Raw genomic sequence first — 57671 nt, 5'->3', positions numbered from 1 at the left:
GTCCCCTGGCACCTGCTCCGCACCGCCAAGCAGTACAAGGCCACCCTGATCACCGTCCTCGACCGCGTTCCGCACCAGGTGCTCGCCGAGGTCTCACGGCAGTACGGGGCGCTGCTCACGCGCGCCGGACTGGGCGAGGTCCCGCGCTTCACCGTTCCCGAACTCCCCGAGTCGGCCGGCGGCGGCGGGCTGCTGCCGGCCAGCGCCGTCGCACCGCTCTACGCCTGGCTCGCCCACCACGCCCAGGACCCGGCCGCCCGCCAGTACGCCGTCGGACGGACCGCCCTCGGCGCGCTCGACTCCCTCGGCCGCCGGATGCCCGAACTCGCCTCCGCCGTCGCGGCCCAGTACGCCGCCTCCGTACGGCTGACCTCGGCCGTGGAGGACGCGTACAAGCAGGAGGGCAGGCGGGTGCGCAACCGGCTCGACCGGGGCGCCGTCCTCGCCGGGGACGCGCTCACCCGCTGGCGCGGCTACCCCCTCGACACGAGCCCCGACGAACTGCTGGACTCCCTCGCCGGGTCGCTCGCCGCCCTGCTCCAGTGCGCCGTCGCCGCCGCCGACGAGCGGATCGCCGCCGCCTGGCGGCTCGAACCGGCCGCCGGGGCGGTGCCCCTCCCCGCGCCCGACAGGGAGGCGGGCGAACGCATCGGCATGGCCGTACGGCGCTGGCGGCGCGTGCTGGAGGAACTCGCCGAGGAAGAGGTGGCCCGGCTCGACAAGCAGCCCCCACCCGACCCGGACGGCGTCGCGGCCCTGCTCGTCGCCGCCCTCCTCGGCGGCAGGCGGGCCCGGCCCGCGGGGGAGAAGCTCGCCGAACGGATCGGCGCCCAGGCCGCCCTGCGCCTGCGCGACCGCGGCGCGGAACTGGTCGGCGACCACCTCGACCAGGTGCTCCGCGCCGAACGGGACCGCCGGCTCGCCCCGCTGGAGGCGCTCGAAGTGACCCCCGAACCCCAGGCCGAGCTGATCGCCGCGCTGTCCGTACTGCAGAAGGAGAGGTGACGCGGTGACCGCCCTGACCGACCGCACCGACGACCGCTGGGACGACGGATTCATCGCGCGCTCGCGCCACCGGGCCGTCGGCCAGGGCCCGGACAACGGCGACGATTCGGGTGACGAGGGCGACGACGCGCTCGTACGGGCCCTCGCCGGCACCGTCTCGGGCGCCGGCGCCGACGGCGGCAAGGTGCCCGCGCCCCCGCTCAGCCCCGAGGGGCAGGCCCTCCGCACCCGCCTCGACGCCCTGCGCCAGCTGGTGGGACTGTCCCGGACCAGGCTCGACGGCAAGACCCTCGCCGAGGCGGGCCGGGTGCTCGACGAGGCCGCGGCCCGCCGCGGGCTGTCACCCCAGCACACGGTCGTCGCGATCGCCGGAGCCACCGGAAGCGGCAAGTCCACCCTCTTCAATTCACTCGCCGGAGTGCAGATCTCCGAGACCGGCCTGCGCCGCCCCACCACCGCCGCACCCATCGCGTGCAGCTGGTCCGACGGGGCGGCCGGACTCCTGGACCGGCTGGAGATCCCGGGACGGCTGCGGCGCAGGCCCCGCGAGACCTCGGAGGCGGGGGCGCTGCGCGGGATGGTCCTCGTGGACCTGCCGGACCTGGACTCGGCGGTCGGCGCGCACCGCGACCACGTGGACCGGGTCCTGGCGCTGGTCGACGCGGTGGTGTGGGTGGTCGACCCGGAGAAGTACGCGGACGCGGTGCTCCACGAGCGCTACCTGCGACCCCTGGCCGGACACGCGGAGGTCACCTTCGTCGTGCTGAACCAGGTGGACCGGCTGCCCGGCGAGGCCGCCGACCTCGTACTGGACGACCTGCGCAGGCTCCTCGACGAGGACGGCATCGCGCTCGGCGAGCACGACGAGCCCGGCGCCACCGTGCTCGGACTGTCCGCGCTCACCGGCGAGGGGGTCGGGGAACTGCGCGAACTCCTCGGACAGTTCACCCAGGAGAAGGGCGCCGCGACCCGGCGGATCTCCGCCGACGTCGACCGGGCCGCGCTGCGCCTGCGGCCGCTGTACGTGGCCGAAGGGCACTCCGGCCCCGAGATCGGGGAGACGGCGCGCGCCGAGTTCGAGGACCGGCTCGCGGAGGCGGTCGGCGCGTACGCGGCCGGGCTCGCCGCCGAGCGGGCCTGGCGGCGCAATGCCGGGAAGGCCTGCGGGACGCCGTGGCTGCGGCTGTGGCGGTGGTACGAGGGCCGGCGCGCCCCGCGCACCCTGGCGGGTCTGGCCGCCCTGGCCGCGATCGGCGGCAGGGGTTCCGTGGCCGAGCAGGTGCCGGTCGAGGAGGAGGTGACCGCACGTCAGCGGGTGGAGCAGGCCGTACGGGTGGTCGCCGACGAGGCGGTCGCCGGGCTGCCCGAACCCTGGGCGCAGGCCGTACGGGAGACCGCGGTGCGCGGCGCCGAACGGCTCCCCGAGGCGCTGGACGAGCTGGCCGTGACGATCGGGGCGGCGGTCGCGGTGCCGGCCGTGAAGCCGCCGAGGCCCACGTGGTGGCCGGCCGCGGTGCTCGGGCAGGCTGCCATGACGCTGCTTCAGATCTACGGCGGGCTGTGGCTGGTCGGACAGATCGTCGGGGTCCTGGAGCCGAAGCTGATGCCGCCGGTCCTGCTGATGGTGGCCGGGATCATCGGCGGGCCGCTCGTCGAATGGGCCTGCTCGATCGCGGCCCGCGGCCCGGCCAGGCGCTACGGGCAGGACGCGGAACGGCGGCTGCGGCAGGCGGCGGCCGGATGCGGGCGGGCCAGGGTCCTGGAACCGGTCGCGGCGGAGCTGCTGCGCTACCGGGAGGTGCGCGAGCAGTACGCGGCGGTGGCCGGAGGGGGGAGCAGGTTGTCCACAACCCGCCAGTAATCCACAGGCCGGAGCGGGGACCGGCGGACGGCGCCAGCATGGTCGTACCTCGTGCGGATGGTCCGTGCGGGTACGAATCGTGGGGGAGGGCGGCCGGGATGAACGACACCCAGGTGACGCTGGTGGGCCATGTCGCGACGCAGATCGACTACAAGGAGACGACGCACGGCCCGTCGGCGAGGTTTCGATTCGCGGTGACACCGAGGTACTTCGACCGCCGCAAGGACGCGTGGACCGACGGGGTCACCAGCTTCTACACCGTGTGGGCGCGGCGGGCGCTCGCCGTGAACCTGGCGGGGTCCGTGGCGGTCGGCGAACCGCTCGTGGTGCACGGGCGGCTGCGGGTGCGGGAGGACCCGCCCGACGGGGAGGGACCCCGGTGGGTCTCGGCGGAGATCGACGCCACGGCCGTCGGGCACGACCTCAGCCGCGGGACGGCGGCCTTCCGCCGGGTCGTCAAGACGGACACGCCGCTGATGGCCAATCAGAAGGCGGCGGTGGGCTGAGTGTTCGAGGCGGTTAGGATTTCCCGGTACTCACGGGCACCTGGGTCTTTGGCCCGAAGGGGAAGACTGTGTCGATTGCCGTTCCCGCATCCTCCGCTCCTCGTTCCGCTCCTCTCACCGCTCCTCGTTCCGGTTCTGTTTCTGGTCCCGCTCCTGTTTCTGCTCCTGCTTCGGCTGCCGGTTCCGCATCCCTGCCGGCGGGCGGCGCCGGCGGCGTTGCCGACCCGGCATCCGGCTCCGCGCCCCGGCCCGCCGCCGGACGGGCCTCCGCGCGGCGGCCGCTGGCGGTCGCCCTGCTGGCCGCGGCCCTCACCGCCGCGCCCGGCGCGCGGGCGTCCGCCGACGCCGGCCCGGTGGAATCACGGGCACCGGAGGGCGCGAGCGCCGTGCTGGACGGGCTGAAGACGTACGGGCAGGCGGTCCTGCACTCCGGGGACGGCTCGGTCCGGCACATCCCGGCCGGGCTCTACGAGATGCGCGTCGACGGCGGCGGGATGCTCCAGACGTACGGGGTGGGCGTGGCCGGCCAGGCCCAGCCCCAGGCCCGGTACACGGAGAGCGGCTGGAGCGGCAGCCCGCTCGCCGGGAACGGGGAGGCGGGCCGGATCCGCTGGATCCTGGAGCACTCCTACCCGCAGCTGAACGACCTGGCGGGGCTCGCCGAGGCGGCCGGGGCCGGGGCGCTCACCGCGGAGAGCGCGGCCGCCGGTACCCAGGTGGCGATCTGGCGGCTGGCGGACGGGGTCCGGGTGGAGGCCGCGGACCCGGCGGCGGAGAAGCTGGCCGACTACCTCCAGCGGGCGGCCGGGAGGCTGCCGGAGCCGCCGGCCTCGCTGGGCCTGGACCCCGGGGACGTGTCGGGGCCCGTGGGCACCCGGCTCGGCCCGGTGACCGTACGGACCGGGGCGCAGAGCGTGTCGGTCGTGCCGGACGCCGGGGCCGTCGAGATGGGGGTACGGGTGGTGGACGCCGAGGGGCGGCCGCTGACCACCGCCACGAACGGCAGCCGGCTGTACTTCGAGGTGCCCGCGGGCACCCCCGACGGGATCGCCTCGGTCACCGTCCACGGCGCGACGAAGGTGCCGGTCGGGCGGGTCTTCACCAGCGGGGTGCCGACCCAGGCGCAGATCGTGGCCGGCTCCAGCGAATCCGCGGCCACGGCCACGGCGACCGCGCTCTGGCCCGAGGCACCGGTGGCCCAGGCCGACACCGCCGAGGGCGCGGGGGCGGGCTCGGCCACGACCTCCGGCACGGGCGTGGTGTCGCTGGGCACCCCGTCGGGCCCCGTCTCGCCGGACTCCCCGGAGGAGGAGCGGCTGGCGTCCAGCGGCAGCTCGGCGGCGACCCCGGTCATCGCCTCCCTGGCGGTGGGCCTGGTGGTCCTGGGCGGCCTGGTGGTCCTCCTGCTGCGCAAGCGCCCCCTGGACGAGGAGGACCAGGCGTAGGCCGCATCGGGCAGGGCCGGGCCGACGGGGCGCGGCGCGGCCAGGTGCCGGGCCGGGCCGGCATGGCGGCGGCCCGGGCCGGGTGGCGGGGCCGGGCTTGAGGTGAGGGCCGGGCGGCAGGGTCGGGGCTGAGTCGAGGGTGCGGGCAGGTGCCCGGGCGGCAGACCGGGCCGAGGCGCGGGCGTTACCCGGGCGCCAGGGCGGGGGCTGAGGCGCGGGCGGTGCTCGGGCGGCGGCGCCGGGGCCGAGGTGCGGCGGGCGGGAGCGTGCCCGGGCGGCAGGGCCGGGGTGTGGCGGGGTCGGGCGGGTTCACGGGCCGGGTGGGCCGGTCGGGGTGGGGCTGATTTCGGATCCGCGGCCCGGGGTAGGGGCTGGAGATGGCTGATCAGGAACTGACGTGGCAAGGCACGGTCGCCCGGTGGGACCGGGCGCTGTTCGACCTGGTGGCCCGGCGCCACTGGCCGGGGGCCGACCGGGTGCTGCCGAGGCTCGGGCGGGCCGCGAACCACGGCCTGCTCTGGGGCGGGGCCGCCACCGCCATCGCCCTCTTCGGGTCGGCCCGGGCCCGTAAGGCCGCCGTGCGCGGGGTCGCCTCGCTGGCGCTGGCCTCCGCGACCATCAACACCGTGGGCAAGTGGTCCGTACGCCGACCCCGGCCGCTGCTGGACGGCGTACCCACGGTGCGGCAGCTGGCGACCCAGCCGCAGACGACCTCCTTCCCGTCCGGGCACTCCGCCTCGGCGTTCGCCTTCACCGCCGGGCTGGCCCTGGAGTCCCCGGTCTGGGGCGCCGCGGTGGCTCCGGTGGCCGCGTCCGTGGCCTTCTCCCGCGTGTACACCGGGGTGCACTACCCCACCGACGTGCTCGCGGGCGCGGCGCTGGGCGTGGCCGCGGGGTTCGTCGTACGCAGGCTGGCGCGCGACGCCCAGGAGGCCCGGGTCGTGCCGGGCGACGAGCGGCACGCCGCCGGTGCGCCCGCCCTGCCCGACGGCGCCGGGCTCACGGTGGTGGTCAACACCCGGTCGGGGACCGCGGCCGAGACCGGGCTCGCCGCCCTGCGCAGCCGGCTCCCCAAGGCCGAGGTGGTCGAGTGGGAGGGCGGGGACCTGGCCGCCGAGCTTGCGGCGGCGGCCGCCCGGGCCACCGTGCTCGGGGTCTGCGGCGGCGACGGCACGGTCAACGCGGCCGCCACGGCCGCGCTGCGGGCCGGAGTACCGCTGGCGGTGTTCCCCGGCGGCACCCTCAACCACTTCGCGCTGGACCTCGGCCTCGCCGGAGTCGAGGACACCTGCCGCGCGCTGGAGACGGGCCATGCCGTCCATGTCGGGGTGGGCCGCTTCAGCCCGGGGCCGGAGGGCGGCGGGTACGGCTACTTCCTGAACAACTTCAGCATCGGCGCCTACCCGGAGCTGCTGCGCCACCGGCTGCGCTGGGGTCCGCGGATCGGCGGCGCCCCCGCCGCGCTGCTGGCGGCCTGGAAGGTGCTGCGGGCCGAGCGGCCCGTGCCGCTGCGGCTGGCCGGGCGACCCCTCGGCGCATGGCTGCTCTTCGTGGGCAACGGCACGTACCACGGCACCGGCCCCACCCCCCGCCGCCGGGACGACCTCGGCGAGGGGCTGCTGGACGTCCGGCTCGTCCTCGGCGGCGGCCGCCCGGGCCCCCGCCTGCTCGCCGCCGCCTTCGCGGGCCCGCTGAGCCGGTCCCCCGTCCACGTGGCCACCCGGCTGCGGAGCCTGCGGATCGCGGACATCCCGCCGGGGACCCCGTTCGCCTACGACGGCGAGTACGCGAAGGCCCCGGCCGCCCTGGTCCTGGACAGCCTCCCCGACGCCCTGACCGTCTACCGCCCCCGGACGTGACCCTTCCATTTGAACTCGTTCGATTTGATCGCCCGAAGCACATACAGTGACCCGGTGCAAGATCGTGTGATCTTGTGATTGAACAAAAACAGGGGTGCTGTCTGTGAAGTTGTCCCGGATCGCCGCGGTGGTCACCGCTGCCGCCATTGCTCCGGCCGTTCTGCTCGCCTCGCCGGCCTTCGCCGACGACCACGCCTCGGCTGCCGGTCTGCCTTCCTCGCCCACGGCTCCTGACCAGGGCCCGGCCGAGGCCGACAAGCAGGCGGACCCGGCTCCGGCCGCGAAGGCTGCCGAGAAGGCTGCCGAGAAGCCCGCCGAGAAGGCGGCCGACAAGCCGGCGGACAAGTCCGCGGCGAAGCCCGCCGACGGCGGCGACCAGGCCGAAGACGACCGGGTCGCGCTGGCGCTCATCGCCGAGGCGGAGAAGGGATCGGGCGTCGGCAGGGCGGCCGATGCCCTGCTGACTCGCGGCGCCTCCCCGGCCGAGATGCGCCAGTTCCTGGAGGTGACCCAGCACAAGCTGCGAGACACCGACAACCGGGTCCGTATCTTCCAGATCCTCGGCCAGGGCAAGCCCGGGCGTGCGCTGACGGAGGCCGCCATCGCCGCGCTGACCGGTACCCCTGAGGACCGTGTCGCGTTCCTGAAGACCGGCCAGTACAAGGCCCGGGCCTCCGACGACCGCGTCGAGATCGCCCGGCTGGCGAACGGCGCCGGCCCGATCCTGACCGAGGAGATCGACAGGCTCTTCAACGGCAACCCGACCCCGGCCGAGCTGCGCCACTTCCTGGAGGTGGGCCAGCACGAGCTGCGGGACGAGGACAACTACCTCAGCATCTCCAAGCTCATCAACGCCGGCGGCGCCGAGGTGAAGGCCGCGGGCAAGGCCGCCCTCAAGGGCACCGCGCAGGACCGCGTCGACTTCCTCAAGACGGGCCAGCACGAGGCCCGTGCCAAGGACAAGGCCGCCGAGGACGCCGGAAAGTCCGGCACGGGTACGGGTACCGGCACGGGTACGGGCACGGGCACCAGCACCGGTAGCGGGGTCCAGCCCGCCGTCGCCACGGGCACCGGCACCACGGGTACCACCAGCACCACGGTCACCACCGGCAACGGCAGCGTCACCGCGTACGGCGGCGGCTCGCTGGCCTCCACGGGCGCCGGTTCCGACACCGCGCTGGCCGCGGGCGGCGCCGGAGCCGCGCTCGTCGCCGGCGCCGGCCTGGTGCTCGCGACGCGCATGCGCCGGTCGGGCTCGCAGGCCTGAGCGGCCCTGCACCGCACGCCGTGAGGGGGGTGTCGCCCAAGGGCGGCACCCCCTTCGCACTGCCCTTCCCCGGGGCCCCAGGACCATATGGGTTTCCCCCGGGGGATGGACGTACGGCAAGATGGGGTGTATCTGCCCACCCATCGATCTGCCGGACGGTTTCTCTTGGCTGAGTTCATCTACACCATGCGCAAGACGCGCAAGGCGCACGGCGACAAGGTGATTCTTGATGACGTCACCCTGAACTTCCTGCCCGGCGCGAAGATCGGTGTGGTCGGCCCGAACGGTGCCGGTAAGTCCACCGTTCTGAAGATCATGGCGGGCCTGGAGCAGCCGTCCAACGGCGACGCCTTCCTGTCGCCCGGCTTCACCGTCGGCATCCTCATGCAGGAGCCCAAGCTCGACGAGTCGAAGACCGTCCTGGAGAACGTCCAGGACGGCGCCGCCGAGACCATGAAGAAGCTCAAGCGCTTCAACGAGGTCGCCGAGCTGATGGGCGTCGAGTACACCGACGCCCTCATGGACGAGATGGGCAAGCTCCAGGACGACCTGGACCACTCCAACGCCTGGGACCTCGACGCCCAGCTGGAGCAGGCCATGGACGCCCTGGGCTGCCCGCCCGGCGACTGGCCCGTCACCAACCTCTCCGGTGGCGAGAAGCGCCGCGTCGCGCTCTGCAAGCTGCTGATCGAGGCCCCGGACCTGCTCCTCCTCGACGAGCCCACCAACCACCTCGACGCCGAGTCGGTGAACTGGCTCGAGCAGCACCTGTCGCAGTACAAGGGCGCCGTCGTGGCCGTCACCCACGACCGCTACTTCCTGAACAACGTCGCCGAGTGGATCCTCGAGCTCGACCGCGGCCGTGCCCACCCGTACGAGGGCAACTACTCCACGTACCTGGAGAAGAAGGCCACCCGTCTCAAGGTCGAGGGCCGCAAGGACGAGAAGCGCCAGAAGCGCCTCAAGGAAGAGCTGGAGTGGGTGCGGTCCAACGCCAAGGGGCGTCAGACCAAGTCCAAGGCCCGTCTGGCCCGCTACGAGGAGATGGCGGCCGAGGCGGACAAGATGCGGAAGCTGGACTTCGAGGAGATCCAGATCCCGCCGGGCCCGCGCCTGGGCTCCATCGTCGTCGAGGTCAACAACCTCTCGAAGGCCTTCGGCGACAAGGTGCTGATCGACGACCTGTCCTTCACCCTCCCGCGGAACGGCATCGTGGGCATCATCGGCCCGAACGGCGCCGGCAAGACCACGCTGTTCAAGATGATCCAGGGCCTGGAGACGCCGGACTCCGGCGCCATCAAGGTCGGCGAGACCGTCAAGATCAGCTACGTCGACCAGTCCCGCGCCAACATCGACCCCAAGAAGACCCTCTGGGCGGTCGTGTCGGACGAGCTGGACTACATCAACGTCGGCCAGGTCGAGATGCCGTCCCGCGCGTACGTCAGCGCCTTCGGCTTCAAGGGCCCGGACCAGCAGAAGCCGGCCGGAGTCCTCTCCGGTGGTGAGCGCAACCGCCTCAACCTGGCCCTGACGCTCAAGGAGGGCGGCAACCTGCTGCTCCTCGACGAGCCCACCAACGACCTCGACGTCGAGACGCTCTCCTCCCTGGAGAACGCCCTGCTCGAGTTCCCCGGTGCGGCCGTGGTCATCTCCCACGACCGCTGGTTCCTCGACCGGGTCGCCACGCACATCCTCGCGTACGAGGGTGAGTCCAAGTGGTACTGGTTCGAGGGCAACTTCGAGTCCTACGAGAAGAACAAGGTCGAGCGCCTCGGTGCGGACGCCACCCGCCCGCACCGTGCCACCTACAAGAAGCTCACCCGAGGCTGAGGCCGGAAAAATGGCCAGACACCACTACCGGTGCCCCCTGCGCTGGGCGGACATGGACGCCTTCGGGCACGTCAACAACGTCGTCTTCCTCCGCTATCTGGAGGAGGCGCGGATCGACTTCATGTTCCGCCTCGCGCCGGGGGAGGGCAGCGAGTCCTTCACCGGCGGCTCCGTCGTGGCCCGCCACGAGATCGACTACAAGCTGCCCCTCGTCCACCGGCACGAGCCGGTCCTCATCGAGTCCTGGGTGACCCGGATAGGCGCCGCCTCCCTGACCATCCGCTACGAGGTCAAGGACGAGGCGACCGAGGACGCGCCCGAGACGGTCTACGTGCGTGCCGAGACCGTGGTCGTCCCGTACAACCTCGCCGAGGGGCGGCCCCGCCGCATCACGGCCGAGGAGAGGCTCTTCCTGGAGGAGTACCTCGACCAGCCCAAGGCCCGCGAAGGGCGCCTCGCGGCATGACCGGAGCGCTGCATTTCGCCGACTCGGGGGAGGCCGCGGACCTCGCGGCCTTCCTGGGCCGGCTGGTGCACTACGACCGGGCCGCCGCGGTCCGCCTGCAGGCGGCACCTGCCCTGCCGGACGCCGTGGGGCAGGGCGGCGGCGCGCTCGCGGTCTTCGGGCGGCCGCCGTCCTTCGAGGTGCTGGCCATCCGTACGGTGCGGCTCGCCGTGCCCGTCGGCACGCCGCTGGACGTGACCGTCTCCGCGGGCGAACTGCTGGAGTCCGTCGACGAGGCCGCGGCCGGAGCGGTCGTACCCGGGCCGGTCACCGGACCGCCCTGGGCCGGGCTGCTCCCGCCCCGCGGCGGCTGGCGGCAGCTGCCCGGGCTGCCCGGCCCGGAGGAGATGCGGACGGCCGTGGCGGAGGCCGTGGCCGAGTTCCGGGCCCGCGACGAGGCCCTGCCCGCGCAGCACCGGACCCGCTCCGAGCGCGACCGCATCGGCCGCGAGATCTGGTCCCGGACGCTGGGCGACACCGAACTCCCGCTGCGCGCCGTGCACGCCGCGCAGTCCCTGGGCTTCCTGCGGCCGATCCGGTCCGCCGTCCACGCCGGAGCGGCCGGCAGCGGCGCCCCCGCCCCCGTCGCGCTGCTCGCCGCGGGGACCTGGCTGCGCCTGCGGACCCCGTACGGTTCCATCGCCACCCGCAGCCCCGGCAGCACCAGCGGCCTGGGCGCCTTCCAGGTCCGCCCGGTCTGATCCCGCCCGGTCCGAGTCCGGCTGGTCCGACCCCGCCCGGTCTGATCCCGCCCCGGTCCGACTCCGCCCGGTCCGAGCCCGGCGACGCGTCGGCTAGCCCGTTGTGTTGATCATCGACGCGGCCGCGTACGTCAGGTACTTCCACAGCTGCGCCTCGTGCTCCGGCGCCAGGCCCAGCTCGTCCACGGCCACCCGCATGTGCTTCAGCCAGGCGTCGTGCGCCGCCGCGTCCACCTGGAACGGGGCGTGCCGCATCCGCAGCCGCGGGTGCCCGCGGTGCTCGCTGTAGGTGGTGGGCCCGCCCCAGTACTGGATCAGGAACAGCGTGAACCGCTCCTCGGCCGGACCGAGGTCCTCCTCCGGGTACATCGGGCGCAGCAGCGGGTCTTCCGCGACCCCCTGGTAGAAGCGCCGGACGAGGCGGCGGAAGGTCTCCTCGCCGCCGACCTGCTCGTAGAAGGTCTGCTCCTGAAGTGTGCCCCGCGGAATCTCATTCACCCGACCATCGTCTCAGACACCCGGACGGAGTACCCAGGTCCTAGGACCGGTCCGCGGCGGTGCGCGGTAGCCCGCGGGGGCCGCCCGCAGGACAGTGGAGACATGGGCGCTCACACCCCACGCATCGAGGTCCGGGACCTGCGCGAGACCGCGCACGCCGCCCAGGTGCGGGAACTGACGGCCGCCGGGGTCCTGGAAGACCCCGCCTGGCGGGCCGCCTTCGCGGCCGTGCCCCGGCACGTCTTCGTCCCCTACTTCTGGACCGGCCGCGGCGCCGGCCACGAACGGCTCTGGGCCGAGGACCCCGACCCCGAGCAGCGGGCCCGCTGGCTGCGCGGGGTCTACACCGACACCCCCCTCGCGACGCGGCTGCGCGACGGGGAGCTGCTCTCCTCCAGCAGCCAGCCGTCGCTGATGGCGAAGATGCTGACGGCCCTCGACGTGCGCGACGGCGACAACGTACTGGAGATCGGCGCGGGCACCGGCTACAACGCCGCTCTGCTCTGCCACCGGCTCGGCGACGACCTGGTCACCACCGTGGACCTGGAGGAGGAGATCACCGAGTCGGCGCGGGCCCACCTGGCCCAGGCCGGCTTCCACCCGGCCGTGGTCACCGGCGACGGCGCGCGCGGCTGCCCCTCGCGGGCCCCCTTCGACCGGATCATGGTGACCTGCACGCTGCCGCTGATCCCGCGGGCCTGGCTCGGCCAGTGCCGTCCCGGGGCGCGGATCCTGGCCCCGCTGTCGACCGGGCTGATCGCGCTCACGGTCCGGGACCCGGACTTCGCGGAGGGCCGCTTCCTGCACACCTCGGCGTACTTCGTCCCGCTGCGCGGGGCCAACGCCGGGGCGCCGCTCGCGGAGTCCTGGGCGATGCACGCGATCCCGTACGAGCTGGTGGAGAACGAGCGCTTCCAGTTCATGCTCGTGCTGACCGCCGGGGTGCTGCACCCCCGCGAGGCCCTGGACCTCTGGCGGCGCGAGGACCGCCCGGCGCGCGAGCGCTTCGGGGTCACGGTCAGCGCCGAGGGCCAGTGGTCCTGGCTGGACGATCCCCAGGGGCCCTACGTGTGGCCCCTGGGGGAAGGGTGAGTCAGCCGCGGCGGACGGTGATCGTGGTCCAGGCGCCGACGTGGACGCGGTCGCCGTCGGCGAGGGGGACCGGGACGTAGGGCTGGATCGGCTCCTCGCCGCCGTTGATGGTGGTGCCGTTGGTGGAGTTCTGGTCCACCACCGCCCAGCTCATATCCGGCTGCTGGACCAGGACCGCGTGCTGGTGGGAGACGCCCGGGTCCTCCGGGGGCACCGACAGGTCGATGTCCGGGGACTCGCCCGTGGAGGCGCGGCGGCGGCCGATGGTGATCTGGCCGCCGGAGAGCGGAAGGTGCTGCTCCGGGGAGTACGCGGGCAGGTTGAGGCCTGCCGCCTCGGGGCCGCTGCGCTGCATCATCGCCATGAAGTACGAGCGGTCCGGGCCGATCGTCGCGGTCCAGCTCCCGCCCTGGGGCGGGAAGGGCTGGTACTGCTGCTGGTACTCCGGCTGCTGGTACTCCTGCTGCGGCGGGGGCTGCTGCTGGTACTGGGGCTGCGGAGCCTGCTGGTACTCCGCCTGCTGAGGCTGCTGCGACTGCGGCGGCGCCTGCTGAGGCTGCTGCGAGGGCGGCGGCAGCAGCCAGTCGTCCTCGCGCTGGAGCGGCTCGGCCGGCCGGTTGACCCGGGACGGCCGCGAGCCCTGGTACTCGAAGTGGTCCTGGGAGTACCCCCCCGGAGCCGGCACGGGCGGCGGAGGGGGCGGGGGAGGCGTGGCGCCGGATCCCTGAGGGCCCGCCTCGGGGGCGGCCTGGGCGTACGGGGTCGGCGTACGCGTCAGGAAGTTGTACCGGCACTCCTCGCAGAACGGGGCCATGGCCTCGCGCGGGGTCCGGCACTGCGGGCAGAGTTCGGCCTGGGCGGTGGCGTCACCGGGGACGGGGGGATAGCCGTAGCCGTACGAGGGCGCCGCGGGGGTGCCCTCGGACGCGGCCATGCGGTGGCCGCACACCTCGCACCAGTCGTCGGACGCGGACTGGTGCCCGTTCGGGCAGGTCGGCATGGCGGCGCTTCCCCCTTCTTCTCCCTGCGTCATGGCGTCAGGTCTTCTCAGGTCTTCTTCACTCGGACGGTCTGCGTCGAACGCGTTTCAAGAGTCATCTCGTCGGCATCGGCGACCTTCGCTTTCAGCCGCACAGTACCGTTCACCGCGTCGACGACATCCACCACCTTCGCGAGCAGTTTCGCTGTGTCGGAGTTCCCGGAGGCGCTCGCCAGCTGCACGGCGCGCCCCAGTTTGGCGGTGGCGCCGTCCACATCACCCAGTTTGCGGGCTTCCAGCCCCTGTTGGATAGCCTGCGCGAGCTCCGCCTGCCCGGTGTAGTGGGCGACGTGCGGGTTGATGGCGGTGGAGGCGGCCAGATCGTTCGTCCACACCGCGCGCACCAGGCCCTGGGCGAGGGGCGTCGGCGGCTCGCCCGCCGGCCCCGGCAGGACGAGGGTGGCGCGGGCGGCGAGCATCTCCTGGCCGACGGCCGCGTTCGGGACGCGGACGCACACGTGGTACTCGCGGGACTCGTCGCCCCACGACCCCGTCGGGTAGTCGCCCGCGCGCGGCCCCGCCTCGACGCGGCGGGCGGTCAGGTCCTGGACCGTGGGCGCGACCTGCTTGACGTACTGGATCTCCACGCCGACCGGGGTCCACAGGCGCAGCGCGACGTCCGCGACCTCCTTGCCCATGACGTTCTCCATCATGCGCGTGAAGTCCTCGGCCAGGTGCGCCGGGTCGGCCACGATGTTGGCGGAGCCGAGCAGCGCGTCCGCGATGCCCGTCACCTCCTTGACCTCCCAGTCGGTGCCCACCCCGCGGGCGTCGCAGGTGAAGCGCCCGGCGCAGGCGTCGAGGGTGGCGCGGAGCACGGCCGGGTCCTCGTGCTCGTTGCGGCCGTCGGTGAGCAGGATGCCGTGCCGGATGGCGGCGGGGGACTGGCGCAGCAGGCCGTCGGTGAGGCGCAGCCAGGTCCCGATGGCGGTGCCGCCGCCGGAGCTGAGGCCGCGCAGGGCCTCCTTGGCCTGGGCCCGGGTGACGGGGTCGGCGACGGCGAGGCGGCCCTGGCCCGGGTACACCTCCTTGGCCACGTGCGTACCGGCGATCACGGCGAAGGAGGTGCCGTCGCGCAGGGTGTCGACGGCCGCGGCCGTGGCCTCGCGGGCGCCGCGCATCTTGTCCGGCGGGTACTCCATGGACCCGGAGCAGTCGACCATGATCACGACGGCTGCCGGGCCCTGGGCCGCCACCGCCCGGGTGGCGGTGGCGCCACCGGTGGAGGTGACCGTGACGATCGCGTGGACGTCCCGCCCGCCCTCGGGGAGGAACTCGTTCTGGTACACCTCCACGCTGAAGCGCGGGGCGCTCGGCTTGGCGAAGTTCGCCATCGGTTGGGCTCCTTGGGGTCTCTGGTCGATCGGGCTGGACGCGAGCGGTGTCTGGTGCCGTGGATCACGAGGCCGGGCAGGGAGCCGACGCGGAGCACCGGCGACCGGCGGGGGACGGGGCGGGGACGCGGCGGGGCGCGGTGCCGGGCACCGCCCGGGCCCGGCCTGATCGGCACGGCACCTCCTACGGCTCGGGCAGCGACCGGGCACCGGGCAGGCGGGTCAGGCCTGGGGGCGCGGCTCCGGTTCCGAGGCCGGCCCGGGCTCCGCTACCGCTTCCGGCTGCGGGGCCGGGCCCGGCTCCGGGAGCGCGGCGAACGGCACGACGGCCACGGTGACGTTGTCGTGGCCGCCGCCGTCGAGGGCGTGTCCCACAAGGACCTGCGCGCTGTGCAGGGGCCGGGTGGCGGCGTCCGCGGGGAGCACCTGGGCCATCTCCCGGGCGGACTCGGCGTAGTTCCACAGGCCGTCGGTGCAGACCACGACCACACCGGGGTGGTCCGGCTTGAAGGTGGCCGTGTGCGGTTCGAGGTCGTACGCGTCCGCCCCCAGCCAGCCCGTGATCGCGTGCGCGCGGACGTCCGCGTAGGCCTCGGCCTCGCCCATCAGACCGGCGGCGACCATCTGCGCGGCCCAGGAGTCGTCCTCGGTGAGGCGGCGCGGCAGCGCGGCCCGGTCGTCGGGGACCCAGTAGGCGCGGCTGTCGCCCACCCAGCCGATGGTCAGCAGGCCGCCGCTGACGACGGCGCCGACCAGGGTGCAGGCGGGGGCGTTCTGCGCGCCCGGGGTCTCCGGGGCCAGGGCGTTCACGGCGGCGGCGGCCGCCAGGATCGCCTCGTGCATGGCCTCCTGGGGGTGGGCGCCGCGGGGGAGCGCGTCGAGCAGCGCCTCGTTGGCGGCGCCGGCCGCGGCGGCAGAGGCCTCGTCGGGGCGGCTCGCGGACGAGACGCCGTCGCAGACGATGGCCACGGTGGCGGCGCTGCCGTCGGGCAGGGCGGTGGCGGCCACGGCGAAGGAGTCCTCGTTGCGGTGGTGGCGCAGCCCCCGGTCGCTGACGGCGGCGACGCTGCCGAGCGCCTCCTCGACGTGGTCCCGCTCCCGGGGCTGGGCGTGCCCGCAGTGCTCGCAGTACCCGTCGGTGTCGACCCGACCGGACCGGCAGGCCACACAGGTCTTGCCGCCCTCGGCGGCACCCTGCGGCTCCGCGGCGGCCGCCTCGGCGCCGGGCTGGTCCGCGCCGGGCTGCGCCGCGCCGGGCTGGTCCGCGCCCGGCTGGGGAGCGCCGTCGCCGGCGCCGTGCGGGGCCTCGCCGTGCGGGGCCTCGCCGTGCGGGGTCCCGGGCCCCGCCGCGTACGGCTCCTCGGGCGATCCCCACGGGGTGCCCTCCGGCGGCGTACCGGCGGAGGCCCGCAGGTCGTACCGCGCCTCGGGCCCGTCCGCCGCGCCCTGCGGCCCGGCGCCGTACGGGGCTTCGGCCACGGGCCAGGGCGCGCCGCCCTGCGGAGGCGTCGCGGCCGCGGCCGCGCTCTGCTCCTCCGGGCTCGCGGACCAGCCGCCCGCGTCACCGACCAGCGTCGGGGCCGCGCCGGTGACGCTGCCCCACCCGGGGGCGGGCCCCGGCGCGGGTTCCGGCGCGGTCGCGGCCGCGGGACGGCCCGCGGAGGCGGCCGGGCGAGCCGGAGGGGCGGCGGAGACCGCGTAGCCGCAGACACCGCAGAAACGGTCCCCCTCTTCGAGGGGTTCCGCGCAGCTGGGGCAGCCCGACAGCCGATGCATCGACATCAATCACACCCACGTCCGGGGACGGAAACGGTTTGCCCGCTCCACCAGTTCGATCCTCTCCTCGCCCCGCTGTGCCAGCCGTGCGAGAAGGCGGTACGAGCGCTCCAGGCCGAAGCGCAGGCCCCGCTCGTCCAGTTGACTGCCGAGCAGCGTGGTCCGGCCGGAGTCGGAACCCCGGCTACCCGACAGTACCCAGTCCAGGGCCGAGCCCAGAACTTCCGCCGCCAGCCGTTCCTGCCGCTCCGGGTCCAGCCCGAACCGCCGCAGTGCCTCCACCTGGTCGGAGGCGGCGGCCAGATCGGGCAGCAGCGCTTCGTGCGGAGACCGGTCGCGCAGACGTGCGCGTACGGAGGCCACCCGTGCGGCGGTGTAGTGGATCGACGCCTCCGGTACGGACTCCAGCGTGCGCACGGCCGCGGCCCGGTCACCGGCGGCCAGTTGGACCCGGGCCAGCCCGAAGGCCGCGCTCACGAATCCCGGGTCGGTGATCCAGACCAGCCGGTAGTACTCGGCGGCGTTGTCCAGCTGGCCCAGCACCTCCGCGCACAGCGCGAGGGCCAGCTTCGGCGCGGGCTCGCCCGGGAAGGCGTCGTAGATCGCGTCGAAGGACAGGGCCGCGATCTCGTTCTCCCCGGTGGCCAGCGAGGCGATCCCGCGGGCCCACACCACCCGCCAGTCGTCCGGATGCCGGGCCTCCAGCGCCGCCAGGGTGGCCCCGGCCTCGGGCAGTTCGCCCAGCTCCAGCCGGGCCCGCAGCTCCCGCAGCCGCAGTTCCGCCGAGTCGGCGGGCGCCGCGCCCAGCGCGCCGAGCAGGTCGGCCGGAGCGGAGGACAGCAGGCCGGTCAGGAAACCGGCGTTGGGGTCGCCCGCGTCCACCAGCGGCACGGGCAGGGCCAGTGCGGTGTCGCGCGCGTCGAGCGATCTCGCTCTCGCGGAGGGCGGCGGAAGCAGCGGTACGGGGGCGGCGCCCCTGGCTGCGGCCGAGGGACCCTGGGGCACGGGCGGCGCCGGCCGGGGCCCGGGCACGGGCGCACCCGCCACATGCGTGGCGGTGGTGCCGAGCGGCCCTGGCGTGCCGCTCGGCGGGGTGCCGCCTGCCGGGGGGTGCGCCCACGCACCCTCCCCGCCCGCCGGAGCCGACGGCCAGGCCCGCGCCCCGGGCGCACCGCCCGCGCCGTCGGGACCGGGCACCGCACCCGCACCGCTCGCGGCGCCCGCGTCGGGCACCGAACCTGCGCCGGGTACCGGTACCTGTACCGGCGCCGCAACGGCCGCCCCGCCGGGCACCTGCACCGGACCCGCGCCGGCCCGGGCGGAGCCGCCGCGGCCCAGGGCACCGAACAGGCCGCCCCGCCGGGCGGAGCCCGCCGTACCGCTCCGGTAGCCGAGCCGGGAGACCAACGCGCCCTCGGCGCCCTCGCCCTCGGCGAACAGCCGGGTGTCCGGAACCCGGAGCTCCGGCCCGAAGAGCGTCGACAGCTGCGGCCGCGGGCGGCCCGTCTGCAGCGCGACCACCTCCCGCAGCACGCCCGTCAGCTGGTCCGCCATCTCCTGCGCGGACGCGAAACGCCGCCCCGGGTCCGGGTCCGTCGCCCGGACGAGCAGCCGGTAGAAGGACTCGTACCGCCCGAACACCTCGATGTGCTCCGGGTCCGGCAGCGAATCCACGAAGACGTTGGTGTAGCCCTGGAAGTCGAAGGTCAGCACGGCCAGCGTCCGCGCCACCGTGTACAGGTCGGAGGCGACCGACGGGCCCAGCTCCGCGACCTCGGGGGCCTGATAGCCCACCGTGCCGTAGATGGCCGACTCCTCGTCGTCCATGCGCCGCACCGCACCCATGTCGATCAGCTTCAGCTGGTCCTGCTGCTGGATCGCGTTGTCGACCTTGAAGTCGCAGTACAGGAGGTTCCTGCTGTGCAGGTGGCCCAGCGCCTCCAGCGCCTCGATGCCGTACGCGCAGGCCTGCTCCACCGGCAGCGGATCGCGGCGGCCGTCGGGCCGGCGCCGCTCGTTCGCGATCTCCTTCAGCGATTTGCCGCCCACGTACTCCATGACGATGTACCCGTCCAGCGAACCCGTCCGCTGGTCCAGGTGCTCCACGAAGTTGTAGATCCGCACGATGTTGGAGTGCTCGATCTCCGCGAGGAAGCGCCGCTCCGATATCGCGGCCTCCATCGCGTCCTGGTCGCCGGTGTCCAGCAGGCCCTTGAGCACCACCCACCGGTCGGAGACCGCCCGGTCCACCGCCAGGTACACCCAGCCGAGGCCGCCGTGCGCCAGGCAGCCGGCCACCTCGTACTGGCCGTGCACCACGTCACCCGCGCGCAGCTTGGGCACGAAGGAGTACGGGTGGCCGCACTTGGTGCAGAAGCCCTCCGTGCGGCCCGGCCGCTCCCCGCGGGCCCGGCCCACCGGAGCCCCGCAGTCCGAGCGCGAGCAGAACCGCTTGCGCTCGGGCACCTCCGGGTTCTCCAGCACCCCCGCCGACGGATCGGGCCGCGGCACCTCCGGCACGTTGACCAGCCCGGCGCCCAGCCGGCTGCGCCCCGAGGCCGCGGCCCCCGAGCCCGAACTGCGCACCGACACCGACCGGGTGGACGCGGCCCCCGACAGCGAGCGCGACAGCCGCCCCGACACCGAACGCCGGGAGGACGAGGACCGCGACGACCGAGACGCCCGCGCCGAGGCCGAGGAACGTGCGGACCCGTGCGAACCCTGCGAGCCCATCGAGCCGCGGGACCCGCCGGAGCCCAGGGCCCCCCGCGCCGCGCTGGTCATCCCCGTCGGCGGGGACACCAGCTCCTCGGCACCGGCCGCGACCGAGCCGATCGGCGCCAGCCCGCAGGTGTCGCAGTACAGCTCGCCGCCGCCCATGTCCTCGTACGCCCCCGGGCAGCCGGGGCGAACGCACGCCGTTCCGATCAGGCTCATGCGCCCTCCTTTCCGGGAGTCCCCGTGCCCTGCAACGCCTCTGCCGCCGCCTGCTGGTAGCGCAGGACGGCCTGCTCGGCGACGCGCAGGTCACAGGGCGCGCTCCACAGCATCCGACGGGCCGTGTCGTACCGCTCGATCAGCAGCGGGTCCTCCGCCATTCCGTGCCGGGCCACCTTCGCCTTGTACGCGTCCAGCCGCCCGCGCAGTTCGGCCCGTACCGCCAGCGGCGCCGTCACCGCTGTCAACGATTCACGGGCCCTGCGCAGTTCCTCCTCCGCCCGCTCCTCCAAGGAGTCCAGCAGCGGCGAGAGCCGGTGCCACCGCGCGTGGCGCCGGTGCTCGGCCGCCGCCGCGAGCTGTTCCTGGAGGACCGTCGGCGGACCGCTCACGGCCGGCACCTCCGACGCCGCGATCTTCGCCAGGACCTCGACGCGCGCCGTCCGCGCCTCCGCCAGGGTCCGGTCGGCCCGCGAGAGCACGTCCCGCAGGCTGATCAGCCGCTGCTCGGCGTCCTGCCGAACGGTCAGCACCGCCTCGACCTCCCGGCGTACGTCCTCCAGCGCGAGCGCGGCCCGGTCGTAGCGCCCGGTGTCCGGACGGCCGCCGCCGGGAGCCGAACTCCCGGCCACCGGCAGCCAGAACGCCAGCGGGTCCTCGATCACCCGCGCCCGAAGCTCGGTCAGCTCGGCCGTGATGGCCTCCAGGTCGTCGCCCGAGGGGTGCTCGCCCGGGCGCACCCCCACCGAGTGGGCCAGATTGCGGGTGCGGTGCAGTTCGGCGGCGAGCAGGTCGATCCGGGCGGGCAGCGCCGTCCACACCGCGTCGGCGGCGACCACCACGTCCAGCGAGCCCGCGTACAGCTCGTTCATCCTGGCCACCAGCTCGGCGAGCGAGAGCCGCTCCGCGAGGGCCGCGCCCTCCACGCCCGCCCCGGCGATGAGCACTCCGGGCCCGCGCAGCCGCTCGGTCAGCTCGACCAGGTCCTCGCGGTTCGGCCAGCGGCGCCGCTCCCGGATCTTGCGGGCAGCGGTCAGCGCCCCGCTGTAGGCGTCGAAGTACGTCCACAGCCGGGTGACGGCCGCGTCGGCGGCCGCCCAGCGCTCCTTCGTGACCCCGGTCAGGGCGGCTCCCTCCAGCAGCCGGCGCCCGGCGTGGTCCTGGAGGGCGAGCAGCGAGGTCTCGACCGCCTCGTGCTCCGCGCCGAGCCGCGCCAGCGCGCGGTCGACGTCGTCCCGGTCCATCACTGCCGACCACGCCTCCAAAGAATGGGCCTCCGCTCGCGTCACCCCGCCCGATCCCGCTCCCGATCTCGCACCCGTACCAGGTCCCGTGCCCGTACCAGGTCCCGGCCCCGCACCCGGTCCCGCGGCCGCGTCCCCTTCCGCCACCGGGCTCAGCCCTCCCGGTACTTGGGCGCGGGCGGCGCGGTCACGCCGGGCAGCACGGGCTCCAGGTGCTTGCGGTACGCCTTCATCCACGGGCTCTCAGGGCCGCCCGCGCGGTAGTTCTCCAGGACCTTGTTGACCCGGCGGACCAGGTCGCCCGCGTCCTTGTTCATCGCCACCCCGTAGAACTCCTGGGTGAACGGGGAGCCCACCAGCCGCACCGAGGGGTCCTGGGCGGCCTGGCCGGCGGCGAGCGCGTTGTCCGTGATGATGCCGTCCACCTCGCCCAGCTGGAGCCGGACCAGGCAGTCCAGCTGGTTGGGCACGCTGACCGACACCGCACCGTAGGACTGCGACCTGAGCGCCGCCTCCGCCGTGGAGCCGGCCGCGGTGCAGATCCGGCGGTCCTTCAGCGAGCCGTCGTACCCGGTGATCGGTGACATCTTGGGCACGAGCACCTGCTGCCCGGCCTCGAAGTACGCCGTGGAGAAGGCCACGTCCTCCAGCCGCTTGCAGTTGATCGTCATGGTGCGCACGACGATGTCCACCCGGCCCTCCTGGAGCGCCGGGACGCGCTGGCTGGTGGGGATGGCCCGGTAGATCACCGCGTTCTCGTCGCCCAGGATGTCCTTGGCTATGGCCTTGACCAGATCGATGTCGAAGCCGTCGAGGCGGCCCTCGGCGGACTGGTTGCGGTAGCCCCAGCGGAAGCTGTTCTGGTCCACGCCCGCGACCAGCTTGCCCGCCGCCTTGATCCGGGCGATGGTCGCGCCGTCGACATCGGACGGACGCAGGCTGGCCTCCGGGTCCTGGCAGGTGTCCGCCGGCGCGGCCGGGGCCACGGCCTGCGAGAGGGGCTGGTGGCCGGCCCCCGCACGGCCGGACTCCGGCGCGGCCTGGGCCAGCGGCAGCAGCACGGCCGCGGCCGTCACCGCGCAGGCGGCGGCCATCGCACTGACCCCGCCCCAGCCGCGCAGCCGGCCCCTGAGCCGCCGCAGCCCGCCGACGGTGCCCGCCGCGACAGCCGCCCCGGCAGGTCCGGCCGCCTCGCCCGCCCCGCCCCCGGCAGGTCCGCCCGCGGGCACGTCCGGGCCGCCGGGACGGCCGGAGCCGGAGCCGTGGCCGCCCTGCCCCGCGCGGCCCGCGTAGCCCTCGTAGCCCTCGGAGACCCTCACTCGTTTCCGCATCGCTGTCACCTGTACTCCGAAAGCCTGCGCCCGATGCCGAGCAGCGCCGCCGCCGCGCCGACGACCGCCAGGGCCGCCGCACCCGTCACCAGACCGCCCAGCGCACCCAGTCCGCCCCGGGCCGCCCGGGTGAACTCCCGCTGTTCGTGGGCCACCGCCCGCTCCAGGGAGGCGTCGACCGTGTCGAAGGCGGCCCCGCTGCTCTCCTTGTGCTGCTCGTCCCCGATGACCTGGGTCAGTGCGGCCTCGTAGTCCCCCTTCAGGTCGGACTCCCGGGCCGCCGCGTGCCGCTGCTTCCACTGCTTCACGCCGTCCACCGCCTGCGTCACCGGTGTCCTGCCGGCCGCGTCGTCCGCCAGCCGCAGGGCCGTCGCCAGCCCGGTCTCCAACTGCTCCAGGTTGTTCGTGAAGTCCGTGTCGTACTTGTCGGACTTGGTGTCCTCCGTCAGTACGGCGCCCCGCGCGACCAGCGTCAGGTTCTCCCCGGCCCGCGCCTGGAGGGAGGCGATCCGCGCGTCGTTGAGCACCTTCAGGGACTCCTGCCCGTCGGAGCGGGCTTCACTCAGGCCCGACCGCGCGACCGTGTGCCCCACGGCCAGCCACAGCAGCACCACCACCGACGCGGCCGTCGCCGCCACCAGCCCGTGGTTGAAGACCCGGTTCGTACGGAGGTAGTTGCGCCGCTGCGCCCAGCCCAGGGCGGCCAGCGCGAGCAGGCCCGTGCCGATCGAGGCCAGCGGCCAGGACCGGGCGTCGTCGTAGTCGGTGTAGAGCCGGCCGGTCTCCGCCTCGTACAGCCGCTGCGCGGCGGGCAGCAGTTGCGTGGTCATCTGCTCGTTGGCGTACCGGAGATAGGCCCCGCCCAGCGGCAGGCCTTGCCGGTTGGTGGCGCGGGCCTGCTCGATCAGGCCGGTGTAGCGGGGCAACTGCTCGCTCAGCAGGGCGATCTGCTTGCGGGAGTCCTCATCGGCCCTGGTGTTGGCGGCCGCGTTCACCAGCAGTTTGGAGGCGTTGGCGATATCGGCCTCGTACCGCTGGCGGACCTCGCGCGTCTCCTGGGCGCCGGCCAGGAACCCGCTGGAGGAGGCGGTGTCGGCGTCCGCGAGGGAGCGGTAGATGCTCGCCGCGTCCGCGCTCAGCGGCTGGCTGCGGCCCACGACGTCGTCGGCGGCCGTGGCCCGGCCGGAGATCTCCCAGACGGTCACCGACCCGAACAGCACGACCAGGGCGGCCAGTACGGCCCCGATGATCCGCAGCCGGCCGGGCTCGGTCGTCGCCGCCTCGCGCAGCTGTTGCACGCCCTCGGACCAGGCGGTGCCCCGTCCGGGCAGCCCGTCGGGCGGCGGACCCGGCGGCCCGGCGGGCGGCACGGGAACGCTGCTGCCGGGCGCGGGCGCGCGTGATGTGATCGCCACCGTGACCTCCCCCTCGGTCTCATGCTCCGCAGCAGTATGGCCGCATTGACGGTCGACCACAGCACCCGGTGCCCGAACACGGGCGATCCACCCCCACGGGCGCCCCCGTCACCCCTTCACCGTCAATACGCCCCTGCGCCCGCCACGGTTCCAGACACGCCGCCCCGAGGGGCGGGTTCACCCGAAATGGGCACGCAGTTTTCCGTGCGCCGCCGGCGGGGAGCCGAGGGCGTCCAGGCCCAGCAGCCCCGCGCCGAGCACCGGCGGCGCGGAGACCACCTCCACCCGGGCGTACGGCGCCCGTTCGGCCAGCAGCTCCTCGATCCGCCCGTTGAGCCGCGGATGCCGGGCGGTGAGCACGCTCCCGCCCAGCAGTACGGGCGCCTCCTCACCCAGCAGGTCCAGGCGCGCCAGCGCCACCGCCGCCAGGGCCACCACCTCGTCCGCCTGCCGTGCCACGATCGCCGCCGCCACCGGATCGCCCGCCGCGGCCACCGCGAACAGCACCGGCACCAGCTCGTGGGTCCGCCGCCGCTCCAGCGCACCCAGGTGCAGCGCCTCGATCAGCCCGTACATGGAAGCCAGCCCGAAGTGCCCCGGCAGCGCGGCCGCCAGCTCCGTCGGACCGCCGCGCCCGTCCTCGGCCCGCGCCGCCCACCACAGCGCCTCCGCCGCCAGGCCGCTCCCGCCGCCCCAGTCGCCGGAGACCTTCCCGAGCGCCGGGAAGCGGGCCGTGCGCCCGTCGGGCAGCATCCCCACGCAGTTGATGCCCGCCCCGCACACCACGGCCACCCCGCGGGGCTCGTTCACCCCGGCCCGCAGGATCGCGAAGGTGTCGTTGCGGACCTCGGTGGCCGCGCCCCAGCCGCGCGCGCGGATCGCGTCCGCGAGCCGCTGCTCCTCCACCGGCAGGTCGGCGTTGGCCAGACAGGCCGAGACCCGGCCGGCGTACGGGGACCCGGGCCGCGGCCCGGGCAGGCCCGCGGCCTCCACGGCCTCGGCGACGGCCCGCCCGACCACGTCCAGGGCCGGCTCGATGCCGGTCAGCGGCGGCTGGAACCCCCCGGCCCGGCCGGTGCCCAGCACGCTGCCGTCCGCCGCGATCAGCGCCACGTCCGTCTTGCTGTTGCCCGCGTCCACGGCGAGGACGGCCGGGGTGACGGGCCGGCTCACGCCCATGCCAGGTGCTCCTTGTTGTGCGCGAGCAGCCGGTCCGTCAGCCCCTCGGCGAGGGCGGACTGCCCGACCAGCGGGTGCGCGAGCAGGGCCTTGAAGACCCGGTCGCGGCCGCCCCGCAGCGCCGCGTCCAGGGCGAGGTCCTCGTACGCCGTCACGTGCGAGACCAGCCCGGCGTACAGCGGGTCCAGCCGGGGCGCCGCCAGCGGCACCGGCCCGGAGCCGCCGCCGACCCGCGCCTGCACCTCGATGACCGCGTCGTCGGGGAGGAACGGCAGGGTGCCGTTGTTGTACGTGTTGACCACCTGCACGGCGGAGCCGCCGTCGCCCAGCAGCGCCGCGGCCAGGTCCACGGCCGCCTCCGAGTAGAAGGCCCCGCCGCGCTTCGCCAGCAGCGCGGGCTTCTCGTCCAGCGCGGGATCCCCGTACAGGGCGAGCAGTTCCTTCTCCATCGCGGCGACCTCGGCGGCCCGCGAGGGCTTCGACTCGAGCTCGCGCACCACCTCGTCGTGCGCGTAGAAGTAGCGCAGGTAGTAGGAGGGGACGACGCCGAGGCGGTCCAGTACCGCTCTCGGCAGGTGCAGGTCCCCGGCGATCGTGTCCCCGTGCGCGGACAGCAGCCGCGGCAGCAGGTCCTCGCCGTCCGGGCCGCCCCGGCGCACGCCCAGCTCCCAGGTGAGGTGGTTGAGCCCCACGTGGTCCAGGTGGATGTCGCCGGGCGCGAGGTCCAGCAGGGCCGCGAACTTGCGCTGGAAGCCGATGGCCACGTTGCACAGGCCGACCGCCTTGTGCCCGGCCTGGAGCAGGGCCCGGGTGACGATCCCGACCGGGTTGGTGAAGTCGATGATCCAGGCCCGCGGGCTGGCCCGGCGGACCCGCTCGGCGATGTCGAGGACCACCGGCACGGTGCGCAGCGCCTTGGCGAGCCCGCCCGCGCCCGTGGTCTCCTGCCCGACGCAGCCGCACTCCAGCGGCCAGGTCTCGTCCTGGAGCCGCGCGGCCTGTCCGCCGACGCGCAGCTGGATCAGTACGGCGTCGGCGCCCTCGACCCCGGCGTCGAGGTCCGGAGTGGTGGTGATCAGGCCCGGGTGCCCCTGCCGGGCGAAGATCCGCCGGGCGAGTGCGCCGATCAGCTCCAGCCGGTCGGCGGCGGGGTCGATGAGCACCAGTTCGCCGATCGGGAGGGTGTCGCGCAGCCGTGCGAAGCCGTCGATCAGCTCGGGGGTGTAGGTGGAACCGCCGCCCACCACTGCGAGTTTCATGGTCACTAGCCTTTCACTCCGGTCAGCGTGACGCCCTCGACGAAGGCCTTCTGGGCGAAGAAGAAGAGGACGATCACCGGCGCCATGACGAGCGCGGTCGCGGCCATGGTCAGGTTCCAGTTGGTGTGGTGCGCACCCTTGAAGGACTCCAGTCCGTAACTGAGGGTCCAGGCGGCCGGGTTGTCGGAGGCGTAGATCTGGGGTCCGAAGTAGTCGTTCCAGGCGCAGAAGAACTGGAACAGGGCGACGGCGGCGATCCCGGGCCTGGCCATCGGCAGGACCACGCGCAGCAGGGTGCGGACCTCGCCGCAGCCGTCGACGCGGGCCGCGTCCAGGTACTCGTCGGGGATGGTCAGCAGGAACTGGCGGAGCAGGAAGATGGAGAAGGCGTCGCCGAAGGCCATGGGGATGATCAGCGGCCACAGGGTGCCCGACAGGTCGAGCTGCTTGGCCCAGAAGAGGTACATGGGGATGACCACGACCTGGGGCGGCAGCATCATCATGGCGATGACGAGCAGCAGCGACAGCCGGCGCCCGCGGAAGCGGAACTTGGCGAGCGCGTAGGCCACGGGCAGCGAGGAGACCACGGTCAGGACGGTGCCGAGCCCGGCGTACAGCAGGGTGTTGCGCCACCAGGTCAGGAATCCCGGGGTGTTCCACACGGTGGCGTAGTTGTCCCACTCCCAGGTGTCCGGCCACAGGTCCCGGGTCAGTGCCTGCCGGTCGCCCATCAGGGAGGTGAGGAGGAGGAAGACGAAGGGGAGGACGAAGAAGAGGGCGGCGGCCACGCCGAGCGCGTGCACGCCGATCCAGTGCAGGACCGCCTTGCGGCTGCGGCTGCGGCTGCGGCCGCGGGTAAGGGTGCTCATTCGCCTGCTCCGATCAGACCGCCACGGCGCCGCATCAGGAGTGCGGTGAAGGCCATGGAGAGGGCGAAGAGGACCAGCGCGACGACACAGGCGGTGCCGTAGTCGAAGCGCTGGAATCCGAGGTTGTGGACGAGCTGCGGCAGGGTCAGGGTGGACTTGTCGGGGTAGCCCGGCTCGAACTGCTGCCCCGAGCCGCCGATCACTCCGCCCGCCACCTTCCCGGCCACCAGCGGCTGCGTGTAGTACTGCATGGCCTGGATGACGCCGGTGACCACCGCGAACAGGATGATCGGCGAGATGTTCGGCAGGGTGATGTGCCGGAACCGCGCCCAGGCCCCGGCCCCGTCCAGCTCGGCTGCCTCGTACTGCTCCTTCGGTACGTCGAGCAGCGCGGCCATGAAGATGACCATCAGGTCGCCCACCCCCCACACGGCGAGGGCGGTCAGCGCGGGCTTGGACCAGTCGGCGTCGGTGAACCAGCCGGGGGTGGGCAGCCCCACCGCGTCCAGCAGGGTGTTGACGGGACCGGTGCCGGGGTTGAGGAGGAAGACGAAGGCCAGGGTCGCGGCGACCGGCGGGGCCAGGTAGGGCAGGTAGAACAGGGTCCGGAACACCCCCGCACCCGTCTTGATCTTCGTGATGAGCAGGCCGATGCCGAGGCCGAAGACGACCCGGCAGCTGACCATCACCACGACCAGCCACAGGGTGTTGCGCATCGCGGGCCAGAAGAGCGGATAGTCCGAGAAGACGTAATTCCAGTTTTCCAGGCCGTTGAAGACGGGCCGGCGGAAGCCGTCGTACTTGGTGAGGGAGAAGTAGGCGGTGGACAGCAGCGGGTAGGCGAAGAAGACCGCGAACCCGATCAGCCAGGGGGACATGAAGGCCGCGGTCCGCAGGGCGGAGCGCCGGTGCCTCGTGCGCAGGCCGGGGCTGGTCCTCGTGTGCGTGCGGGTCATCGCGGCTAGTTCGCCTTCGCGATGTCCGTGTCGATCTGCTGGTCGGCCTTGGCGAGGGCGGCCGGGATGTCGGCGACGTCGCCCTTCTCGACCGTGTACGCGAGGTCGGTGAAGGTCAGCTGGTAGGTGCCGCCGTCGGCCTGGGCCGGGGTGGTGCTGGACTTGGGGTGCCGGGCGATGTCGAGGAAGGTCTTGAACTCCGGGCTCACCTGGAGGTTCGGGGACTCCAGGGCCGCAAGCGTGGACGGCACGTTGTGGATGGAGTTGGCGAAGGCCACCACGGCCTCGGTGTCGGTGGTCATGTACTTGACCAGCTCCCAGGCGGCGTTCTGCTTCTTGCTGCCGGAGGCGATGCCCATGATCGTGCCGGAGAGGTAGCCCTTGCCGTAGTCGGCGGCCTGGTCGTCCGGGACGGGCAGCGGCGCGGTGCCGATCTCGAACTTCACCCCGGCCTCCTTGGCCATCGGGGCCCGCCACTCGCCGTCGATCTGCATGGCGACCTGGCCGGTGTGGAAGGGGTGCTCGGCGCTCCACTCGTCACCGAAGGTGCTGCGGAAGCGCTCCAGCTTCTCGTAGCCGCCGAGCTCGGCCACCAGGTCCTTCTGCGCGGTCAGCATCTTCGCGAAGGCCGGGTCCTTGGCCAGGTTGGACCTGCCGTCGGCGTCGAAGTACGTCGGCCCCCACTGCGCGGCCAGCCGCATCGGGGTGGTCTCGTAGCCGTGGAAGGTGGGCATCAGGCCGACCTGTTCGTACGAGTCCCCCTTGGGCTTGGTCAGCTTCTGCGCGACCTCGGTGAACTGGCTCCAGGTCCTGGGGGGCTCGGTGATGCCGGCGGCCGCGAAGGCGGTCTTGTTGTAGACGAGGCCGTACGCGTCGTTCAGCAGCGGCAGGGTGCACTGGTTGCCCTTGAACTGGGTGTACTCCAGCAGGGTCTTGGGGAAGACCTTCGCCTTGTCGATCCCGGACTTCTGGAGGAAGGGGTTCAGGTCGGCGAAGGCGCGGGAGTTGCAGAACTTCCCGACGCTGTCGGTGGTGAAGGAGGAGACCACGTCGGGGGCCTTGTCCCCGCCCGCCCGCAGCGCCTGGTTGACCTTGTCGTCGGTCATGTTGCCCGTGACCTGGACCTTGATGTTCGGGTGCGCCTTCTCGAACCGGGCGATGTTCTCCTCGATCGCCTTCGCCTCGCTCGGCGCGGACCAGCCGTGCCAGAAGTTGAGGGTGACCTCCTTGCCCGGGTCGTCGGCGGCGGCCCCGCCGCTCTGGCCCGTACACGCGGTGGCGAGCAGGGATATCGCGGCGAGGGCGCCGGCGGCGGAGGTGAGGCGGCGGGTTCTGGGCATGGCGGTGTCACTCTCTGCGCGGGGGACTTCCTGGACAGGAGGGGTGCGGAGGAGGTGCGGACGAGCGCTCGCGGGAGGTGGTGCGGGTGCGGGTACGGGTGCCAGTGCGGGGTGGAGGAGGGGGCGGGGAAAGGGGCAGCGGGTCAGCGGCCGGCGGTCAGCGCGAGGTGTCGAACACCTCGTCGCGGGTGGCGGCCAGGGCGCTCTCCAGCGCGCCCCGCAGCACCGGCCGTTCGCGCACCTCACCGGTGACCAGCCGGGGCCGGGAGGGGGCCAGTTCGCCGATCTCGGCCTCCAGCAGGGTGCGCAGCGGGTCGCCGCCGGCGGTGATGGCGGCCCCGGACAGGACCACGATCTCGGGATCCAGTACGGCGACGAGCGAGGCGAGACCGGTGGCGAGCACGGTGGCGTACGACTCCAGGAAGCGCAGGTACGGTCCCTCGGGCGTGGCGGCGGCCCGCTCCAGCAGTGCGACGGCGGCGGCGACCTGCGGGCCGTGCCCGACCCGCGTCCCGTCCGGGGCGCCGGGGGCGGCGGGCTCCGGTCCGGCCTCGATGCCCAGTTCGGCGGCGAGCCGCGGCAACACCTGTACGCCGGCCAGTTCCTGGTAGCCGCCGGTGTTGGCGCGGGCGACCTGGCGGACCAGGGGATGGCCGGGCACGGGCAGGAAGCCCACCTCGCCCGCGCCGCCGGTCCAGCCGCGGTGCAGCCGGCCGCCGAGCACCAGGGCGGCGCCGAGGCCGTCCTCGTTCCACAGCAGGACGAAGTCCTGGTGGCCGCGGGCCGCGCCGAGCCGCTGCTCGGCGACGGCGGCGAGGTTGACGTCGTTCTCGTACTCGACCGGCACCGGCAGGGCCGCGGCCAGCTCGTCGAGGAGGGTGGGGGAGTGCCAGCCGGGGAGGTGGCCGGCGTAGCGCAGCTGGCCGGTCTGCGGGTCGAAGGCGCCCGGGGTGGCGATGACGAGGCGGTGCAGGTCGCCGTGGTGCAGTCCGGCGGCCTTGACGGCTCCGGCGAGGGCCTCGGTGACCTGGTCGACGGCCGGGGTGCCCGCCGTCGAGGGGAGCTCGAAGCGGCCGACCACCTCGCCCGTGACGTCGGCGACGGCGGCGGTGATCCCCTGCGGGGTGACGTCGAGCCCGCCGACGTGGGCCGCACGGGCGTTGAGCGCGTACAGCTGGGCGCTGGGGCCGGGGCGGCCCTGGTCGGTCCCGGTGGCCACGACGAGGCCGGCGGATTCCAGGCGGGCCAGCAGCTGGGAGGCGGTGGGCTTGCTGAGCCCGGTGAGCCGGCCGATGGTCGTCCGGGACAAGGGGCCGTGCTCCAGCAGCAGGTCCAGGGCGGCGCGGTCGTTCATGACGCGCAGCAGGCTGGGCGTGCCGGGGGCGGGCGGGGTGCCGGGCATGCGGTGCTTCTCCCTCGTCGCGACGGCTGCTCTTCAGCAACTGTTAAGTAAGTTTCCTATCAGCCTTCCTGGCATGTCAATGGCACTGCCCCCGCAGAAAAACCTGCGGGGGCAGTGGAGTGGGACCGGTGAGGGCCGAGGGGGCTACTTGGTGATCCGAGGGGCGCCGGGCGCGGCCGGCGGCGGGATCGGGGCGGTGGCAAGGGACTGCGGGGAGGCCGGGTTCGCCATCGCCGAGGGCGCGGCGACGGCGGCCGAGGGGTCCGCCGGGGCCTCCTCCTCGTCCCCGGCGGGCAGACCGCCGATGATCTGGATGCCCGCCGCGTCGAAGGCCTCCTTGATGCGCCAGCGCAGCTCGCGCTCCACCGCGAACTGCTGGCCCGGCATCGTCTTGGCGGACACCTTCACCGTCATCGACGCGAGCAGCACCTCGTCCAGGCCCAGTACCTCCACCGGGCCCCACAGGCGCTCGTCCCACGGGGACTCCTTGGCCAGCGCGTCGGCGACCGACTGCACCACCTCGCGGATCCGGGGCAGGCTCTCCGACGGCTTGACCTGGACGTCCACGCCCGCCGTCGCCCAGCCCTGGCTGAGGTTCCCGATCCGCTTGATCTCGCCGTTGCGCACGTACCAGATCTCGCCGTTGTCCCCGCGCAGCTTGGTCACCCGCAGGCCGACCTCGATGACCTCGCCGGAGGCCACCCCCGCGTCGATCTTGTCCCCGACGCCGTACTGGTCCTCCATGATCATGAACACGCCGGACAGGAAGTCCGTCACCAGGTTCCGCGCGCCGAAACCGATGGCCACACCGGCCACACCGGCGCTCGCCAGCAGCGGAGCCAGGTCGATCTTCAGCGCGGCCAGGACCATCAGCGCGGCCGTACCGAGGATGAGGAAGGAAGCCACCGAACGCAGGACCGAACCGATCGCCTCCGAGCGCTGGCGGCGCCGCTCGGCATTGACCAGCAGCCCGCCGAGCGCGGTGCCCTCGACCGCCTCGGCGCTGGTGTTCATCCGGTTTATCAGCTTGGTCAGCGCCTTGCGGACCACCGAGCGCAGCGCCGCCGCGATCACGACGATCAGCAGGATGCGCAGGCCGACGGCCAGCCAGGCGGCCCAGTTCTCCTCGATGAAGCTCGCGGCGTTGGTGACGCTCTGGTGGGTGTCCTTGATCGTGGTGGACACGTCCGGGTTGTCGGCTGCGAGGGGCAGCTGGGCGGCAGGCCAGGACACGCGGGAAACCTCCAGGTGTAGCGGTCTGCCCGCCGGGGTCCCCCGGACGGAGTGCGGGGGCGGATGTGCGGGCAGGCCAACCACACTAACGGGGCAATCCCGCCACCGTTGTGCGGTGTTCGCGGGAGGGCCGCGCCCACCTGGGGATGCCTTCGGCTCCCGTGCGGCGGGTGTGGTCGAAAACACCTCGGACCCGTTACGGGCGCGTGGTGGCGCTTCGACCAGCCGTAAGGAGAGACTGGAGAGCAGATCGTCCCGGCGCGAGCCACGCGCCGCCGGCGTACAAGGAGGCAGTCCGTGCCGCACGTCCTGGTCCTCAATGCGTCGTACGAGCCGCTCGGCGTCGTACCGCTCCGCCGCGCGCTCGTCCTCGTCCTGGAGAACAAAGCGATCTCCCTGGAGGAATCCGGCGCCTATCTGCACAGCGCGACGAGAGCCGTCCCCGCTCCCAGCGTGGTCCGGCTCAAGCGCTTTGTTCGGGTCCCCTACCGGGGGCCCGTTCCTCTCACCCGGCGCGCTCTGTTCGCCCGGGACGGCGGCCGCTGCATGTACTGCGGCGGCGTCGCCACCAGCGTCGACCACGTCATCCCGCGCAGCCGGGGTGGCCAGCACGCGTGGGACAACGTCGTCGCCGCGTGCCGCCGCTGCAACCACGTCAAGGCCGACCGGCACCTGCTGGAACTGGGCTGGCGGCTGCGCCACCAGCCGGCCCCGCCCTCGGGCCTGGCCTGGCGCATCATCGGCACGGGCCACCGGGACCCCCGGTGGATGCCGTACCTCCAGCCGTACGGGGCCGAGGACGCGCTGGAGCGCATCGGAGTCGCGTCGGCGTCCTGACCCGGTGCGGGCCGGGGGGCTCGGCGCCGGTTGCGCCCGTTCCCCGGCCTGAGGCCCGGCCTTCCGGGGCTCCGCCCCGGACCCCGCGCCTCACACGCCGGCGGGGCTGGATGTGGCTACGGCGTGACCGCGTAGGCCTCCGCCGACCAGAGCGAGATGCCGTACTGCGTCGCGCGGCGCTCGGACGTCACCCTGACGAACCGCGTGCCGGGCGCGTCCAGCCGGAGCGACTCGCGGCCGCCCCGGGCGGCCGCGACGGTCGCCGCCACCCGCCAGGTCACCCCGTCGGCGGAGGTCTCGACGCGGTACGCCGAGGGGTACGCGTCCTGCCAGTGCAGGTTCAGCAGGCCGATCCGGGCCGGAGCGGCCAGTTCCGCCCGCCACCACATGCCGTCCGCGGGCGGCGAGGACCAGCGGGTGGCCGGGGAGCCGTCCACGGCCGCCGAGGCCGGGAAGTCCGGGGTCTCGTCCGCCGAGGAGGAGGCCCGCGCGGTCCGCAGCAGGTCCGGGCCGCCCGTACGGACCACCGCCCGCACCGTCAGCGTGCGCGATTCCCCGTTGAAGGTCACCGGTACCTGGTAGCTGCCCGGCGCCGTCGTCGCGGCGACCGACACCTCCACCGGGATCGATACGTTCGCCCCGCGCGGCGCCACCGCGCTCTGCGGCAGGCGGACCTCGATGCCCGCGGGCGGCCGGGCCGACAGCGGACCGCGGACCTCGCCGGGTCCCAGGGCGGACAGTTCCGCGGACAGCCGCCGGGGGGCGCCGCCGATCTCGGCGTCGGCCAGGGCCCCGTCCGCCAGCTCGAAGCGCGTCTGCGGGCCGTCCCCGAGCCACGGCACCACCTGGTGGACCACCGGGGCGGCCCCCGGCCAGGACAGCCGGACGGCGTCCGCGCGCAGCCCGGCCGTGTCCACCTGGGTCCAGCCGGACGCCGCGGCCGCGCCGAGGCCGCGCCAGCCCTCGCCGGGCACGTGGGCCTCCACCGCCGCCCCCGCCGCCCCGGCCGGGAGCGGGTCCGTCATCACCGTCACCGCCGCCACCGGGCGCGCGGAGTCCAGCCGTACCGTCCAGGACTGCGGCTCCCTGGTCACCGTGCCCGTCGTGCGGGTGGCCCCCGTCCAGGCGTCGGCCTCGGCCGCGGCCTGCTTGAGGAAGGGGTCCAGGACGGCCCGGTCCACCCGCGCGGTGCCCGGCTCCGCCAGCTTCCCGCGGGCGGCGGCCAGTTCCCGCGCCGACGCCCAGGCCGCCGTGCCGTCGCCGCGGGCCTGGGCCTGGAGCACGTCCAGCGCCAGCACGCCGGCCGTTCCGTAGCGCGAGAGCCGCTCCAGCCAGGGCCCGGCCTCGTCCGACAGGGCCGGCAGGCGCGCCGGGGCCTCGCGCAGCACGGTCAACGCCCCGCGGAGCTCGGCCCCGGCGTTCGGGTCGCCCGCGGCGCGGGCCCGCCAGAACTGCTCGACCAGCGGCTTGAGGTAGGCCGACTCCTCCTGCTTCAGGCCGGAGGAGGCGGAGTTCCCGGCCAGCGCCGCCACCGCCTCCCGGGCCCGGGGGTCCGGGCCCGCCAGCTCGCGCACCGCCGCGGCCCAGGACTCGCCGGGCCGGTAGCCGCGGGGGTTCCAGGCGTAGTCCGCCGCCGTGAACAGCGGGATGCGCGACAGGGTGCCCTGCGGCATCGCGTTGGCCAGCAGCGCCGCCGAGCCGCCCGCGACCACCGGGTCGCGGCCCGTGTACGGGCCCAGGAAGACCCGGCCGGGGTCCCAGTCGTTGACCGGGTAGTTGTCCATGGTGACCAGCGGATGGCCCAGCGCCGAGCGCGCCCCGGCCAGTTCCTTCCCGGTGATCGTGCGCGGGACCACGCCCACGCCCGTCCAGGCGACCTCCACCCGCCCGTCCAGCGCGCCCGCCAGGGCCGTCCGGTAGGCCGTGGCGCCCTCCTGGAAGTACTCGGTCGGCAGCAGCGACAGCGGGGCCGCGCCCGGCTGCCGGGCGGCCAGGTGCGCCGCGAGTCCGCCCGCGACCTCCGCGTGTGCCCTCGCGGCCGCCGCGGGGCCCTTCCCGTACCGCTCCCGGTCCGCCCCGCAGCCCCACTCCGAGTAGCTGACGTCCGGGAACTGCACCTGGAACGCCCGGAAGCCCAGCTCCCACATCGCGTCCAGCTTGCGCGCCAGCGCCGCCCGGTCGTCCGCCGAGGACAGGCACATCGACTGGCCGGGGGTGACCGCCCAGGCCAGCACGACCCGGTTGGCGCGGGCCCGTTCCGCCAGCGCGCGGAACTCCGCCTGCGCCTCGACGGGGTAGTCCTGGCGCCACTCCGTGGTCCGGTACGGGTCGTCGCCGGGCGCGAGCAGCAGCCGGTTCTGCTTGGTGCGGCCCATGAAGTCCAGCTGCGCCAAGCGCTGCTCCTGGCTCCACGGCTCCCCGAAGAAGCCCTCGGTGATCCCCCGTACGGGCGCCGTCGGCCAGTCCCGCACCAGCACCCCGGGCACCTTCGCCCCGCCCGCGGCCAGCAGCTGACGCAGCGTGTGCGCCGCGTGGAACAGCCCGTCCCCGCCCGCGCCGGCCAGCGCGACCGTGTCCCGGCCGCCGGCCCGTCCCACGGCCAGCCGGTAGCCCCCGCCCGGCAGATCGCCCGCCGCGGCCGCGCCCAGCGCCCGCAACGCCTCCTCGGCGCCCGGGCCCTGGAGCCGTACGACGGCGCCCCGGCCGGGCAGCGGATCCCCGGGAGCCCGCTCGTGCAGGGTCCGTACGCCCGCCCCGCGCAGGGCGTCGCGCACCACCTGGACGGCGTACGGATCGGCGTCGGACGGCGCCACCAGCACGGCCTCGGAGCCCAAAGGAACTTCGCGCGCCGGATCGGCGGTCATCGACTGCGGGCGGGGCCAGACGGCCGGGCCCTCGGCTGCGCTGCGCGGGGTGTCCGCGCCGGGATCGAGCAGCGGTCCGGCGGCGGTGGCGGGAGCCTGGTCCGGCGCCGGGCCGGCCGGGACGGACGGCGCCGCGAGGGCCCCGGGCGGCGCGGCCGCGACGGCCCCGCCCAGCAGCGACCCGATCACGGCAACGGCCGCGGCCGTCGTCCGCTTCCTGCCCCTGAGCTGCACAGAGCCTCCTCGTCCCGAGACGTCCCCCGCTCGTACGAATGAGCCAGACCCCACCACCCGTGCGGCAGGGGTGTCAACGCGGCTGGGTGATCTGACCGGGATCCGCCAGGAATGCGGTCCCTCCCAGTGGGTAAGGCTGTGTTGCCCCGGCGGTGCCGCCCGGCGTGTCCTACGTTCACGCACCCCGTTCATGCGCCACGCTCGCGCACCACTTCCTGACCCACCCTCATGCACGGAGGAGTGCCCGCACATGGACGACCTGGACCGGCTCGCGGCCCTGCACGGCATCGCCACCGCCTACCAGCCCGCGAAGGACGTCACCGTCCAGGTGCCGCGGGCCACGGTCACCACTGTGCTCGGGTTGCTCGGCGTGGTCGTCGACACCCCCGAGGACGCGCGGGTGCGCCGGGAAGCCGCCGAACAGGAGGCGGCCGCCCGGCTGCTGCCGCCCGTCCTGGTGAACTGGGAGGGCGGACCGCCGCCGCCCGCCCTGGCCGCGCTGCCGCCCGGCACCCGCATCCGCCTGGAGCCGGAGGGCGCTGCGCAGGAGGCCGCCGAATGGGTGACCGGCCCGGCCGGGCCGCTGCCCGAGGGCCTGCCGCTGGGCGTCCACCGGATCACCGCCACCCTCCCGGACGGCCGCACCGCCGCCGCCTCCCTCGTCGCCGCCCCCGACCGGGCCCCGGCCGCGCCCGAACGGGCCCACGGGCTGCTCGTCCAGCTCTACTCGCTCCTCTCGGAGCGCTCCTGGGGCATGGGCGACCTCGGGGACCTCGCCGAGCTCGCCCGCTGGGCCGGCCGGACCCACGGCGCCGGCTTCATCCAGGTCAACCCGCTGCACGCGGCCGTGCCCGGGACGCCGACCGACCCCTCCCCGTACCGCCCCTCCTCGCGCCGCTTCCCCGACCCGGTGCACCTGCGGATCGAGGACGTCCCCGAGTACGCCGACTGCCCCGACCGGCAGGCCCTCGCCGCCCTCGCCGGACAGGGCGGCGAACTGCGCCGCCGGGTACTGGAGGAGGGCGGGCTGATCGACCGGGACGCCGTCTGGGACCTCAAGCGGCAGGCCTTGGAGCTGCTGTACGCCGTCCCGCGCACCCCGGAACGCGCCGCCGCCTACGAGCGGTTCCGCGCCGAGCAGGGCCCGGCCCTGGACCGGCACGCCGCCTGGTGCGCCTCCGCGGCCGGGCAGGAACCCCGCGAGCACGGGGACTTCCACCGCTGGCTGGTCTGGCTGACGGACACCCAGCTCGCCGCCGCCCAGCGGGCCGCCCGGGAGGCCGGGATGGCCGTGGGCATCGTGCACGACCTCGCCGTCGGGGTGCACCCCGACGGATCGGACGCCCTGACGGGCCCCTTCCACGCCCGGCACGTCTCCGTGGGCGCCCCGCCCGACGCCTTCAACGCCCGCGGCCAGGACTGGGGTCTGCCCCCGTGGCGACCGGACCGGCTGGCGGACACCGGGTACGCCCCCTTCCAGGACTTGCTGCGCGGGGTGTTCCGGTACGCGGGCGCCCTGCGCATCGACCACGTCATGGGCCTGTTCCGGCTCTGGTGGATCCCGGAGGGCACCCCGCCCGCGGAGGGCACGTACGTCGGCTACGACGGCGAGGCGATGCTGGCGGTCCTGGTGCTGGAGGCCCACCGGGCCGGGGCCCTGGTCATCGGCGAGGACCTCGGGACGGTGGAGCCCGGGGTCCGCCAGGCGCTGGCCCGGCGCGGGGTCCTCGGCACCTCGGTGCTCTGGTTCGAGCGGGACTGGGCGGGCGGCGGGAACCCGCTCGCACCGCAGGACTGGCGGGCCGACTGCCTGGCCACCACGACCACCCACGACCTGCCGCCCACCGCCGCCAAGCTGGCCGGGTCCCACGTCGAACTGCGCGACGGACTCGGCCTGCTGACGCGTCCCGTGGAGCTGGAGCGGGCGGAGGACGCCGCCGACACCGCGGAGTGGCTGGAGGTGCTGGAGGGGCTCGGGATGGAGACCAAGGACGAGGAGGCCGCCGTACTGGCCCTGTACGGGTTCCTGCTGCGCACACCCGCCCGGCTGGTCGGCGTGTGGCTGCCGGACGCGGTGGGGGACCGGCGGCCGCAGAACCTGCCGGGCACCTGGGACCAGTACCCCAATTGGCGGATGCCGGTCGCCGACGAGGGCGGACGGCCGCTGACCCTGGAGGCGCTGGCCGCTTCGCCCCGGGCGAACGCCCTGCTGAGCGCGGTGCGCGCCGGAGCCCGCCCCCGTACGGCACCCCCGGGCGCGCGCTGCGTTTAGGTGTTCGCTACGTTTGCACCGTGGACAAGAAGAACGCTCTGCGCGCCGGCGCCGTAACGGCCGGAACGACGCTGATGATGCTGCTGATGACGTCTCCCGCCCTCGCGCTGACCCGTGACGACGGCGACGACCCGGGTCCGGGCCTGAGCATCGGTGAGACGCTCGGCCTGTTCGTGGCCGCGCCGATCCTGCTGTTCCTGGTCATCGCGGGCCTCGTGATGGTCGGCGACAAGTCGCGCAAGCAGCAGAACCAGGCCTGACGGGTCTGACCTCCGGGTCAGCACCGCAGACTTCCGGGGCGCCGGGGGTCCGTACCGCCGATCGATTCGGCCGTGTGGCGACCCTCGGCGCCTTGTTGCGTCCTCGTCCGCCCGTCAGGGCCCCGTCGTGCCCTCGAAGCCGACCAGCAGCTTGCGGAGCAGGCCGGACAGGACCTCGACCTCCTCGTCGCTCAGCCCGGTGAGGGCCGCGCGCTGCACCTCCAGGCCCGCGGTGACGGCCTCGTCGATGAGGGCCAGGCCGCGGTCGGTGATCGTCACCTGGAGCCCCCGCCGGTCGTGCGGATCGGGCTTGCGGCAGAGCAGCCCGGCCTTCTCCAGCTTGTCCAGACGCCCCGTCATGCCGCCCGTGGTGAGCATCAGCGTGGCCGACAGCTGGCGGGGCGAGAGCGTGTACGGGGCGCCGGAGCGGCGCAGCGTGCCGACCACGTCGAACTCCCCGCGCGAGATGCCGTAGCGCCCGTACGCCTCTTCCATGGCGTCGCCCATGGCCCGGCCGATCCGGAAGATGCGTCCGAAGACGGCCATGGGGGTGGTTTCCAGCTCGGGGCGCACCGCGTACCACTGGGCGGTGATCGCGTCGACGGCGTCGGTGGTGACGGGGCCGGTGGCGGTCTTCTTCGAGGGTGGCTGAGGGGCGGCGTCGCTCATGTCAGCAGTATCCGTTTCCCACACGATCGTTCGCAAGAAAGCTGCTTGACGCTAAGTAGCTTAGCGGTAAGCTACTTGCGAGCGATCTACTGCGAGGGTCCCGTGCCCTCCCGCCGTCCGCGCCGTCCGAGGAGCCACCGCTCATGAAGCGCTTCACCACCGTCGCCCTGACCGCACTCGCCCCCGTCTCCTGGGGTTCGACCTACGCCGTGGCCACCGAACTGCTGCCGCCCGACCGGCCGCTGTTCACCGGGGCGATGCGCGCCCTGCCCGCGGGACTGCTGCTCGTCGCCCTGTCCCGCGCGCTGCCCAAGGGCGCCTGGTGGTGGAAGTCCGCCGTCCTCGGCACGCTCAACATCGGGGCCTTCTTCCCCCTGCTGTTCCTCTCCGCCTACCGGCTGCCCGGCGGTGTCGCGGCCGTGCTCGGCGCCGCCGGACCGCTGTTCGTCGTCGGACTCGCCGCCCTGGTCCTGGGGGAGCGGGCGAGCCTGCGCACCGTACTCGCCGCCGTCGCCGGGGCGTTCGGCGTGAGCATGGTGGTCCTCACCGCCGAGGCCCGGCTCGATCTGGTCGGGGTCATCGCAGGCGTGGTCTCCTCCGCCTCCATGGCAGCGGGCACGGTCATGGTCAAGCGCTGGGGGCGCCCGGAGGGCGTCGGACCGCTGGCCGTGGCCGGCTGGCAGCTCACCGCGGGCGGGCTGGTCATCATCCCGATCGCCGCCCTGGTCGAGGGCGCACCGCCCGCCCTCGACGGCAAGGCCTTCCTCGGCTACGGCTACATGATGCTGATCAACACCGGGATCGCGTACTGGCTCTGGTTCCGCGGCATCGGGCAGCTCTCCGCCACCTCCGTCACCCTCCTCGGTCCGCTCTCCCCGCTCACCGCCGCCGTCATCGGCTGGGCGGCCCTCGGGCAGGCGCTGTCCCCCGTACAGCTGGTGGGCATGGCGATCGCCTTCGGTGCCACCGTCGCCGGTCAGCTGTTCGTCGCCAGGACCGCGCAACCGTTCAGTTCTACTGAAAAGAACGATCGAAACATTTCGATGGACCTGAGCGATGAGCGGGTGCGACGGTAGACCGACCACCGACAGACCAGCTCCGAGGGGGAGACACACAGTGGCCGTCATGGACCGCGTCCGCACCGTTTCGCAAGGCAGCACCACAGCCAAGGGCAAGAAGGGGGCCGCCGGACTCGGCGTACTCCTCGCCCTGCTCGCGACGGTCGTCTGGTCCGGCAGCTTCGTCGCCACCCGGGGCATGGCCGACCACGTCCCGCCCGTCCAGGCCGTCTTCTGGCGCTGGATCATCGCCACCCTCGCGGTCGCCCCCTTCGCCGCCCGCCAGGCCTGGCAGCAGCGGGCCCTGATCCGCGAGCACCTCGGCTACATCGCCCTCGCCACGCTCTTCGGCGTCACCCTCTACAACACCCTCGTGCACCAGGCCGGCCTGACCACCTCCGCCTCCAACATGGGCATGATCATGGCCGCCTCGCCGGTCGTCATGGCGCTCTACGCCCGCCTCGGCGGGGAACGCCTCGGCGCCCGGCGCACCTTCGGACTGCTGCTCGCCGCCCTCGGCGTGCTGCTGCTGGTCGGGGACGGCTCCCTCGGCTTCGACTTCGGCGCCGGCGACCTGTGGATGTTCGGCGCCGCCCTCTCCTTCGCCACGTACAGCGCACTGCTCAAGCGCAAGCCCGCCGAGATCGGCGGACTGGCCTTCCTCATCACCACCTTCGTGCTCGGCGCGCTGATGCTGGCACCCGCCTACGCCGTCTCCGTCGCCGTCCAGGGCGGCTTCGAGGTCTCCGCCACGACGGCCGGACCGCTGCTCTACGTCGGGGTGTTCTCCTCGGCCGTCGCCTTCTTCGCCTGGAACAAGGCGATCTCGGTCATCGGGGCGGCCCGCGCCGGAGTCGTCTACTACCTCCAGCCGGTCTGTGTGGCGGGCCTCGGCCTCCTCCTGCTGGGCGAGCGGACCGGACCGGCGCAACTGCTCTGCATGGCGCTGATCCTCGGCGGGGTCGGGCTGGGAAGTGCCCGCCGGTAGGTTCGGTCCCATGACCGAGTGGGACATCAAGAAGCTGCGGATCCTGCGGGCCCTCGCCGAGCAGGGCACCGTGACCGCGACGGCCGAGGCGCTGCACATGACGCCCTCGGCCGTTTCGCAGCAGCTGACGAACCTCGCGCGGCAGCTCGGCGTGACCCTGCTGGAGGCACAGGGCCGCCGGGTCCGCCTCACCGACGCGGCGCACCTGGTCCTGCGGCACGCGGAGGCGGTGTTCGCGCAGTTGGAGCGGGCCGACGCGGAACTGGCCGGGTACCTCGCCGGGGACGCGGGCGAGGTGCGCATCGGGGCCTTCTCCACCGCCGTACCGGCGCTCGTGGTCCCCGCGGTGGCGGCGCTGCGCCGCAGCCACCCCCGGGTGGAGGTCCGGGTCCGCGAGACGGAGGCCGCGGAGTCCTACGAGCTGCTGTCCGCCGGAGCCGTCGACCTGGCCCTGTCCCTGGCCGCCCACGCGCCGACCGCGCGGGACCCCCGCTTCACCCGGATCACCCTGCTGGAGGACCCGCTGGACGTGGCGCTCCCGCCGGGCCACCCGCTGGCCGGCGCACGCGGCCTGCGCCTCGCGGACCTCTCGGGGGACCCGTGGATCTACGGGGGCAGCGGCCCGTGGTCGGAGATCGCCCGGGGCGCCTGCGAGCAGGCGGGCTTCGTACCGGAACAGGCGCACTCGGCCTCCGGCTGGACCGCGATCCTGGCCATGGTCGAGGCGGGCATGGGCGTGGCCCTGGTCCCCCGGATGGTGTCGAGCCGCGCGTCGGGCGTGGCGGTCCGGGTCCTCGCCCACGACCGCCCCACCCGGCACGTCATCGCCGCGGTCCGCCGGGGCGCCGAGTCCGCGCCCGCGCTGTCCCACGTCCTCACGGCCCTGCGGGCGGTCGCCGCCGACCGGCGGTAGCGGCAGCGGCGCTCCTCGAACGCCGGAGGGGCTGAAGAACAGCCTCGCCGGCGTTTGAGGAGCGGGGCCTGGGGCGGAAGCCCCAGGAGACGGCAGGAGCCGTCAGCCCCGAGCGGCAGCGGCGTCCGCGGCCTGGGCGTTCAGCGCGCGCTCGACGCCCGCGCGGGACTCCGAGACCAGCCGGCGCAGGGCCGCGTTCGGCTCGGCCGAGGCCAGCCAGGCGTCCGTGGCGTCCAGCGTCTCCCGCGAGACCTGGAGGGACGGGTACAGACCCACCGCGATCTGCTGGGCGATCTCGTGGCTCCGGGTGTCCCAGACCTCCTTGATCGCCTCGAAGTACTTCGCGGTGTACGGGGCCAGCAGCTCGCGCTGATCGGTCTGGACGAAGCCGCCGATCACCGCGTCCTGCACCGCGTTCGGCAGGTCGTCGGCCTCCACCACCGAGGCCCACGCCGCGGCCTTGGCCTCCGCCGTCGGGCGCGCGGCCCGCGCCGTCGCCGCGTGGCGCTCGCCGGCCGCCGTGGAGTCCCGTTCCAGCTCGGCCTCGACGGCCGCCTCGTCGGCGACACCCGTCGCGACGAGCCGCTCCAGGAACGCCCACCGCAGCTCCGTGTCGACGGCGAGGCCCTCGACCACCGCGGTGCCGTCCAGCAGCGCCGACAGGTAGGTCAGCTGCTCCTCGGTACGGGCCGTCGCCGCGAAGGCACGCGCCCACGCCAGCTGGTGGTCGCTGCCCGGCTCCGCCGCCCGCAGGTGCTCCAGCGTGGCCTCGGTCCAGACCCGCAGGCCCTCCTCGCGCCACGCCGGGTCGGCGTACAGGTCGACGGCCAGCTTCACCTGACGGTGCAGCGACTGCACGACGCCGATGTCGGACTCCTTGCCGATGCCCGACAGCACCAGCGCGAGGTAGTCGCGGGTGGCGAGCTCGCCGTCCCGCGTCATGTCCCAGGCCGAGGCCCAGCACAGCGCGCGCGGCAGGGACTCCGTGAAGTCGCCCAGGTGCGCGGTGACGTTGGCGAGGGAGACCTCGTCCAGGCGGACCTTCGCGTACGACAGATCGTCGTCGTTGAGCAGCACGACGGCCGGGCGGGCGCGGCCCACCAGCTCCGGCACCGCCGTCAGCGCGCCGTCGATGTCCAGCTCGATCCGGTCGGTGCGCACGAGGCGGCCGTCCTGGAGCTCGTACAGGCCCACCGCGATGCGGTGCGGGCGCAGCACGGGCTCGCCCTTGGCGCCGGCCGGGAGCGCCGGGGCCTCCTGGCGGACCGCGAAGGCGGTGATCGCACCGTTCGCGTCCGTCTCGATCTCCGGGCGCAGGATGTTGATGCCCGCGGTCTCCAGCCACGCCTTCGACCAGGCGGTCAGGTCGCGGCCCGAGGTCTCCTCCAGGGCACCCAGCAGGTCCGGCAGGCGCGTGTTCCCGAACGCGTGCGCCTTGAAGTACGCCTGCACGCCCTTGAAGAACGCGTCCATGCCGACGTAGGCGACGAGCTGCTTGAGCACCGAGGCGCCCTTGGCGTAGGTGATGCCGTCGAAGTTGACCAGGACGTCGTCCAGGTCACGGATGTCCGCCATGATCGGGTGCGTGGACGGCAGCTGGTCCTGCCGGTACGCCCAGGTCTTCATGGAGTTGGCGAAGGTCGTCCACGCCTGCGGCCACTTCGAGCCCTCGGCGTACGCCTGGCAGGCGATCGAGGTGTAGGTGGCGAACGACTCGTTCAGCCACAGGTCGTTCCACCACTCCATGGTGACGAGGTCGCCGAACCACATGTGCGCGAGCTCGTGCAGGATCGTCTCGGCGCGCGCCTCGTACGCCGCGTCCGTCACCTTCGAGCGGAAGACGTACTGGTCGCGGATGGTGACCGCGCCCGCGTTCTCCATGGCGCCCGCGTTGAACTCCGGGACGAAGAGCTGGTCGTACTTGGCGAAGGGGTAGTCGTAGGCGAACTTCTCCTGGAACCAGTCGAAGCCCTGCCGCGTCACGTCGAAGATCTCGTCCGCGTCGAGGAACTCGGCGAGCGAGGGCCGGCAGTAGATGCCGAGCGGGACGGACTGCCCGTCCGGGCCCTCGTAGGAGCTGTGCACGGCGTGGTACGGGCCGACGATCAGCGCGGTGATGTACGAGGAGATGCGCGGGGTCGGCTCGAAGGCCCAGACCCGGTCCTTCGGCTCGGGGGTCGGAGAGTTCGAGATGACCGTCCAGCCCTCGGGGGCCGTCACGGTGAACTGGAACGTGGCCTTCAGGTCGGGCTGCTCGAAGCTGGCGAAGACCCGCCGCGCGTCCGGCACCTCGAACTGGGTGTAGAGGTAGGCCTGCTGGTCGACCGGGTCGACGAAGCGGTGCAGGCCCTCACCGGTGTTGGTGTACGCGCAGTCCGCGACGACCCGGAGCTCGTTGGCCCCGGCCGCCAGGTGCTTCAGCGCGATCCGCGAGTCCCGGAAGACGGCGGCGACGTCCAGCGCCTTGCCGTTCAGGACGACCTCGTGCACGGCCGGGGCGACCAGGTCGATGAAGGTCTCGGCACCGGCCTCGGCGGACTGGAACCGCACGGTGGTCACGGACGGGTAGGTGCCCCCGTCCTGCGCGCCGCTGAGGTCGAGTTCGACCTCGTACGAGTCGACGGTGAGCAGCTTCGCGCGCTGCTGAGCCTCTTCACGGGTGAGATTCGTGCCTGGCACGCGGTCATCTCCTTCGATGGTGACGTTCCGGCCCATCCTTCCATGGGGGACGGGTCCCCTGCTCTGCGAAGACGAGCCCGGGACCGCGAACCGGATCGTGGACGCCCTGGACCACCTGGCCGCGGAGGGACCTGGCCTGGGCAGGCCGATGGTGGACCGAATCCATCGAAGCGTGCTGCACAACCCCAACGAGCTGAGGCCCGGCTCGGCCGGCCGGTCCGAGGTGCGGATGGTGTTCGTCTTCGACGCGGACCGGGAAGCGGTCATCCTGGCAGCCGGAGACAAAGCGGGCCAATGGAGCCGCTGGTACGAGGAGAACATCCCGGTCGCCGAGCAACGCTACGAGCGGTACGTGTCCGGCAAGGAACGAGGAGGCACGAGGTGAAGGGACGTCCGTGGCGGGAGGTACGCGCCGAGGCCCTGCAGCGCCAGCCGCTGCTCGACACCGCCGAGGCGGAGGAGCAGAGGGCCCGGGCGCGGGCGGAGAACACCGCCCGGATCCGGGGGCATGAACTCGCCGGGCTCCGCCGCTCTGCCGGGCTCACACAGGCCGATGTCGCTGCCGCTCTGGGTATCAGCCAGGCGCGCGTGTCGCAGATCGAGCACGGGCAGGTGGACAGCCTCGACGTCCTGCGGGCCTACGCGGCCGTGCTGGGTGGCGAGGTGTCGGTGATCGTCCGGCGCGGCGATGTCACGGTGAAGGTCGCCTGATCCGTGAAGATCAGTGTGAGTCTGCCGACCGGCTGCGCCGCGAACGCGAGGCCGGAGACCCGCCGAGCAGTGGCGTGCGACAGCACTAGGTGTTCTGTCCCGGGAGGTTGTGGACGGGTGAGCCAGGTCTCGGCTGAGGGGTCTTGAAGGGGTGTGACCCAGATACGCCAGAAACCCGCCAGAACTTGATCTTGGCCTGCTGAGTGCCTGACGGTGTCGGGGATCTTGGCGATGACGGTCGGCCATGCCCTCGACATCTCAGTCTCCAAGATCCCCGACCTCGTCACCCGCGATCAGCTCTGCGTCTCCTCGCGGCGTCCAATAGCGGCCGCATCGGGTACGACGAGCAGCTTGCCGGTGGTACGCCGAGCCTCCAGATCGCTGTGGGCCTGGGCGGCCTCGGACAATGCGTAGCGGCCCGTCACGGTGACCTCAAGCGCCTTGGAGCGCACCCACTCGAACACATCGGCGGCCCGTCGGAGCAGTTCGGACCGATCGGCGATGAAGTCCCCGAGGCTGGGCCGGATCAGGGTCAGCGAACCGCCGTGGGCGAGCCGAATCGGATCAAACGGCGGCACGGCACCACTTGCCGCGCCGAAGAGCACGAGATGGCCGCGGGTTCGCAGGCTGGCGAGGCTCGCATCGAAGGTGTGCGCGCCGACGCCGTCGAAGACAACCGGCAGTCCCTGACCGCCGTTGAGCCGCCTCACCTCGGCTGCGAGATCGTCGACTGCGGAGGAAAGGATCACCTCAGCGGCCCCGGCACGCTTCGCCAGCTCGGCCTTCGCCGTGGTCGACGTCGTGCCGATCACCCTGCCGCCGAGATGGGTGATGAGCTGGGTCAAAAGCAGCCCCATGCCACCAGCAGCTGCATGCACGAGCACCGTGTCGCCCCCCTGAACCGGGTAGGCGTCCTTGACGAGATAGTGCGCGGTCATGCCTTGGAGGAGCACGGCGGCGGCAGTCTCGAAGCCGATATCGTCGGGCAGCGGCACCAGCCGGGAGGAGTCCACGACGGCCCGCTCGGCATACGTGCCGGGAATCTCCACCCAACCGACCCGGTCCCCGACTGCGACGTCAGCGACGCCGGGTCCAACTTCGACGACCGTGCCGGCGCCCTCAGCGCCCGGGGTGAAGGGCAGCGGGAGGCTGTACCGGCCTTCGCGGTGGTAGACGTCGAGGAAGTTGACCCCGGATGCGGCGACCTCCACGACCGCCTCGCCCGGACCCGGCCGCGGCTGGTCCACCTCGGCCTCCTGCAGCACCTCGGGACCGCCCACTTCGTACACCTGAATCGCTCGCATGGCCCTCCAATAACGGCTCATCCCCCACCAACCCCGTTGATGGCGATTAACGGCTCATCCCCCACCAACCCCGTTGATGGCGATCCGATTCCCGGCAAGCAGACCAACCCCGCCGCCCACGCCGAGAGCTGAGACGCCTGCTTTGCACCCGGGTCTGGGACAGGAGACCGAGGCCGTCAAGGGTCGACGAATGCACCACCCGCCGCTTCCGCACCGCCGTACGGCCACCCACCCGGACCGGCGTAGCCTCCGGCAGCTCCACCGCGCGGCGCACGAAATCGACCACCGCCTCCGGATACTCCTCCGGCCTCGGGAACCGGCCCATCCGCTGGTACGACTTCAACGCCAGACCACCGCGGACACACCGCACTCGCAGGCAAAGCACCCGCAAGCCGCGTCCCCGACCTAACGAGGCAATACAACTAGGGCGCCTGGGCGATGAGACCGACGGCGAAGGGGAGCGAGCCGAGCGGGCTCCCTCCCCTTCAGGCCGTCCGGCAGATCAGCCGCGCAGCTCCTCGGCCACCAGCTCCGCGATCTGGACCGCGTTCAGGGCCGCGCCCTTGCGCAGGTTGTCGTTCGACAGGAACAGCGCGAGGCCGTTGTCCACCGTCTCGTCGGCGCGGATGCGGCCCACGTACGAGGCGTCCTTGCCCGCGGCCTGGAGCGGGGTGGGGATCTCCGACAGCTCGACGCCGGGGGCGTCCTTGAGCAGCTCGTAGGCGCGCTCCACGCTGATCGGGCGGTCGAAGCGGGCGTTGATCTGGAGGGAGTGGCCGGAGAAGACCGGCACGCGCACGCAGGTGCCCGAGACCTTGAGCTCCGGGATCTCCAGGATCTTGCGGGACTCGTTGCGGAGCTTCTGCTCCTCGTCGGTCTCGAAGGAGCCGTCGTCGACGATCGAGCCCGCGAGCGGGATCACGTTGTAGGCGATGGGGCGCTTGTAGACGCCCGGCTCCGGGAAGTCCACCGCGCCGCCGTCGAAGGTCAGCTGGTCGGCGGCCTCGGAGACCGCGCAGGCCTGGGTGCGCAGCTCGGCGACACCGGCCAGGCCCGAGCCGGAGACGGCCTGGTAGGTGGTGGCGATCAGCGCGGACAGGCCGGCCTCGTCGTGCAGCGGGCGCAGCACCGGCATCGCGGCCATGGTGGTGCAGTTCGGGTTCGCGATGATGCCCTTGGGGCGGTTCTTGATCGCGTGCGGGTTGACCTCGGAGACCACGAGCGGGACCTCGGGGTCCTTGCGCCATGCCGAGGAGTTGTCGATCACTACGGCGCCCTGCGAGGCGACCTTCTCGGCCAGGGCCTTGGAGGTGGCGCCGCCCGCGGAGAAGAGCACGATGTCCAGGCCGGAGTAGTCGGCCGTCGAGGCGTCCTCGATGGTGATCTCCTGGCCCTCCCATTCGAGGGTGGAGCCCGCGGAACGGGCCGAGGCGAACAGCCGCAGCTCGTCCACCGGGAACTTCCGCTCGGCGAGGATGCCGCGCATGACTCCGCCGACCTGTCCGGTGGCTCCGACGATTCCGACCCTCACGGTGACTCCTTTGGTACGTACGACGCGGGCGCGCGTGAAGCCATCATGCGTTCGACCCCACGAGCCTTGTCCAATCCATTGTCCGAGGAACGGACGGTGTCCTGGATGTGAACCCCTGTGACGAGTCCGTGGCGGGAGTGTTGCAGGCCCTCCGAAGGTCCGTTTTGCCTGGTCGGAGCTGGTTAGCGTCCGATCTGCCGTGTTCGGTTTCCGAACATCGCAGACCGCAGACCGACCATCCGAATCGGGGAGATCCACCGTGCGCGCCATCCGCCACCGCCGCCGCCGGTCCATACCGGCGCTCGCCGCCCTCGCGGCAGCCGCCGTCGCCGCACCCGTCCTGCTCGCCGCCACCCCGGCCGCGGCCCATCCGCGCGAGGGCAGGCTGGCCGAGGAGCTGGTGGCGGAGGTCACCGCCCGCGGCGCCTACCGCCACCTCGCGAAGTTCCAGCAGATCGCCGACGCCCACGGCGGCAACCGCGCCGCGGGCACGCCCGGCCACGCCGCGTCCGCTGCCTACGTGCACGACACGCTGAAGAAGGCCGGGTACGAGGTCTCGTACCAGGACTTCGACATCCACGAGGCGCGCACGAAGACGGAGAGGACCACCGTCCTCGGCGGCGCCGGCGGCGCGGAGGGCCGTGAGCTGGCCACCGCCGCCTTCACCTTCACCAAGTCCACCCCGGCGGGCGGCCTGACCGCTCCGCTCGCCCTCGCCCGGGTCGACGAGAGCCCCGGCTGCACGGCCGACGACTACCCGGCGGGCGCCTTCACCGGGAAGATCGCCCTGGTCAAGCGCGGCTCCTGCACCTTCGTGGAGAAGCAGAACGCCGCCGCCGCGGCCGGCGCGCTCGGCGTCATCGTCTACAACCACAGCGGCACGGCCCCGGTGCGCGGCGGGTTCGGCTCGCCCGCCGAGGGGCTCGTCCCGAGCGCGGGCCTCGCCCTGGCCGACGGCGAGGCGCTCGCCTCGGCGGCCGCGGCGGGCGAGGTCACGGTGCGCCTGGACCTGGACCAGGAGCACGTGCGCAAGACCACCCGCAACGTGGTCGCCGAGACCCGCGGCGGCCGCTCCGACCGCGTGGTGACGGTCGGCGCCCACCTGGACTCGGTCGCCGAGGGCCCGGGCATCAACGACAACGGCTCTGGTTCGGCCGGCCTGCTGGAGGTCGCGCTGAAGCTCGCGGACGAGGGCGCGAACAAGAAGGGCAAGGGGCCCGCGAACAAGGTCCGCTTCGCCTGGTGGTCGGCCGAGGAGCTGGGCCTGCTGGGCTCCGAGCACTACGTGGCGCAGCTGTCGGAGCAGCAGAAGAAGGACATCGCGCTCTACCTGAACTTCGACATGATCGCCTCGCCGAACCCGGTGCAGTTCGTCTACGACGGCGACGACTCGGACAGGACCGGCGCGGGCGCGGGCCCGGCCGGCTCGGCGCAGATCGAGGCTCTGATCAACGGCTTCCTGGACAAGAAGCACAAGCCGCACGAGGGCAGTGACTTCGACGGCCGCTCCGACTACGGCCCGTTCATCGCGAACGGCATCCCGGCCGGCGGCACCTTCACCGGCGCCGAGGGCATCAAGACCGCCGAGCAGGCCAGGCGGTACGGGGGCACGGCCGGGGCCCCGTACGACCCGAACTACCACGGGGCGGGCGACGACCTGCGGAACCTGGACCTGAAGGCCTTCGACACCAATCTGGACGTGATCGCCCACGCGGTGGGCACCTACGCCGAGTCCCTGCGGTCGCTGGGCAAGTAGTCCCGCGGACCGGGGCCGCCGCCGGGGGGCCCGGTCCCGGGGAACGGCGAAGGGGCGGGCGCTCGATCCGGGCGCCCGCCCCTCCGTCATGCGATCAGCCGGCCGCCGTTACGGCAGGACCTTCTCGATCTGCACGCTGCCGGTGCCGGCGGCGGTGCCGCGGGCGTTGAGCAGCTGGACCTGGCCGAAGAACTGACGGCCCTCGGGGGCCGCGCTGGTGACCAGGACGTTCGCCGAGACCTGCGCGGTGGCGCCGGTGGCGAGGTTCACCGCGGCGGCCTCGTCGACCTGGACGGAGCCCAGGGCGGCCGAGAAGAACACGTCGCGGTAGTCGTACGTGGTGGAGCCGGACGGGACCGCGTAGCCGATCACCTTCACGGTGTAGGTGCCCGCGGCCGGGTTCACCAGGCTCACGGCCTCCTCGGAGTCGCCGTCGGCGGCGGAGCCGACCTTGACGCCGTCCTTGTAGACCTCGAGGTCGAGGTCGGCGGCGGTGTCGGACACCTTGCCGATCGCGACGTCGAGGCGCGAGGTGCCCGCGGCGACCGTGACCTCGGTGGTGTGGGTCTCACCGTTCGCGATGGTCGGCTTGGCGACCTTCGCGGAGCCGAGCGGGCCGCCCTGGAGCTTGCCGCCGGTGATGGCCGCGGCGTCGTTGCGGACGCTCCACTGGACCGGGGCCGGGGTGCCCTGCTTCACCTCGGGCAGGACCTTGACCGCGGGGTCGAAGGCGGCGCCGAGCAGCGAGACGTCCAGCTTGTACGGGTTGTCGAGCAGCGGCGACGTGCGGCGCGACTCGACCTCGATCTCCCAGACGCCCGGCGTCGGCTCGGGGTACGAGCGCACGTCGGGGCGGCAGGTGTTGTCCGGGTTGTCATAGTTCGGGTAGCAGTTGACCGTGGACGTCGGGTCGACCGGCGTACCGTACGGGTGGATCGCGATGAAGCGCGTCTGGCTGCCCGCCGCGAGACCGCTGAGGGCGACCTCGAGGCTCTTCGCACCCTGCGGGACGGTCACGAAGTACGACTTGTGGCTGTTGCGCTGCACGGAGGAGGACTCCGACACGGCGAAGGACGGCTTGGCCAGCGGGGCCGCCGCGACCACGGTCGTCAGGATCTGCTTGTCGATGCCCTCGGTGGTCTCGTCGTCCAGCTGCAGGATGCCGCTGTGGACGCCGGCCGACTTGGCGTTGGCCTCGACCTTGATGGTGACGGGCTTGTTCAGCGGCAGGGTGACGTAGTCGTAGCCGCCGATGACCTTGAAGGTGCCGTCGTTGTTGCGCCAGCTCAGGTCGTGCCGGGTGCCGTGCTTGACGCCCGTGGTGCGGGTGACGACGACGTTGTAGACCTTCTTCTGGCCGACCTTGAGGCCGCCCTCGCGGTCGTAGAGGCCGGTGCCGAAGCCCGGGGTCTTCAGGAACTGGTCGATCGCGGTGTCGACCGGCGCCTTGACGGTGAACTCGTTGGCCTTCGCGTCGCGCTGGATGGACTCCCACGCGCCGGGGACGTCGATCAGACCCGAACCCTGGGCGTGCGCCGGGACGTTGTCGATCTTCTTGGCCGTGCTGGTGAGCGCGACCCGCAGGGAGGCCGGCGTCAGCTTGATGTTCTGCTGCTTCGCGGCCGAGATCAGCAGGGCGCTGGCGCCCGCCGCCTGCGGCGAGGACATCGAGGTGCCCTGGAGCATCCCGTAGCCGGCCGGCAGCTCGTAGCCGGCCTCCTTCACCGGCGCGCCGGGCAGCCAGGTCTGGATGGTGTTGATGGAGGCGCCGGGGGCGGTGATGGTCGGCGTGAAGCCGCCGTCCTCACGCGGACCGCGCGAGGAGAAGTTGAACATGTTGTACTTCGTCGACACACCGGAGCCGTAGTTGGCGGCCCAGGTCTCCTTGGAGACCGCCGCGCCCACGGAGATGACCTTGTCCGCGAGGGCCGGGTCGCCGATGGTGTTGACGCCCGGGCCCGAGTTGCCGGCCGAGATGACCAGCTGGACACCGTAGGTGTCGATGAGGTTCTTGTAGAGCTCGGCGCGCGCGTTGTTGCCGTCGTTCAGCGCCGGCAGACCACCGATGGACATGTTCACGATGTCCACGCCGCGGTTGACGACGAGGTCGATCATGCCCTCGGTCAGCGCGATGTTGGTGCAGCCGCCGGACCACGAGCAGGCGCGCGAGGAGACGAGCTTGGCGCCGGGCGCCTCGCCGTTCATCTTGCCGCCGAAGAGGCTGTTGGCGGCGGTGATGCCGGCGACGTGCGTGCCGTGCTCGGACTCGATGATGCCGACGTTGACGAAGTCGGCCTTCTTGCCGACCCAGTCACCGCCCAGCGGGTCCATCGGGACGTCCTTGCGGATCTCGATCACGAACGGGATGCGCTCGGCGACCTCGGTCGCCGGGTTGTCCGTGCCGAAGTAGCCGATCTGGTAGCCGTCCTTGTACGGCTTCATCGGCTCGTTGTTCGTGAAGTCGCCGTCCTGGTCGGTGTCGACGCGGACGGTGCCGGCGGCGGCGTCGTAGAGCAGGCCGAACCGGTCGGTGGTGTCGCCGTCGCGGTTGACGTCGCCCTTCATGTCACCGTTGGCGGTGATCGACTCGCTGAAGCGGCTCCACTGGAAGTTGCCCTCGGGGGCCTTCCAGCTCTGGCCGCCCGCGGTGAAGGTGCCGCCGGAGGGGGTGACCGGGGTGATCTGGGCGCGCCAGGTGCCGTCGCTGTCCGTGATCGGGTCGGTCGCCGTGACCCAGTCGACGATCTTGCGCTCGCCGGTGGTGGTCGTCTGCAGGGCCGGGTGGCCGAGGTCGACGCCCGAGTCCATGATGCCGATGGTCACGCCGCGGCCGTCGGCCTGCGGGTTCTGCTCGACGAAGTCCACCGCGCCGGTCTCGAAGGACGGGTTGTACGGGTTCTTCGCCGGGGTGTTCTTGTCCGGCGCCGCGTAGGTCTCGGCCGCGGTCTTCTTGACCGTGCCGGTCTCGCGGTCCGCGTCGGGGCGCGGGTTCGGCAGCTGGATCTCGTGCCGCAGGTCGATGCCGTGCACGGAGGACAGCTTGGCGGCCGCCTTCAGGGCGGCCTCCGCCTGGGCGGTGGGCAGGGTGGCGCGGACGTATCCGAGGTTGTCGTACGTCTGGCCCACCGAGCCGCCCTGGACGGCGTCGAGCTGGTCGGCCACCTGCTTGGTCTGGCCGGGGGCGGTCGCGACCATGACGGTGACGTTGGCGTCACCCTTGGCCTTGGCCTCCTGGAGCAGCTCGGCGTCGGCCGAACCGAGCTTCTGCTCCGCGGACTTGACGGCCGGGTTGGTGCCCGGCTGGTCGGCGCCCGTCGCGGCGAAGACGGGTACGGCGCCGGTCGCCGCGAGGGCGGCGACCAGACCGGCCGCTGCCGCGACGCGGGCGACGCGTCTGGCCCCGGGTATGGAGCTGGGGGATTCGAGGGTCATCAGCATCCCTGGTAAGTGAAAGAAACGGTCCGGATTTCGGTGCCGGATGACCGGTCAGCTTTGCGCAAGCGACAGCTCTTTGGGGAGAGTTGTCATTGACCGAGACCTGCCATGGCGGATACCCGTCAACGCGGTGTATCCGCCAACGGGAGCCAACCGGGGCACACCGGTGCGAACCTCAAGGGCTGATGAGTCGATTTATCGATTTGGAGGCCATGCGTAGGCCCCGGGGCGCGGCTTCGCCCCGGGGCGGGTGTGACAGATTTCGACGGTTCAGCGCACGCGCGTGCGCGCGTAATGGCGCGAGGCCTTCGCCCGGTTTCCGCAGGCGGCCATCGAGCACCAGCGGCGGGTGCCGTTGCGTGAGACGTCGAAGAAGTGCAGGACGCAGCTCTCGGACGCGCACGCGCGGATCCGGTCGGGCGCCGAGCCCAGCAGGCCGAGGTAGTCGCGGGCCGCGATCCAGGCGGGACCCCAGGCGGGATCGTCGAACTCGGCCCGTTCGCCCGGGCCTTCCGCGGTGAGGGTGGCGCGGATGCGGCCGTGGTCCAGGACGGCGTCGACCAGGGCGCGCGCCTTCTCGTCCGCCGGGTCCGCGACGGCCCGGGCGAGTGCCTCGCGGGCGGTCAGCAGGTGGACGAGGGTCGGGGCGTCGGCGCGGAAACGGCCGGCCAGCCCGGTGGCCTCCAGCCAGACGGCGAGTCCCTCCACCCGGCTCAGCCCGGCGGCGCCCGCGAAGAGGTCGAGGGGTTCGCCCTCCGTGACCCAGCGGGTGTTCAGCAGGTCGAGCGCGACCGGCTCGCCGGTCAGGGGTCGTGGGTCCGCCGCCGTCATGTCTCCGACCCTTCCTGCCGCCTTGCTAACCCCTCAAGAGTACGTGACGGGTTGACGAGGATCTTCCTAACCTCTATCGTCGATTTAGAAGGTTAGAAATCCTCTGGGGAAGGTACCGCCATGACGACCGTCATCAGCAAGCTCCGCACCGGCCACGTGGGCCTCAACGTCACCGATCTGGAGCGCTCGCTCGCCTTCTACCGGGACGTCCTCGGCTTCCAGCCGCTGGCCGAGGGCAAGGAGGAGGGGCGCCGCTTCGCCCTCCTCGGCCAGGACGGCGAGCTCGTCCTCACCCTCTGGCAGCAGGCCGACAGCTCCTACGCCCCGGCCGCGGCCGGACTGCACCACCTGGCGCTCTCCGCCGGCGCGATCGAGGAGGTACGGGAGTACGAGGCGCGACTGCGGGAGCTGGGCGTCGAGTTCGCGTACGACGGGGTCGTCGCGCACGGCGAGGGCGCGGCCTCCGGCGGCATCTTCTTCCACGACCCCGACGGCATCCGGCTGGAGATCTCCGTCCCGACCGGCGCCGAGGGTGTGCCCGCCCCCGTCGCGGGGGCGCCGACCTGCGGATTCTTCTAATGAGCGGCGCCTACCACTGGGGCTCGCTGGCCGTGCAGGAGCGGGTCGGCGTACGGGACCTCGCCGAGCACGTCGGGCGCTCGATCGGAACGGGCATCCGGGACGTCGCCGCGGCCTTCCTGGGGCTCCAGCCGCACCTGGTCGTGGGGGCGGCCGACGGCGCGGGACGGATGTGGGCCTCGCTGCTCACCGGCGCGCCCGGTTTCGTACGGGCCACCGGGCCCGACCGGATCGCGGTCGCGGGCGGACTACCCCCGGGCGATCCGCTCGCCGAGGCGCTGGCCACGGCCGGGACCCGGGTCGGGACGATCGCGCTCGACCCGCGCACCCGGCGCCGGATGCGGCTGAACGGAACCCTCGATCCGACGCCCCGGGGCTTCGCGGTCGAGGCCGAGCAGGTCTTCGCCAACTGCCCCAAGTACCTGCAGAAACGGCAGCCGCTCGAGGTGGCCGCGCACGGGCCGGGCGTCGTGCGGCGCGGGAACGCGCTCACCCCCGGCCAGGAGCGGGCCGTGCGCGGCGCCGACACCTTCTTCGTCGCCACCACGGCGGAGGCGGACGGGGCCGACGCCAGTCACCGGGGCGGTCTGCCGGGCTTCGTGGAGGTGCTCTCGCCGGTGGAGCTGACCTGGCCGGACTACGCGGGCAACGCCATGTTCCTGACCCTCGGGAACCTGACGGCCGACCCGCGGGCCGGGCTGCTCTTCCCGGACTGGGAGAGCGGGGCGGTGCTCCAGCTCAGCGGCCGGGCGGAAACCGAGTTCGGGGCCGACGGGGAGCGGCGCGTCCGCTTCCACGTGGAGTCGGTGGTGGAGGGCGTGCATCCGGGGCGGCTGCGGTGGAGCGCTCCGGAGTACTCGCCTCACCTGGGCAGCACCACCAGGTAGGCGGCGGGCTCGCGGTCGCCGCAGGCCGTCAGGGCGGTCCGGACGACCGCGGCCTGCTGCTCGGGCCAGTCGCGCAGCTTGCGCGGGGTGACGTGGATGACGGTGACCCCGAGCCGCTCCAGGGTCTCCCGCTTGCGGACGCACTCCGACCACTGCTCGTCCTCCCCCTGGCGCGGGGCGCGGGTGTCGATCTCGACCGCGACGGCGTGCTCGGGCCAGTAGGCGTCCACCCCGCCGAGGTGCGGGCCGCCGGGCAGCCGCAGGTCCACGTTCCAGACCGGCTCGGGCAGTTCGTAGCCCCGTACGAGGTGGTACAGCCGGTCCTCGGCGATGGCCCGGCCCTCCGCGAGGAGGGACTCCACGGCGTCGACCACGTGCGGCCGGTTCAGCAGCCGCGCCACCGTCAGCTCCCGTACGACGGCGCCCGGTTCGCAGTGCCCGCCGCGCACGGCCTCGCTGAGCAGGCGGCGTACGGTGCCGGCGTCGGAGAGCTGGGCGACGGCGTCCGCGACGGCCCGCGCCACGGGCGCCACCGGCAGGCCGGTCACTTCCTGGGGCTGGGGCGGGGTGTGCGCGCGCACGATCCGTACGTCCCCGGCGGGCCGCAGCCGCCGGGTGCCGGGGACCAGTACGTCGATGTGCGCGAGGGCGAGCAGCGCGGGCGCGGAGGAGAAGCGGTACAGCGCGAGCGCCGCCAACCCGGTGATCATGGCCTCGCCCCCGCCGCGCCGCCCCGCGTACAGCAGTGCGGCGTGCAGGCGCTCCTCGCTGGTCGCCGGTCCGGAGTGCAGCAGGAACACCCCGGGAAGGATCTGCTGCCAGGGCCGCCCGGCGGCGTCGGAGGCGGTCACGCCGTGCTCGCGCAGCTGGGCCAGGGTCAGAACGCGGGGGCGGCTGCCGGTGAGGTGGGCGAGGGGGAGGGGTGCGTTGTGGTTCATGACGCGGTGATTCCCTCAGGCCATGGCCTCGCTAACCCCTGTTACACGCCCGTCGGCAAACCGGGACAAGCCGGGGCTAAAGTACGGGCGTTCGATGGCCGATAGGCTGCGCCGCTGTCGGGGGCGGAGCCCCGACAGCGGCGCAGCGGGTTAGCTGCCGGCCGCGGCGTCGCACCGCTGCGCGGCAAGCGCCCTGGCCAGGTCGTCCCGGGACTCCAGCACCAGGCGGCGAAGCGCCGGGGCCGCGTCCGGGTGGGCGGAAAGCCAGGCGTCAGTCGCCGAGATGGTGGACTCCGAGTCCTGGAGCGACGGGTACAGCCCCTTCACCACGTCCATGCCGATCTGGATCGACCGCTCCGACCAGATCCGCTCGATCACCTCGAAGTAGCGCTCCGAGTAAGCCGCCAGCAGGCCCCGCTGCGAGGGCTGCTGCATGCCCGCGATCGTCGCCTCCACCAGCGCGTTCGACAGGCTGTCCGACTCGACCACCGCCGCCCAGGCCTGGTCCTTGACCGCCTCCGACGGTCGCGCCGCCAGGCACCGCACCTGGTGCCGCTTGCCCGAGGCCGTGTCGTCGCGCGCGAGTTCGGCGTGCAGCGTGTCCTCGTCCACCGCCCCGTGGGCGGCCAGCGGCAGCAGAAAGTCCCAGCGCAGCTCCTGGTCCACGTCCAGCCCGTCGATCCGCGCGGACCCCTCCAGCAGCCCCAGCAGCAGCTGGAAGTCGCCCTCGGTGGCCGCGCTCGCGGCGAAGAACCGGGCCCAGGTCAGCTGGTGCTCCGAACCGGCCTCGGCCAGCCGCAGCTCGTGCAGCGCGCCCGCCGCCAGCTCCCGGCCGCCCTGCTCGCGCCAGTCCGGCGCCGCGTAGCGGGTGACCGCCGTCAGGGTCTGGCTGTGCACCATCTGCAGGACGCCGACGTGCGTCTCGCGGCCCGCGTGCGCCAGGACCAGCGACACGAAGTCACGCGCGGGCATCAGTCCGTCCCGCGTCAGGTTCCACAGCGCCGACCAGCTCAGCGCCCGGGCCAGCGGGTCCGTGATGTCG

Annotated in this window: 45 protein-coding genes (2 of these 45 cut by a window edge); 21 read left to right on the top strand and 24 right to left on the bottom strand. The window is 73.5% G+C overall.

Translation table 11 applies throughout. The annotated features are described in order from the left end of the window. The 9 genes from AB0D94_RS04660 to AB0D94_RS04620 all read left to right on the top strand — a co-directional run. Window positions 1-1005, top strand: partial view of a dynamin family protein gene (locus AB0D94_RS04660; RefSeq protein ID WP_362045791.1) — the 3' portion only. 615 nt of this gene lie to the left of the window's left edge; the window shows 1005 of its 1620 coding nt (coding positions 616-1620); the start codon falls outside the window, past its left edge; it ends in the stop codon at window positions 1003-1005. Between the two features lie 4 nt (window positions 1006-1009). Then, window positions 1010-2866: a GTPase gene (locus tag AB0D94_RS04655; RefSeq protein ID WP_362045407.1), complete on the top strand. Its 1857-nt coding sequence runs from the start codon at window positions 1010-1012 to the stop codon at window positions 2864-2866. Window positions 2867-2964: 98 nt separating this feature from the next. Continuing rightward, complete coding sequence (locus tag AB0D94_RS04650; RefSeq protein WP_362045404.1) at window positions 2965-3372, top strand: single-stranded DNA-binding protein; 408 nt, start codon at window positions 2965-2967, stop codon at window positions 3370-3372. Window positions 3373-3725: 353 nt separating this feature from the next. Further along, the gene (locus tag AB0D94_RS04645; RefSeq protein ID WP_362045400.1) at window positions 3726-4817 is read left to right on the top strand and encodes a thioester domain-containing protein; all 1092 of its coding nucleotides are present in this window, start codon (window positions 3726-3728) and stop codon (window positions 4815-4817) included. Between the two features lie 377 nt (window positions 4818-5194). After that, complete coding sequence (locus AB0D94_RS04640) at window positions 5195-6676, top strand: phosphatase PAP2 family protein (protein ID WP_362045395.1); 1482 nt, start codon at window positions 5195-5197, stop codon at window positions 6674-6676. Between the two features lie 103 nt (window positions 6677-6779). Then, window positions 6780-7943, top strand: coding sequence for an ALF repeat-containing protein (locus AB0D94_RS04635; RefSeq protein WP_362045392.1), 1164 nt, complete (start codon window positions 6780-6782; stop codon window positions 7941-7943). A 165-nt stretch (window positions 7944-8108) separates the two neighbouring features. Further along, window positions 8109-9773: an energy-dependent translational throttle protein EttA gene (gene ettA, locus AB0D94_RS04630; RefSeq protein WP_362045389.1), complete on the top strand. Its 1665-nt coding sequence runs from the start codon at window positions 8109-8111 to the stop codon at window positions 9771-9773. Window positions 9774-9783: 10 nt separating this feature from the next. Next, window positions 9784-10239: a thioesterase family protein gene (locus tag AB0D94_RS04625; RefSeq protein WP_362045386.1), complete on the top strand. Its 456-nt coding sequence runs from the start codon at window positions 9784-9786 to the stop codon at window positions 10237-10239. Next, window positions 10236-10979 (top strand): hypothetical protein, encoded by a 744-nt coding sequence (locus AB0D94_RS04620; RefSeq protein WP_362045383.1) that lies wholly within the window; start codon window positions 10236-10238, stop codon window positions 10977-10979. Before AB0D94_RS04625 ends, AB0D94_RS04620 begins: the two co-directional genes overlap by 4 nt. Before the next feature lie 93 nt (window positions 10980-11072). Here the strand turns inward: AB0D94_RS04620 and AB0D94_RS04615 are convergent, their stop codons facing one another. Continuing rightward, window positions 11073-11477: a globin gene (locus AB0D94_RS04615; protein ID WP_362045380.1), complete on the bottom strand. Its 405-nt coding sequence runs from the start codon at window positions 11475-11477 to the stop codon at window positions 11073-11075. 102 nt (window positions 11478-11579) lie between these two features. Here AB0D94_RS04615 and AB0D94_RS04610 point away from each other — a divergent pair, with 102 nt between their 5' ends. Next, a complete protein-coding gene (locus tag AB0D94_RS04610) occupies window positions 11580-12569 on the top strand; it encodes a methyltransferase domain-containing protein (RefSeq protein WP_362045377.1) in 990 nt (329 codons plus the stop codon). Window position 12570: 1 nt separating this feature from the next. On the opposite strand, the gene AB0D94_RS04605 is transcribed toward AB0D94_RS04610, so the two are convergent. The 14 genes from AB0D94_RS04605 to AB0D94_RS04540 all read right to left on the bottom strand — a co-directional run bounded on the left by AB0D94_RS04605 (window position 12571) and on the right by AB0D94_RS04540 (window position 31835). Further along, window positions 12571-13569 carry an FHA domain-containing protein gene (locus AB0D94_RS04605; protein ID WP_362045788.1) on the bottom strand — a complete coding sequence of 333 codons (999 nt, stop codon included), beginning with the start codon at window positions 13567-13569 and terminating at the stop codon, window positions 12571-12573. Between the two features lie 47 nt (window positions 13570-13616). After that, window positions 13617-14942, bottom strand: a complete 1326-nt coding sequence (locus AB0D94_RS04600) for a VWA domain-containing protein (protein ID WP_362045374.1) — start codon at window positions 14940-14942, stop codon at window positions 13617-13619. 222 nt (window positions 14943-15164) lie between these two features. Then, window positions 15165-16724 carry a protein phosphatase 2C domain-containing protein gene (locus AB0D94_RS04595; RefSeq protein ID WP_362045371.1) on the bottom strand — a complete coding sequence of 520 codons (1560 nt, stop codon included), beginning with the start codon at window positions 16722-16724 and terminating at the stop codon, window positions 15165-15167. Between the two features lie 3 nt (window positions 16725-16727). Next, window positions 16728-19655, bottom strand: a complete 2928-nt coding sequence (locus tag AB0D94_RS04590; RefSeq protein ID WP_362045368.1) for a tetratricopeptide repeat protein — start codon at window positions 19653-19655, stop codon at window positions 16728-16730. Next, on the bottom strand, window positions 19652-20899 hold the full coding sequence (locus AB0D94_RS04585; RefSeq protein ID WP_362045365.1) for a hypothetical protein: 1248 nt from the start codon (window positions 20897-20899) through the stop codon (window positions 19652-19654). The genes AB0D94_RS04590 and AB0D94_RS04585 overlap by 4 nt, the downstream gene beginning before the upstream one ends. Window positions 20900-21051: 152 nt before the next feature. Next, a complete protein-coding gene (locus AB0D94_RS04580; protein ID WP_362045785.1) occupies window positions 21052-21993 on the bottom strand; it encodes a glutamate ABC transporter substrate-binding protein in 942 nt (313 codons plus the stop codon). Between the two features lie 242 nt (window positions 21994-22235). After that, window positions 22236-23528, bottom strand: a complete 1293-nt coding sequence (locus AB0D94_RS04575) for a hypothetical protein (protein WP_362045782.1) — start codon at window positions 23526-23528, stop codon at window positions 22236-22238. A 294-nt stretch (window positions 23529-23822) separates the two neighbouring features. Continuing rightward, window positions 23823-24824, bottom strand: a complete 1002-nt coding sequence (locus tag AB0D94_RS04570) for a BadF/BadG/BcrA/BcrD ATPase family protein (RefSeq protein ID WP_362045362.1) — start codon at window positions 24822-24824, stop codon at window positions 23823-23825. Next, complete coding sequence (locus AB0D94_RS04565; protein WP_362045359.1) at window positions 24815-26083, bottom strand: 6-phospho-beta-glucosidase; 1269 nt, start codon at window positions 26081-26083, stop codon at window positions 24815-24817. The genes AB0D94_RS04570 and AB0D94_RS04565 overlap by 10 nt, the downstream gene beginning before the upstream one ends. Before the next feature lie 5 nt (window positions 26084-26088). Continuing rightward, entirely contained in the window at window positions 26089-26952 is an 864-nt protein-coding gene (locus AB0D94_RS04560) for a carbohydrate ABC transporter permease (RefSeq protein WP_362045356.1), read from the bottom strand. Then, the gene (locus AB0D94_RS04555) at window positions 26949-27908 is read right to left on the bottom strand and encodes a sugar ABC transporter permease (protein WP_362045353.1); all 960 of its coding nucleotides are present in this window, start codon (window positions 27906-27908) and stop codon (window positions 26949-26951) included. The genes AB0D94_RS04560 and AB0D94_RS04555 overlap by 4 nt, the downstream gene beginning before the upstream one ends. 5 nt (window positions 27909-27913) lie before the next feature. Beyond that, window positions 27914-29248, bottom strand: coding sequence for an ABC transporter substrate-binding protein (locus AB0D94_RS04550; RefSeq protein WP_362045350.1), 1335 nt, complete (start codon window positions 29246-29248; stop codon window positions 27914-27916). 157 nt (window positions 29249-29405) lie between these two features. Beyond that, window positions 29406-30650 (bottom strand): ROK family transcriptional regulator, encoded by a 1245-nt coding sequence (locus tag AB0D94_RS04545; RefSeq protein ID WP_362045347.1) that lies wholly within the window; start codon window positions 30648-30650, stop codon window positions 29406-29408. Window positions 30651-30794: 144 nt separating this feature from the next. Beyond that, window positions 30795-31835, bottom strand: a complete 1041-nt coding sequence (locus tag AB0D94_RS04540; protein WP_362045779.1) for a mechanosensitive ion channel family protein — start codon at window positions 31833-31835, stop codon at window positions 30795-30797. Window positions 31836-32180: 345 nt separating this feature from the next. Between AB0D94_RS04540 and AB0D94_RS04535 the strand changes: the two genes are divergently transcribed. After that, window positions 32181-32720, top strand: coding sequence for an HNH endonuclease (locus tag AB0D94_RS04535; RefSeq protein WP_266936650.1), 540 nt, complete (start codon window positions 32181-32183; stop codon window positions 32718-32720). 116 nt (window positions 32721-32836) lie between these two features. On the opposite strand, the gene AB0D94_RS04530 is transcribed toward AB0D94_RS04535, so the two are convergent. Next, window positions 32837-35818, bottom strand: coding sequence for a beta-N-acetylglucosaminidase domain-containing protein (locus tag AB0D94_RS04530; RefSeq protein WP_362045342.1), 2982 nt, complete (start codon window positions 35816-35818; stop codon window positions 32837-32839). Between the two features lie 250 nt (window positions 35819-36068). Between AB0D94_RS04530 and AB0D94_RS04525 the strand changes: the two genes are divergently transcribed. Further along, the gene (locus AB0D94_RS04525; RefSeq protein ID WP_362045339.1) at window positions 36069-38090 is read left to right on the top strand and encodes a 4-alpha-glucanotransferase; all 2022 of its coding nucleotides are present in this window, start codon (window positions 36069-36071) and stop codon (window positions 38088-38090) included. Between the two features lie 20 nt (window positions 38091-38110). Continuing rightward, on the top strand, window positions 38111-38350 hold the full coding sequence (locus AB0D94_RS04520; RefSeq protein ID WP_362045336.1) for a hypothetical protein: 240 nt from the start codon (window positions 38111-38113) through the stop codon (window positions 38348-38350). A 114-nt stretch (window positions 38351-38464) separates the two neighbouring features. Here AB0D94_RS04520 and AB0D94_RS04515 read toward each other — a convergent pair whose 3' ends face one another. Beyond that, the gene (locus tag AB0D94_RS04515) at window positions 38465-39019 is read right to left on the bottom strand and encodes a MarR family transcriptional regulator (protein ID WP_362045333.1); all 555 of its coding nucleotides are present in this window, start codon (window positions 39017-39019) and stop codon (window positions 38465-38467) included. A gap of 143 nt (window positions 39020-39162) precedes the next feature. On the opposite strand from AB0D94_RS04515, the gene AB0D94_RS04510 reads away from it, so the two are divergent. The 3 genes from AB0D94_RS04510 to AB0D94_RS04500 are packed head-to-tail and all read left to right on the top strand — an operon-like array spanning window position 39163 to window position 41978. After that, window positions 39163-40095: an EamA family transporter gene (locus AB0D94_RS04510; protein ID WP_362045330.1), complete on the top strand. Its 933-nt coding sequence runs from the start codon at window positions 39163-39165 to the stop codon at window positions 40093-40095. A 49-nt stretch (window positions 40096-40144) separates the two neighbouring features. Next, window positions 40145-41065, top strand: coding sequence for a DMT family transporter (locus tag AB0D94_RS04505; protein WP_362045327.1), 921 nt, complete (start codon window positions 40145-40147; stop codon window positions 41063-41065). A gap of 10 nt (window positions 41066-41075) precedes the next feature. Further along, window positions 41076-41978, top strand: coding sequence for a LysR family transcriptional regulator (locus AB0D94_RS04500; protein ID WP_362045324.1), 903 nt, complete (start codon window positions 41076-41078; stop codon window positions 41976-41978). 102 nt (window positions 41979-42080) lie between these two features. On the opposite strand, the gene pepN (AB0D94_RS04495) is transcribed toward AB0D94_RS04500, so the two are convergent. After that, on the bottom strand, window positions 42081-44657 hold the full coding sequence (pepN, locus tag AB0D94_RS04495; protein WP_362045320.1) for an aminopeptidase N: 2577 nt from the start codon (window positions 44655-44657) through the stop codon (window positions 42081-42083). 16 nt (window positions 44658-44673) lie between these two features. Here pepN (AB0D94_RS04495) and AB0D94_RS04490 point away from each other — a divergent pair, with 16 nt between their 5' ends. Together AB0D94_RS04490 and AB0D94_RS04485 are read left to right on the top strand one after the other, a co-directional pair. Beyond that, complete coding sequence (locus AB0D94_RS04490; protein WP_362045317.1) at window positions 44674-45042, top strand: type II toxin-antitoxin system RelE/ParE family toxin; 369 nt, start codon at window positions 44674-44676, stop codon at window positions 45040-45042. Next, on the top strand, window positions 45039-45368 hold the full coding sequence (locus tag AB0D94_RS04485; RefSeq protein WP_362045314.1) for a helix-turn-helix transcriptional regulator: 330 nt from the start codon (window positions 45039-45041) through the stop codon (window positions 45366-45368). The genes AB0D94_RS04490 and AB0D94_RS04485 overlap by 4 nt, the downstream gene beginning before the upstream one ends. Window positions 45369-45661: 293 nt before the next feature. Here the strand turns inward: AB0D94_RS04485 and AB0D94_RS04480 are convergent, their stop codons facing one another. Continuing rightward, window positions 45662-46672, bottom strand: coding sequence for a quinone oxidoreductase (locus AB0D94_RS04480; RefSeq protein ID WP_112446335.1), 1011 nt, complete (start codon window positions 46670-46672; stop codon window positions 45662-45664). A gap of 502 nt (window positions 46673-47174) precedes the next feature. Continuing rightward, window positions 47175-48203, bottom strand: a complete 1029-nt coding sequence (locus tag AB0D94_RS04475; RefSeq protein ID WP_362045309.1) for an aspartate-semialdehyde dehydrogenase — start codon at window positions 48201-48203, stop codon at window positions 47175-47177. A gap of 259 nt (window positions 48204-48462) precedes the next feature. On the opposite strand from AB0D94_RS04475, the gene AB0D94_RS04470 reads away from it, so the two are divergent. After that, entirely contained in the window at window positions 48463-49959 is a 1497-nt protein-coding gene (locus AB0D94_RS04470) for a M28 family metallopeptidase (protein ID WP_362045306.1), read from the top strand. Between the two features lie 108 nt (window positions 49960-50067). Here the strand turns inward: AB0D94_RS04470 and AB0D94_RS04465 are convergent, their stop codons facing one another. Both AB0D94_RS04465 and AB0D94_RS04460 read right to left on the bottom strand, forming a co-directional pair. After that, window positions 50068-53391, bottom strand: a complete 3324-nt coding sequence (locus AB0D94_RS04465) for a S8 family serine peptidase (protein ID WP_362045303.1) — start codon at window positions 53389-53391, stop codon at window positions 50068-50070. A 273-nt stretch (window positions 53392-53664) separates the two neighbouring features. After that, window positions 53665-54225, bottom strand: coding sequence for a CGNR zinc finger domain-containing protein (locus AB0D94_RS04460; protein ID WP_362045300.1), 561 nt, complete (start codon window positions 54223-54225; stop codon window positions 53665-53667). A gap of 120 nt (window positions 54226-54345) precedes the next feature. Here AB0D94_RS04460 and AB0D94_RS04455 point away from each other — a divergent pair, with 120 nt between their 5' ends. Then, the gene (locus tag AB0D94_RS04455; RefSeq protein ID WP_362045297.1) at window positions 54346-54804 is read left to right on the top strand and encodes a VOC family protein; all 459 of its coding nucleotides are present in this window, start codon (window positions 54346-54348) and stop codon (window positions 54802-54804) included. Then, entirely contained in the window at window positions 54804-55691 is an 888-nt protein-coding gene (locus tag AB0D94_RS04450; RefSeq protein WP_362045294.1) for a pyridoxamine 5'-phosphate oxidase family protein, read from the top strand. Before AB0D94_RS04455 ends, AB0D94_RS04450 begins: the two co-directional genes overlap by 1 nt. On the opposite strand, the gene AB0D94_RS04445 is transcribed toward AB0D94_RS04450, so the two are convergent. Both AB0D94_RS04445 and pepN (AB0D94_RS04440) read right to left on the bottom strand, forming a co-directional pair. Then, window positions 55667-56629: a hypothetical protein gene (locus AB0D94_RS04445; RefSeq protein WP_362045291.1), complete on the bottom strand. Its 963-nt coding sequence runs from the start codon at window positions 56627-56629 to the stop codon at window positions 55667-55669. The two genes, AB0D94_RS04450 and AB0D94_RS04445, sit on opposite strands and share 25 nt — an antisense overlap. A gap of 150 nt (window positions 56630-56779) precedes the next feature. Beyond that, window positions 56780-57671, bottom strand: the 3' portion of a protein-coding gene (gene pepN / locus AB0D94_RS04440) for an aminopeptidase N (protein ID WP_362045288.1). Its footprint extends 1667 nt past the window's final position; the window shows 892 of its 2559 coding nt (coding positions 1668-2559); its start codon lies beyond the right edge, outside the window; the stop codon is at window positions 56780-56782.

Origin of the sequence: Streptomyces sp. NPDC048255, assembly GCF_040652415.1 — a bacterium.
Classification (GTDB): Bacteria; Actinomycetota; Actinomycetes; order Streptomycetales; family Streptomycetaceae; genus Streptomyces.
The sequence above is the reverse complement of the archived record's forward strand: the minus strand, read 5'-3'. Positions and strand labels throughout refer to the sequence as shown.

What these genes read in the sequence shown, in the direction of transcription:
- AB0D94_RS04595 (WP_362045371.1), bottom strand. Translation starts at nt 16,724, where the DNA reads ATGTCGATGCATCGGCTGTCGGGCTGCCCCAGCTGCGCGGAACCCCTC.
- AB0D94_RS04580 (WP_362045785.1), bottom strand. Translation starts at nt 21,993, where the DNA reads ATGGCCGCCGCCTGCGCGGTGACGGCCGCGGCCGTGCTGCTGCCGCTG.
- AB0D94_RS04545 (WP_362045347.1), bottom strand. Translation starts at nt 30,650, where the DNA reads ATGCCCGGCACCCCGCCCGCCCCCGGCACGCCCAGCCTGCTGCGCGTC.
- AB0D94_RS04610 (WP_362045377.1), top strand. Translation starts at nt 11,580, where the DNA reads ATGGGCGCTCACACCCCACGCATCGAGGTCCGGGACCTGCGCGAGACC.
- AB0D94_RS04490 (WP_362045317.1), top strand. Translation starts at nt 44,674, where the DNA reads ATGGTGACGTTCCGGCCCATCCTTCCATGGGGGACGGGTCCCCTGCTC.
- AB0D94_RS04450 (WP_362045294.1), top strand. Translation starts at nt 54,804, where the DNA reads ATGAGCGGCGCCTACCACTGGGGCTCGCTGGCCGTGCAGGAGCGGGTC.
- AB0D94_RS04480 (WP_112446335.1), bottom strand. Translation starts at nt 46,672, where the DNA reads ATGCGAGCGATTCAGGTGTACGAAGTGGGCGGTCCCGAGGTGCTGCAG.
- AB0D94_RS04555 (WP_362045353.1), bottom strand. Translation starts at nt 27,908, where the DNA reads ATGACCCGCACGCACACGAGGACCAGCCCCGGCCTGCGCACGAGGCAC.
- AB0D94_RS04505 (WP_362045327.1), top strand. Translation starts at nt 40,145, where the DNA reads ATGGACCGCGTCCGCACCGTTTCGCAAGGCAGCACCACAGCCAAGGGC.
- AB0D94_RS04585 (WP_362045365.1), bottom strand. Translation starts at nt 20,899, where the DNA reads ATGGACCGGGACGACGTCGACCGCGCGCTGGCGCGGCTCGGCGCGGAG.
- AB0D94_RS04640 (WP_362045395.1), top strand. Translation starts at nt 5,195, where the DNA reads ATGGCTGATCAGGAACTGACGTGGCAAGGCACGGTCGCCCGGTGGGAC.
- AB0D94_RS04455 (WP_362045297.1), top strand. Translation starts at nt 54,346, where the DNA reads ATGACGACCGTCATCAGCAAGCTCCGCACCGGCCACGTGGGCCTCAAC.
- AB0D94_RS04515 (WP_362045333.1), bottom strand. Translation starts at nt 39,019, where the DNA reads ATGAGCGACGCCGCCCCTCAGCCACCCTCGAAGAAGACCGCCACCGGC.
- AB0D94_RS04565 (WP_362045359.1), bottom strand. Translation starts at nt 26,083, where the DNA reads ATGAAACTCGCAGTGGTGGGCGGCGGTTCCACCTACACCCCCGAGCTG.
- AB0D94_RS04605 (WP_362045788.1), bottom strand. Translation starts at nt 13,569, where the DNA reads ATGCCGACCTGCCCGAACGGGCACCAGTCCGCGTCCGACGACTGGTGC.
- AB0D94_RS04460 (WP_362045300.1), bottom strand. Translation starts at nt 54,225, where the DNA reads ATGACGGCGGCGGACCCACGACCCCTGACCGGCGAGCCGGTCGCGCTC.
- AB0D94_RS04650 (WP_362045404.1), top strand. Translation starts at nt 2,965, where the DNA reads ATGAACGACACCCAGGTGACGCTGGTGGGCCATGTCGCGACGCAGATC.
- AB0D94_RS04620 (WP_362045383.1), top strand. Translation starts at nt 10,236, where the DNA reads ATGACCGGAGCGCTGCATTTCGCCGACTCGGGGGAGGCCGCGGACCTC.
- AB0D94_RS04625 (WP_362045386.1), top strand. Translation starts at nt 9,784, where the DNA reads ATGGCCAGACACCACTACCGGTGCCCCCTGCGCTGGGCGGACATGGAC.
- AB0D94_RS04590 (WP_362045368.1), bottom strand. Translation starts at nt 19,655, where the DNA reads ATGAGCCTGATCGGAACGGCGTGCGTTCGCCCCGGCTGCCCGGGGGCG.
- AB0D94_RS04510 (WP_362045330.1), top strand. Translation starts at nt 39,163, where the DNA reads ATGAAGCGCTTCACCACCGTCGCCCTGACCGCACTCGCCCCCGTCTCC.
- AB0D94_RS04465 (WP_362045303.1), bottom strand. Translation starts at nt 53,391, where the DNA reads ATGACCCTCGAATCCCCCAGCTCCATACCCGGGGCCAGACGCGTCGCC.
- AB0D94_RS04600 (WP_362045374.1), bottom strand. Translation starts at nt 14,942, where the DNA reads ATGGCGAACTTCGCCAAGCCGAGCGCCCCGCGCTTCAGCGTGGAGGTG.
- AB0D94_RS04500 (WP_362045324.1), top strand. Translation starts at nt 41,076, where the DNA reads ATGACCGAGTGGGACATCAAGAAGCTGCGGATCCTGCGGGCCCTCGCC.
- AB0D94_RS04560 (WP_362045356.1), bottom strand. Translation starts at nt 26,952, where the DNA reads ATGAGCACCCTTACCCGCGGCCGCAGCCGCAGCCGCAGCCGCAAGGCG.
- AB0D94_RS04550 (WP_362045350.1), bottom strand. Translation starts at nt 29,248, where the DNA reads ATGCCCAGAACCCGCCGCCTCACCTCCGCCGCCGGCGCCCTCGCCGCG.
- AB0D94_RS04570 (WP_362045362.1), bottom strand. Translation starts at nt 24,824, where the DNA reads ATGGGCGTGAGCCGGCCCGTCACCCCGGCCGTCCTCGCCGTGGACGCG.
- AB0D94_RS04445 (WP_362045291.1), bottom strand. Translation starts at nt 56,629, where the DNA reads ATGAACCACAACGCACCCCTCCCCCTCGCCCACCTCACCGGCAGCCGC.
- AB0D94_RS04525 (WP_362045339.1), top strand. Translation starts at nt 36,069, where the DNA reads ATGGACGACCTGGACCGGCTCGCGGCCCTGCACGGCATCGCCACCGCC.